This is a genomic window from Chlorogloeopsis fritschii PCC 6912, from assembly GCF_000317285.1.
GTDB lineage: Bacteria > Cyanobacteriota > Cyanobacteriia > Cyanobacteriales > Nostocaceae > Chlorogloeopsis > Chlorogloeopsis fritschii.
On the sequence record NZ_AJLN01000153.1, the window covers coordinates 1 to 57671 of the forward strand.

The following is a 57671-nucleotide window of genomic DNA, read 5'->3' on the forward strand; positions in this document are numbered from 1 at the left end:
CGCGCTAGTAGGGTGGGCATTGCCTTTAGAAAAGTATATTTTATAACAATTAACTTATAGAGCAATGCCCACCAAAATTCCTTATATTACCCATATGTCCCAATATCGACGCTCCTATGTGCCAGGAGGAACTTTTTTCTTAACTCTGGTGACTTACTGCCGCACACCTCTATTTTCGGAGCCAGAAAATATCTCTCACTTGCGGACTGCTGTTGCCAAGATTCGGACTGAAAAACCCTTTGAAATTCTTGGAGCAGTCATTTTACCCGACCATATTCATTTTCTTTGGACTTTACCATCTGATGATTCAGATTACTCGCAACGAGTCTCCCGATTAAAAGTGCTATTTACAAGGTTACTACGGGGTAAAAAGTCATTACCTCAAAATGTTTCAGCTTCTCGCCGCAAACATCGAGAAAGTAATGTATGGCAACGTCGGTTTTGGGAACACACTATTTGTAATGAAGCAGATCTGGCAAGGCATTTGGACTATATTCACTACAATCCAGTTAAGCATGGGTTAGTATCTTGTCCACACCTATGGGAGTATTCCAGTTTTCACAAATGGGTTAAAAAAGGTAAATATCAGGCTGATTGGGCTTGTAGCTGCTGTGGTAAGAAGCCCCCACTCCCTGATTTTGCTCATATGGTATTTGGTGAATCAGGATAAGGTGGGCATTGCCCAAGTATGGAAATCTCTTCTATGAACATCACAACAATGCCCACCTGACTTACGCTCTGCTGAATCAGGAGGAGGTGGGCATTGCCCCAAATATGGAAATCTCTTCTATGAACATCACAGCAATGCCCACCCTACGGATTGTTATGGATGGGCAGATTTTTTGTTGGGAAGTTGAGTGAAGGGAGCGATCGCACCAACAAATCAGCTTTAAATTCGGATGTTGCAATGTGAAGTGAGAAGTTTCTTGTTCCAAATAAGAACATTCTTGTTTCAAGTGAGAAGCTTATTGTTCCAAATGAGAACATTCTCGTTTCAAGTGAGAAGTTTCTTGTCTCAAATGAGAACATTCTCGTTACAAGTAAGAAGTTTCTCGTTCCAAATGAGAACATTCTCGTTTTAAAGGAGAAGTTTCGAGTTCAAACGGCAATAATTCATTCTTCCTTCGTAAAAATTTCCATTACTCTATGTCGTCTTCTCTCAAACTCTCATCCAAAATTGCTTCAATATCTCGCGTACTTGATTGATAGTGTGGAAATTACACAACTACAACCGTCCACAAGCTGTTGAGTTTACATTTCACAATAATATTTAAGAATAAATTTATATTTCCAAGAAAACTTTTAGATAAAAATATTACTTAATGTCAGGGTAAGCTGTGGCCCTAAATTATTATCGAATTCCAGTCGATACAAGCCACTATTAGCAACCATCCTGACTCTTTTTGTGTCTGGCAATAATGTCGAAAGATGTGTATTGAAGAATATGTAGTTTTGTACATTTCTTTACCAAATGTAAAAATTACTTTATTTTTCAATTCTTAAGAATTTTGTTAGAAAGAAATAAGAAAATCTATCTATGGATAGATGAAAGGGAACGTTAGTGATTTACTGCACTTAACTGCCACCTGTCTGGGCGTAAAGCACCCTAGACAAAATGTAGAAGGTAGTGAAGAACTTATTTAGTCTCTGAGAGGATGTCTGAAAACTTGTTGGTGTTGTATTCAATACTTATAGATCCCCCTAAATCCCCTTAAGAAGGCGGAAATTACTCAAAGTCTCCCTTTTTTAGGGAGTCTAGGAGGGATGGGGAGAAATATTTAATACTTCTCAGACATCCTCTGACCATTCTATTGCACTCAGCTCCCAGCTAGCCCTCAAGTATTAGGTTTCATTCACTCATGTTAGACTTGTCCGTCTATAGCTCTCAACAAAACCAGCAACTAATTGACTCTACCGATTGGAACGTTCTAGAAACAGAATTTGACCCCTCTAGGCTACATCATCAAGAAACAGTTTTCACTCTCGGCAACGGGTATTTAGGAACGCGAGGCACATTCGAGGAAGGCTATCCTCATGATTCTCCAGCAACTATCATTCATGGGGTTTATGATGATGTGGCGATCGCTAGTACCGAACTAGTTAACTGCCCCAATTGGCTACCGTTTGTGGTGAAAGTAGCAGGGGAACGCTTTCGCATGGACAGTGGAGAAATCTTGCACTACGAACGTCGCCTTGATTTGCGTTTAGGTATAGTCAGCCGAGATGTACGGTGGCGAAGCCCGGCAGGACACACGGTAGAATTTCATTTTGAGCGGTTTGCCAGTCTAGCAAATCAAAATTTTTTGGCAATCAGATGTCAAATTACATCTATAGATTTTGAGGGCGACATTGAGGTAGAAGTTGGATTTCATCCCGAACCGCGCACTCAAGGTGTAAAACATTGGCAGACGTTAAAGCAGGGTGGCTTAGATAATCTGATTTGGCTGCACAGCCAAACTCTCCATTCTGCCATCGAATTTGGCATGGCAGCTAAGTTGATAGTAGAAGGTGAAGAAACTGCATCGGTATGCGTGCGTCAAGGTGAACATCATCACTCCACACTGGTAACAACTTTACAAGTAGAACCAGAAAAGACTGTAACTTTAGAAAAGATTGTCACCCTCTACACCTCACGGGAAATACCAACTCCTGCCGAAGCAGCATTAATTCGACTAGTTGCTGCACCCAGTTATTCAACTTTGTTAGCAGCACACATTGCTGCGTGGGAGCGAGTTTGGCAAGACAGTGACGTGGTAATAGAAGGCGATCGCCTCTCGCAGTTGAGCATCCGCTACAATCTCTTTCAGTTACTTGCGGTTGCACCCCGTTATGACGACAGAGTTAGTATTCCTCCCAAAACCCTTTCTGGGTTTGCCTATAGCGGACATATCTTTTGGGACACGGAAATTTTTATCCTGCCCTTGTTGATCCACACTCAGCCAGCCCTAGCGCGTAACTTGCTTACCTATCGCTACCACACTTTACGGGGGGCGCGACGCAAAGCCCAAGAAATGGGATATAGAGGAGCAATGTATGCTTGGGAAAGTGCTAGCACTGGTGATGAAGTGACTCCCCGGTGGGTACCAGGGCCAAATGGCGAACAAGTTCGGATCTGGTGTGGCGATATTGAGGTACACATCAATACTGATGTGGCTTATGCTGCTTGGCAATACTGGCAAACCACAGGCGATGATGAATGGATGCGTGACTGTGGCGCGGAAATAATTTTAGATACGGCGGTTTTCTGGGAAAGTCGGGTAGAGTGGAACCAACAGCGTCACTGCTATGACATTCGCGATACAATCGGCCCTGATGAAAACCACGATCGCGTCGATAATAATGCCTTTACCAATGTAATGGTGCAGTGGCACTTGCAAACTGCTTTAGCATTGTGGGATTGGCTAGTGAAATCCTATCCCGATACTTCAGCACAATTGGCAGAAAAACTTTACCTGCAACCAGAACAGATGGAGTTGTGGGGCGACATTGCCAATCGTCTCTATGTAAATCAAGATTTGGCAACTGGTTTGATTGAGCAGTTTGAAGGCTTTTTTAACTTAGAAGACGTTAATTTAGCCGACTACGAACCACGTACCAAATCAATGCAAGGTTTGCTAGGAGTAGAAGCCACCAGTCAAAAGCAAATTCTCAAGCAGCCGGATGTGTTAATGCTAATGTACTTGCTGCGCGATCGCTTTGACCGTAAAACCCTAAAAACCAACTGGGATTATTACAGCCCCCGCACCGATCATAGCTATGGTTCCTCTCTCGGCCCGGCAATTCACGCAATTTTGGCTTGCGATCTTAACCAACCAGTCGAAGCCTACACTCACTTTATGCGAGCAGCGATGGTAGATTTAGCTGATGTGCGTCGTAACGCCCACGAAGGAATCCACGCCGCTAGTGCTGGGGGAGTATGGCAAGCAGTCATCTTTGGCTTTGCTGGTGTGCGGATGACAAACTTTGGCCCCATCGCTTGTCCAAACCTTCCTCCTAACTGGACACGCCTAAAATTTCGGTTAAAATGGCGCGACGAGTGGCATGAGTTTGATTTGACTGCGTAATAGCAGTAGATGTTAAGACGCAAAGAGGGAGCAGGGAATAGGGGCTAGGGGCTAGGGGCTAGGAAGAGGAGGGGAGAGTGGGAAAATTCTTCTCCTTGTCCCCTTGTCCAAGTCTTCCCTTCTGCCTCCTGCCACGCCAGTCGCCCCAAGTTGGGTAACCCTTTCGCCAGTCACCTGCGGAGGGAAACCCTCCCGCAGTGCTGGCTCACCACGGCGCTGGCTCCTCTGCCTCCTGCCGTCTGACTTCTTTTAAAACCACCCTTCTTGTTCCAGAGTTTCAATCAACTGCAATCCACGCGGATCGCCTACTCCCAAAATTGCAGTTTTAGCATCTTCTCGCACGCCTAAATCTTGATCTTCGGCAAAGGCTTGAATCAAAGCATCAACGGCTGTCGCATAGACGACATTTGAAGGTAGTTCGCGGCATAATTGTCCGATCGCCCAAGCACTGTTACTCCGCACTGCTGCGATCGGATCTTGTACTAAGGCTTCAATTAACGGTGGTATTGCCCCAACCACGGCTTCGTAACCAACTTCTGCCATTTGTGCTAAGGAACTAGCAGCCCACAAACGCACTGCCGGAACATCAGTTCTTAAAGCATCTGCTAGAGGTGCTAAACAGCGGCGATCGCGGCAGTTACCCAATGCCCAAACAACGCCTTTGCGCACATATCCATTCCAATCTCGTCCCAATTGGGCAATCAATGGCTCTACTGCATCTGAGCTGGGATTACGTCCAAGTCCATAGGCTGCACTTACCCGCACTAAAGGACAAGTATCAGTTAATAGGCGAATCAGATGGGGGATAGCACGTTCATCTTCTATGTCGCAGAAAGCACGCGCTGCTAGCATCCTCTGCTGCGGCTGAGAATGCTCTAATAGCGGTAGCATTTCCTCTGGATCGGGCTTTGGCACTTCTGACTCTGCGGTCAGCGGCTCCATTTGATCTAAAGGACTTTCTAACTCCGCTTCAGCATCGAGTAGGCTAAGGTCGTCTTCGTCGTACATACATCAAAAGTACCATTACCTACTGCCACTTACCACACCATTTTTTAATTTTGGATCGTGGCAGTAAAAATTACTTAAGTAAAGGGGTTAGTAGGTGCGGGTTTTGTTGATGATGTTTGGGTTAAAACCGACAATTTATCTTTTAAACCCGCCCGTACAGTGGTTGGTTGTTCTCCTGGTACCCCTGGTGCTCTCTTGTCTCCTTGTCTCCCACTCTCCCCTCATAAAATTCATGCTGGAAGTATACAACACCTATGCTTGTGGATACAGAGGTTTTAGCATCCAAAAAGATTGGGTTTGATAACCCAACTGATTATAAAGATTTAAGGCAGCTTGATTGGATGGAAAAACTTGTAACCCAATTTGGCGATCGCCTCTGTTTTTTGCCCATGCTTCTGCATAGTGCATCAAAGCTGTACCTATACCTCGTCGCCGATATTCTGGTACAACATACAGTAAAAAGATATGAGCGTGGCGATCGCCCGTAACTTGGTCGATGGCATTTCCCATCCACAAGCAACCGACAAGAACAGTAGAGGAGCGGGAGAGTGGGAGATTGGAAGAAATATCCTCATCTTTGTTCCCTTGTCCCCGCCTCTGGTTGTCCTCTTCCTCTACCCACCACAAAGGGGTATTGTCAGAGAGATATTGTTCAACGGTGTGCGCCAGATGGGAAAAATCCTGAGTGGGAAACATATCCTGGTAAGTCAGGTGCATGAACCTGAGCAGCATTGCCCGATCCTTAATAGAACCACGCTTAATGCTGTATCCCGGTAGTAATTCCTCAGCCAAAGTAATATCTACGCTCACTAGTATTTTTTATGACAACTTCAAAAAAGTAGAGGAGCAGAAGACGATACGGAAAGATGAGTAGACACAGAGGAAAAGCTCTCTACATCTTCAACGGGTGCAGGCGCTGCCATATCTGAAGGCAAAAAGATGCGAGCGCTAACTGCCACTAAGGCAAGTAAAAAAATCACTACTACAAGTAGTGGTGCAATATACTGACGAAATATAGCCATGTTGAATGCAAGGTTAGCTTTCTGAGAATTAGCTAAAGATTTGTTAATTTAACTGGAATATATTTTAGCGGTGTTCGGGGGTTAATGGGAGGAAAACTAGATGCTAAGGTGGGCGATCGCTAACCTTAGCATCAATTAAAGTCAGTGTTTTGGGCTTTTACCGGAGCGCGATCGTGATTGTCTTATTTTGCAGATCGATGACCAGCGATTCACCAACCTGTCCGTTGCTATTTAACATCACAGCTGTATTATCCAACAAAGTATTACCTAAAACGGCTTCTTTTGGCTGGCTCGGCTGTACAAAGGCTCCACTGCCCCGTACTGTTGTGGCCATAACCTTTACCCCTGCGGCTTCTGTCAACTCGCCAACCGACATTGGTAACCCAGGAGAGTTTGGCCGCCAGTAGGTGTACCACCAATTCATCGACCAGCTGTAGCTCCAACTCGACTGATTGCCATTGGCTTTGAGTAAAATCTGGTTGAATCGCAGATCGTGATCGGCACGAGGTACCATAATACCGCCTGGATTGGGTCGGTATTCAAAGCGGTCAATCTCGGTGTTCCAATCGGGACTGTGAGAAATCAGATTTAGCCCGTCGAGACGAACGGTATTAATGCCGGAATTGTACATCCGCAGGTTAATCCGGATGAAGCATTCGTTTCCAGCACCGATAAATTCCGGTTCGACGCTAATTTCATACCAGACTCGCGAGGTTGCTTCTAGGGCACGACGGCAATTGATCCGCCCGAATCCAAATTCATCATCTCGCCCAACCGGGCCAAGATCGTCAACCGTCAACTTGATAATGTCTTCTACTTCCCAAGACCGCAGATCCGGATCTACAGAGAGAATCAGCCCCATCAAACCCGCAACGTGGGGAGTCGCGGATGAGGTACCATTAAAATCGGGAATATAGTTACCGCCTCCATAGCCGCCAGTTCCCATGATATCTGTGGTATAAATCTTAACGCCAGGGGCGACTACGTCTACTTCGGGGCCATAGTTGGAACCCCACCAATATTCACCGTCTAAGCTAGTTTTACTCTTGCGCTGATCCCATTGGTTGCTGGCACCTACTGCCATCAAACCCGGAATGGTGGGGGAGAGATTAGCGGGGTAAGCAACTCCATACACGTCATTATTGGCGGTAGCAATGGCGATGGGACAACCCTTACCGCCCCGTCCGTCTGTCTGGGCATATTTGAAGGCATTAGTAATGACTGTGCTGGGGGAACCGCCTCCCCAAGAGTTGGAGAGTACGTCTGCACCTCGGTTGACGGCGGTGCGCACACCGTCTGCAATAATGGCGTCACTAGTATACCAACCCCCTCCTACTCCATAGGCAATGCGGATGGGGAGAACCTGACAATCAGGGGCAACACCCGCTCCACCTAAATTGTTGTTTGCCTTGGCGGCTGCTATACCTGCACAGGAAGTACCATGTCCGTCTCTAGGTAAAGGAGAGGGATCGTCGCGGCGATAAACTGCGTCGTAACCTGGCTGTTTATACACGATGTCTTCGTGATGGATATCGCAACCTTCATCAATGATGGCAATAGAAATGCTGGGACTGCCCATTGAAATATCAAATGCTTCTGGAGCTTTAATCTTTATCAATCCCCATTGGTAGACAAATCCAGGATCGGTGGGTGGGGCAGTGGGTAAAGGTCTTGTGGCTGTCTCTGGTTTTTGTTGTACTTCTTTTGCGGTAACTCCAGCCGATTGCGATGCTAGATCGCGGCGGGATAGAACCGCACTTCCATAACCGTTTCCTGCTCCTAGACGAGGAGCCAAACGGACGAAATTGGGTTGAGCGTATTCTACTAAGTTGCTTTCGTGTAATTTGTTGGCAATTGCCACAGTTTGTTGACTATTCGGGGCTGTCACTAAGTCAGTACCCGGTTCTGGATAGTTGGATTGGCGGATTTCTAGATTGTTTTCCCGTAAAAGCTGCTGCTTTAATTCTTCTTGGACATTCGCTTTAAACTTCACTAGAATTTCCCCAACTGGGATTAGTCCTTCAGTAACAGGGGCTTGAGGAACTTCGTAAACAGGTGGCCCCACCGTGAGTTCGGGCTGGGTGTTAACGAAAGAATTTACAGTTTCGATTGGGGGCGCGATCGCTGTTGTGCGAGGTGTAGGCGTTTCGGCAACCTTTACAACCATCAGGTCGTAATCTGGAATTTCAAAAACTTCACCTACTGAGGTGACAGCAGACAGAGCCTGAGCTAGGTTGGCAGTTTGCATTCTTGCTTCACCATTATGAGCTTCTGTCCGAACCGCAACAAAATGATGTGAAGGTGTGAGCGGAATTCTTTTACCATCTGCATAGTAAAACTGCTCAACATTAGCTGTACTAACTTGGTCTGTCATAATAATTTCTCCCATTAGTTAATCCAAATCTCTACCCTATGCATCATCATTTGTCTGAAGTTTTCACTTCAGGTGATAGGGTGATGAAAGCAAAGTTTCTGATGTTGAAACGACAGAGATTCGTTACTAGAATCTCAACAATTACAAGTATTTAGAAGAGTAAATTAACCGACCACAACTACAGGTTTTGTAATATAAACTTCTCACTCACTCACGCACCTGTCTCATTGCAGTTATGTTTTCTTCTAAACCGAAGTAGTGCTTGATTTTGTGGATTTTGGTTTAATTTGACAATACCTTATCAGCTTTCTGACTTTTCATACTCTTTGGAATCAAGCCAGTTTAATAAATGAGCGATCGCATCAGTTCAGTTTTCTGCTCTCAGTCTGTTGTCAAATTTTCTCAATATTTCAAGACCAGTGAGAATAAGACTATGTTATTCCAATTTATTGCTCTAAAATTCTTTTCAGAAAAACCGTCAAATTATGCGAAAGCTTAAGTTTATCTCAAAAAAATTAAGGTTTTGGAAATTAAATCCCAAGTTAAATCATACACCATCGCAAGATAGAGCATTCATAAGTCTAAAGATAGATTTTTTTGAGAAACTTGCTATTGATTAAATTACCCACTAATTAAATTTTTCTTAATTGGATAGAGAGCCAGATTGCCCTAGTTTTCGTTACCAGGTTCAACCTGGTAACGAGGAATTTTCACTTTTTTTCCTAGTACCTAGCCTCTAGTCCATAGTCCCTAGTCCCTTTACTTTTTATTTGCGATCGCCTAGTTCGCGCTCTACATCAGCAATCACTCTTTCCCAGTACCAACTTTCTGGCATTCCAGGATTATCCAGCTTTGCCTGCTCTATTAAACGTTCTGCTGTGGCAGCGTCACCATCTAACTTCGCAATTAGTTTGTTTCTCAGACGATTATCAGCTATCCGCTGATTCGGAGAAATTTTAGTTACTCGCTGTGATGAGCGAGATTGTTGTCTGCGCAATTCCCAAAATAAAACGTAATAAAGCGTACCAAAAATTAAAATTAGGCTAAAAGTCCCCAAAAAAGTCAAAAGGTTAAGTGCCAGATACCCCAAAACTAACTGGGAAAGAACATAACCAAGCAATAGCCCAGTGAATAAGAGAATAGTTGTAGCAACAACAATAATTAGTTTCTGCCCCATATATCATCTTCCTCATCATCAAGTCCTGGTCTGTTAATTGCTACTGGTTTAGGGTTCCAGGGGGCAAATATAGGTAAAAGCAGTAACCCCGGCACCGCAGCGACGATTGTGATTAGGAAAAACAAAGGCCAACCTGTACTTTGTGCAATCGATCCGGCTGGAGCAGCTAGGATGTCGCGGCTGACAGCCATCAAGCTAGAGAGCAACGCATACTGAGTCGCAGAAAACCGTTGGTTGCACAAACTCATCAAAAATGCCACAAAGGCAGCTGTTCCTAAACCACCACAAAAGTTTTCGATGTTAATGGTAAGCACCAGTAATTGATAGTTTTTAGTGAACTGAGGTTGGGCTAGTACAAAGTAAGCAATGTTACTTAAGGCTTGCAGAGCACCAAAAATCCAAAGTGAGCGATTGATACCAATTTTACTCAAAATGGCACCACCTGCTAGGGCACCCACAATAGTAGCAATTAATCCCATTCCTACCTGTATTGCCCCGATATCGGTTTTGGTAAAACCGATGGTAAGTAAGAAGGGCGTTGCCATATTACTCAGTAAGGCATCACCTAGTTTATAAAGGGTGATAAACAATAAAACCAAGAAGCCTGAGATCACACCTCGGCGCTGGAAAAATTCTCCAAACGGTAAGATGACAGCTTGGGCTAAGGAGGTGGGAGGGGTAATTTCTTTTGGTTCTGGTGCAAACAAACTACCTAGAATACCAATTATCATCACACCTGCCATCAACAAGTACACTGATGACCAAGGTATGCGATCAGCAAGGATCAGTGCCAAAGCACCTGCTATTAACAAAGCAATTCGATAACCCAGAATAAAAACTGCTGCACCCGCACCCATTTCTAATTCGGTCAAAACGTCGGTGCGGTAGGCATCAGAGGCGATATCTTGAGTTGCGCTCAAAAAAGCAATGACTACAGCGTTAATGGCTAAAAGCTGTAAGGCTTGTTTGGGTTGTTGGAAAGCCATGAAGGCGATCGCTATAATCAAGGCAATCTGGGTGATGAGCAACCAACCCCGTCGTCGTCCTAAAAATGGAGGAGTAAAGCGATCGAGAAAGGGCGACCAAAGAAACTTTAATGAATAAGGCAAACTAGCAAGGCTAAACCAGCCAATAGCTGCCAAATCAACTTTTTCTACGGTCATCCAAGCCTTAAGTGTATTACCGATTAACAATAAAGGTAAACCTGATGCAAAACCTAGTAATAACAAAGCCGCCATTTTGCGGCTCTCAAATACTTTTAGCAGTGATTGAATTGGTTTCACAGCTTTGAAATTCCGTAAGGATCTAGTTAATACATATCAAGAATTACAATAAAAAATTTTTTTGAGTTATAAGACTTATGTATAATTATCTGGCTAGAGATTGAAATATATTGCCACAGCGAGTGTGTTCTTTAGTGCCAATTTGCCTAACTTAAAATTAGGGGCTAGGAGCTAGGGACTAGGGACTAGAAAGAGAAATTTTTGGTTCCTACAGCCCTAGTAGTCCCTTAAGTTTCATTAAGCAGCTATTCTGTTCCCTGTAACCTGTCACCTGTTCCCTATTCAAACTAAATAAACTTGATGCCCTCTAATTTCTACCCCGTGTTCTTTAAGGCATTTTACCCAACCTTCGCGAGTGCCGATGTCGCTTTTTTGCTTTAGTAAGCCTAGTTCCTGTTCTTGTTGGGTAAGTTGAGCAAATTCTTCGTAGAGATAATAACTAGAAGTCACAAATGTTTCTTTCCGATGCAAGATGGGCGGATTTGCTCTATTTTCATAGTCTCTATGAGTTATACTTAGAGTTTTTAAGTCAATACTAATACTTGCTTTTAATGCCGGATGGGGTTCAGTATCAAATTCTGGGTAAAACAGGTAAGATATTTGCGGTTCGTCTGTATAAAACTTTATAATTGTTGCTCCATCAACTCGCCCAATAGTACGACTGGCGCAGCCCTCATAAATTCGCAGTAAGGGATCGAGTTCACACAATGCGGAAACATGAACGTAGAGAGCGCTATGGGTGCGTTTGCCTATTTTGCTTTTGTTGCAAGCAGCTTTGACTACACTTGGTTTGCCCAAGCTAAACAACTTGGTGTCAGCAACTTGGCAAGCTTCTTCGTAACTACCAAAAAAGGCTTTGATGTCGTGGCGTATTTCTGGTGCTAATTTTTGCCAAGCAGGACGAACTTCAAAATGGGTGAGAGCAAGATATACTTGAATGTCAAGAGAACGACGGTAGGCGATCGCATCCCATTCTGTTTCGTCAGTTACTTGTAAAATTACAGCAAAGGCACGCCGGAAACTACCAAACTCTTTTAATAATTCCTGTTCGTTTGCCAATTCACCTTTGACTGGCAGTCTGCCACGTTTTGTATAAAAAGCCATCAATGGTTGCAGTAAATCTTGGTAGTCTTCAAACCGTTTAACAGGAATGCGAACTCTTGGCGTCGAAGTTTTCGAGAAAAAGCGTATTGCCTTATAAGCTTCTTTTTCAGCTTCATCCCGAAAGACAAAGTATACACCCAGCGCTACAGGTACAGCGTCTACATTTAGCGTTTCGTCAATGTATTTTTTGAGTTCTTCTTGTTGGTAATATTTCTGAAAAGTATTGTGGCGAGTCACTACACCATCGCCATAGGGTATAAGATTGCGGCTAGGAGCATTAATCAGTACTTGAGCAGCGACAATTAAAACTTTGCGCGTCAGTTGCCAAGCTGTGAGTAGAGCTTGGCAGCGCTCATTGGGATCTTCAATCACATTGAGGATGTACCCCAAGTTAACCACATCACTCACTATACGATCGCGATCGGGAAAGTAGTAAGGATCCCAGCCAGCACTGGTGTAGCCTAAATGCGCGACTCGTTCTACATCACCACCGTAGCCACAACCGTAGTCAAAAAACGTGGTATCTTTATTTAGAATTGCCCATTCTATAGCCAATCGCACTGGGCGGGATAAATCAGTACGAACAATTGCGGCTCTGTGGCGCTCAATTTCTATATAGCTCTCTGACATAAGAGCATTTGAATTTGTTAATAGGTAGTAGTTAGTAGTTAGTAGTTATACCGTTTCGATATGAAGATGCATATTATGAGCCTGCGGAGGCAGGCTTTGTTCGTATAGCCCCAGGCTTACAGCCTGAGGGCGTTAATTGCTACTAACCACTAACCATAATTTCAATTTTTGGTCGCTAATTCAATCAAATCTTCAATTTTCTTGATATTTGGATCGCCTGCTAAATATCCGATGCCACGATGTAAATGCAGGCGAAATTGTGTCACCAGGGTTTCTGTATCGGTACCGAGATTGTCATTGTGGCAGCGCTGTTTAAGTGCCAGAAGCAAAATGTCGGATATTTCGCCACCAAAAACACGCCAACTCATCTCAACGTTGCTATCTTGAGGAATTGGTAATGGAGAAGGTGGAGTTGGTTCGGCAAGGGAACGACAAAATGCCCAACGACATAATATGTTCCATTGGTCGATTTTGGTGATGCGTTTGAGTTTAATAAGTTGTTCTTTCGCTGTTTGGGATAAGCGAATTCTCTCGATGGGAGTTTCCATGAATAGAAGGCAGAACTTTGAATTTAGAATTCAGAAGTCATGTATTCTGACTTCTGGCTTCTTGACTTAATCATTACCCTATCTGCAACGGACGAGGTAATAAAAATTAATATTGATGTTTTGATTCCAGAGAAGGGGATGGGTAATTTCCACCCCCGTTTTAATTTGTTATCGAGTCTTAATCGATCTCAAACTTATTTATCCAATAGTCTCTTTCCATAAATAACTGCGGCAATAGTAATAATATCTTTCTGAATGTGGTAAATCATTCGATAAGTAAATACCGAATATTCTCTGATATTATCATCACCAAATTCTGGTACAGGTTTACCTGAGAACGGTGATTTACTGATGTGAATAGTTGCATCAAGTATTTTTTTCACTACTGCGGCAGCATAGGAAGCCGAGTCACGAGCTATATATATGGCAATTGCTTCTACATCTTCCAATGCTTTGGGGGACCACACTACTTTATAAGCCATTTGTTCAATCGTTCTTCGGCCTCATTTTGAGTTCTTGTTCCTTGGTGTTCGACTACTTCTAAACCGCGACGAACTGTTTCGATAACATATAGATGATATTGCACATCTTCTATGGAACAATTATCAGGCAATTGGTTCAAAAGAGATTGTATCTTTTGTTTTGCACTACTCATAAATCTAATTTTTTAGTTAATTTATATTGGAATTATGTCAGGTGGGCAATGCCCACCCCACAACTTGTTAAAAAATCTTGAAGTTGGCGATCGCTTCCTTCATCTTACCCAAAACTTCGTCAATAGGTATAGTCCCCAATTCCCCATTTGCGCGAGTACGGATGCTCAAAGAATTTGTTTCCACTTCTTTTGCTCCCACGACTGCCATCACGGGGATCTTCTCTTTTTCGGCATTGCGAATGAGTTTACCCAGGCGATCGCCACTGGTATCTACCTCGGCACGAATACCCTGTGCTGACATTTTCGCCGCTACTTGTTTGGCAAAATCCAACTGCACTTCACTAACTGGTAGCAATCTGATTTGCACTGGCGCTAACCACAAGGGGAAATCCCCTGCATACTCTTCGATTAAGATACCAATAAGTCTTTCTAGAGAACCAAAAGGCGCACGGTGGATCATCACTGGGCGTTTGCGAGAACCATCTTCGGCGACGTACTCCAAATCAAATCTTTCTGGCAAGTTGTAATCAACCTGCACAGTTCCCAATTGCCATTCTCTGTCTAAAGCATCGCGGACGATAAAATCTAATTTGGGGCCATAAAACGCAGCTTCACCGATACCCTCAAAGTGATTCATGCCCAAAGTTTCCACTGCTCGCCGAATAGCAGTTTCAGCTTTGTCCCAAGCGTCATCCGAACCAATATACTTATCACTAGCTGGATCGCGGAAACTCAGTCTTGCCTTGAAGTTTTGATCTAATTTAAGAATCTTAATAACCGACAAGATTAAATCCACCACGTTGAGGAATTCGCTATCAAGCTGTTCCGGGGTGACAAATATGTGGGCGTCATCTTGAGTAAAACCGCGTACTCGTGTTAACCCACCTAATTCCCCTGATTGTTCATAGCGGTAAACAGTGCCAAATTCTGCAAAGCGTATCGGCAGTTCTCGGTAAGAGCGCAACTCACTCTTATATATCTGAATGTGGAAGGGACAATTCATGGCTTTAAGAACAAAACCTTGTTCGTGTGCCGCTGCTTCCTCATTCTCTGCCATCATTGGAAATAAGTCTTCTTTATACTTCTGCCAATGTCCAGAAGTTTTAAATAAATCTACTCTGCCAATATGCGGTGTTACCACTGGTAAATAACCGCGTTTTAGCTGTTCTTGCTTGAGAAAGTCTTCCAAAATACTCCGCAATAAAGTTCCTTTTGGCGTCCATAAAGGCAACCCCGGCCCCACTAAGTCAGAAAATATAAATAACCCTAGTTCCTTACCGAGTTTACGGTGATCGCGTCGCTGTGCTTCTTCTTTACGCCGTTTATATTCTGCGAGCTGTTCTGGCGTTTCCCAAGCAGTACCGTAGATGCGCTGCAATTGTGCTTTGTTTTCATCTCCACGCCAATAAGCGCCTGCTAGACTTTCTAATTCAATTGCTTTTGGATTTAACTCTTTAGTATTTTCTACATGGGGGCCAGCGCACAAGTCCCACCATTCATCGCCTAAGTGGTAGATTGTGATTGGTTCTTCTTTAATATCTGCTAGTATTTCTAACTTATAAGGTTCCTTAATTTCTTTAATTCGCCGTTCCGCTTCCTCGCGGCTGACTTGTTCGCGAATTACTGGTAATTTCCGATTAATGATCTTATCCATCTCTTTCTTGATGGCTTTGAGATCCTTTTCTGTAAATGGCTCTGGATTATCAAAATCATAGTAAAAGCCGCTTTCTATCCACGGGCCGATTGTAACTTGCGCCTTGGGAAACAGCTTTTGTACTGCCATCGCCATAACGTGAGATGTGGTATGGCGAATTTTCTTCAAGTTTTCAGATTCGCTGGTACGTGGCAGATGAATTTTTTGCTCAGGTTGTTCTAATTGACTTAAATGTTCGGAAGGCGACATTGGCTGCTGATCCATTGGCGACGTAGTTGCTTAATTGTAATTTCTTCGACTGAATATATATTAACGACCCTGATGTCGTACTATTCGCCACCAGTCACAACATTCAGTCGGGATTTGTATCGAAATAAAGAAGCCAGGAGTCAGAAGTCAGCAGCCAGAAGAATTCACCAATTATGAGTTCTGAGTTCTATTCATTTTTTCTGACTATATTCACAAAATATTTATGTACTCTGCCCAAGGTTTAGTGTCAAAGCTGTTGTAGCTATATAAAATACTAATAGTGTATCTTAAGATACATTTTTTAAAATTTTGTTATCAATCAAGTAATTACCAAATGTTAAGAATCGTAAATAACGTTAATATTAATAAGAAACTTGGAAATATGCTTGTCAATTATGCAAGACTCAAACTTATCGGAACCTGAATTGCTGAAAACAATTTTGCAACCACTGTTAGAGGATTTTCAGTATTGGTTTGCGCGATCGCGTACCTTGCTGGAAACAGAGCAGCTTGATTTTTTGGGCGTTCAAGAGCAAACAAAATTATTAGAGCGAGTCAAGCAAGCACAAGAAGAAGTAAATACAGCAAAGATGCTGTTTAATGCAACACAAGGACAAGTAGGTATAGATATGGCAACCTTAATGCCTTGGCATCAATTGCTATCAGAATGCTGGAAAGTAGCAATGCGATTCCGAACTGAGCAGGCTACTTTGCAACAGCAAGACGGCATATAACATAAAGTATTAAATCTTTAAAAGCATTCTCTCACTTAACAGCAATTGTATTATATGATACTTTAAAAACTTTGCTTGCAGTATAGCCGCAAATCGTCGCAGGCGCATTCGGAGAAATTTCGGTATTCGCTCTAGCCTAATTTCCAGGTTGGGTGATGTAAATCGTAACAATAATATTTTTTGAAAAATGGCTGCCCTGGAGGAAAACCCGATGTTACACCTACTTTACATTCTTGCTTTTACGATTCTTGCTGTTATCGCTGTTGCCAACTTAATTCGCAATTTAGTCATGTTCAGCTTTTATAAAGAGCGGAATTATCCGGCTAGTTACTCTTCAACAGCAGAACGCGGTAACTTTTCCTATCCAGCATCCAAAAGGACACTTACACCTCATCCGGAATTATTGGATAGTTCGGGCAATTTAATTAAAGAGCCTCTTTTGGTGATGCGTTCTATCAACGTTGATGACGCTCGCCAACAGTTAGATGCTCTTTACGAATCTTCTCCAGGACAAAAAAGCGAAACTCAAGAAGAGAGCTAGGCAGGGATTGGGGATTGGCAATTGGGTACTGGGTACTGGGGATTGGGTATTAGGAGGAATTTTTATTTACCTTCTCCTTGTCCTGTTCCTAGTCCCTAGTCCCTAGTCCCTAGTCCCTTCTACGCTTCAATTACAACCCGGAGGTTACCGCGCTTTTTGGCAACTCGGCAAGCAGTTGTGCTGCCAGAACGCTCGAATTCCAAATCGAGGATGGTAGGGCCAACTCGTAGATTATGAAGTGAAAGGCGATTAATTGATTCTGGTAAAGCAGGATCGATAATTCTGAGGCAGTTGTTGGGAGCGTCAGGTACCAAGTTCACCATCATTTGCAGTAGTTGAAAAATACTACCAGTAGCCCAAGCTTGGGGAGTACAAGCGACTGGATATTGCACAGGCGTATTATCTCCAATCCGCTCGAAGCCGCAAAACAATTCTGGAGGACGATTGTAAGGCTGCTTTCTAGTCATGTCGAATAAGCCTTCAAAAAGTTCCAAGGCTTGATCGACTAAACCAAGCGATCGCAACCCCATCGCAATTAATGCATTATCATGGGGCCACACAGAACCTATATGATAGCCCATCGGATTGTAAGCTGGTGATAAGCTACTTAAAGTCCGAATACCCCAACCATTAAACATATCTGGTGCCCGCAGCCGCTCCGCAACACTGTAAGCTTTCTCAGGCGTAAAGATGCCTAAATGCAAACAATGACCTGGATTTGAGGTAATGCTATCTACTTGCTTGCCATCTCCATCTAAAGCCAAGGCGCAGAAATCCTGATCTTCCATCCAAAAGTCTCTGTTAAACCTCAACTTCAGGTTTCTTGCCTCTTCTAACCATCTGTCTGCCAAGTCTAGCCGCTTCTTCATCCTGGCAATTTCTGCCAAACGCATTTTTGCTGCATAAACATAGCCTTGTACTTCACAAAGAGCAATTGCCCCATTGGCTAGCTCTCCCTTGCGGTTGACAATACAATCACCAGAGTCTTTCCAGCCTTGGTTAGCAAGTCCACGTCTGGATTTGCGGTAGTAACTGAGATAGCCAGTTTCTTTCATATTACGGTCGATCCACTCCATCGCCGCTAGTGCATTCGGCCAAAGCTGTTCTAAAGTTTCTAGATCGTGAGTCCAAGCATAGTATTCGGCATAAAGCATCAGCCATAAAGGGGTGGCGTCAACAGTACCGTAGTAAGGTGTATGAGGTATTTCTTGACAACGAGCTAGTTCCCCCAACCGGATCTCGTGGAGAATTTTGCCCGGTTCTTCTTCGCGCCACTCATCCTCGACTTTGCCTTGATATTGTGCTAAGAGAATTAGAGTTTCCTTCGCAATTTGGGAATTTAACATTAAAGTTTGGGAAGCTGTAATAATAGAATCCCGACCAAATAGCGTGGAATACCAAGGCACTCCCGCAGACACTGTTTTGTATTTGCCAAAAGACTGGCGCAACAAATACATATCTTGTTCAGCGCGTTCAAGCACTCGATTAAAAGTACCCCTGTCATCAGCACGAATACGTGTAATCTGTTGCACCCAGTTTTGTTCTTCCATCATCTCGGCAGCTTTTGCCTGAACTAAGGTGACAGCAGAACTCACAGTCGAACTAGGCTTGTTATTCGTCAACATATTGAGCCTGTAGCCCAACTTTTGTGTTTCGTGGGGTGCCATCTCTAGCTGCCACACTGCCGTGTAACCCTTGAAAAAGTCTGGTAGGCGATATTGGAAGTTGATGCGAGATTCCATTACCAAGCCATCCAAACCTTGGTAAGCCAGCGTTAAGATTTTTTCCTGACCTGAATGTAAATGAATTTGGGGAGGAGAAGCACCATCACCAGAAGCATTTACTCCTTCCTCAAATTTTGGTTCTACTAGGCGTAAAAGCTTACCCCGTTTTTCCCTACCAAAGCCTCGAACTTCAAATAAATCAGCAAAATCTGCTTCAAAACTGATGCTTATTTCAAAGGAGACTGTGGTTGTACTGTAGTTGGATATTTCTATTTCTTCAAATAATGCCCCATTCAGTACAATTTCTCGACGAATTCCAATTGTATCGGCTTGAAGGCGATCGTCAATTCTGGGATTAGTACATAACACCGAAAGCGAGAAACCTTTGTCAGCAGTACTACTGAGCAAAATAGGTGAATGCTCGTTAATCTGCAACTCTAAACGGCTCAGAAACCGGGTATCAGAGCAAAATAGCCCCATGCTAGGATTGCCGTCGTTGATCGAACACCCAGAAATATTACCTAAAGTATCTGTAACTAAAAATAAATCATCATCTTTAACAGTAAGTGTCGGTTGTGGTCTTTCACTAATAACGCAAGGCCATTCTGGGATAGGTAGAAATTCCGCAGGAACAAAAGTTTTTCCATCCAAGACAATTTTTTCCGGTGTCATGAGCGTATCCGGTGTCATCAGCCAATATTCCGTGTAAAGGTCAATACTTTGTTTTGAGTCAGTTTAGCGTCAACAGGATAAAAGACGCTCTTGGAAAATCTTATAAGCTATATGAACAAAAATAATAATCACATCCGCCTAAAAATCAGCAACACATCAGAGAAACATCACTAAATCTTTATAATTGTATATTTAATTAAAGTTTTATAAAGCTCAAACAGAAAAAAATAGGAATTTTAAATTGTGCTTTTAAGCACATACTTCATACACTTCGTCCAACAACAGCCTATATTTGGTTGTTAGCAGTGCAATGCAAGATTGTATATTGAGCTAATAGCTACTTTTTGGAAAATTACGATGCTAGCAAGTGGATAAACAACATCTAGGTGCATAGCTTGTGCTGCAAAAAGTACAGGAAACAAACAAAAGTGAGTCTACAATGGTGGTGTTCGCTATCTGCTTTTGATCGAGCATTATGCAGACACTCCAGCGCCTCCCTTAGTTTACTGTTAACAGCAATGCGGATTGCGCCTGCTTTTGCCAAAGTTACCATATAGCTGCTATTTACCATTCTTTACATATTGCAACTATCTGTTTGACTTTAGAGTTCGTTGTAATTTGTACAATGCAGCTGTGATGTGGATCTTGCCCAGATTGTGGCTCCCTTAGGACGTTCATGAGCATTTCAATTTCCGTGCTGAGCGATCTGCTTCAGGCTTTACCTAACCTGCGGCCCCAATTATATTTCAAAGCTTCGCTAACGGCTCTTTCTCATGCGATGGAAGATCAGATTTTGGCTGCCACTTTAGAGCAGCCTTTAGTAATTGCTAGCTTTCAACGAGAGCGATTTTATCGCCAAGAAGCTCATCGTTATCAGCGGCTTGCCCAGCGAAGTAATCAAATATACGTGTTATCTGCTCCAGAAACAGATTTCACTAATAGCTCGGAATACTATGAAAAGATAGCTTTTAGACCAGATGATGCCTTAAGTCAGGAGTGGCATCTGATAGTAATTGCTCAAAATTACGCTACTTGCCTAGTATGCCGAGAAAGTATTGGCTCTCTTGCCAAAAATAAAGAGTTAAGAGAGTTAAGCCCTAGTCTAGATATGGATGCAGCACGGAGGTTTGAGGGTATTTGGACAGCAGAAAGGGGAGTTAGCCTCAAAGCTGCTGAATTGCTTTTGGAGAGGATTTTAAATTACAGACCTGAGTTGATAGATAAGATTGATTTGGTGTGCCAGCGCTTTGGAATTGGAGAGCGCAAGAGTGACTCAAAGCCAATACAGCAACTAAGCGAATACGCTTGTGACATTGATACTGATCCGTTTGTACAGCGTTTGGTGACATACCTGCAAGCTAGTCAGTACAAATTGCACAAAGCCTATCGTTCTATTGCTGCCCAAGCGCGCAAAGAACGCTTAGTCAACTCGATTAGCACTGCAATTAGGCGATCGCTCAATCCTCAAGAGATTCTCAAAGTTGCAGCGCAAGAGTTGGGACAACACTTGGGGGCTTGTCGCTGTTTAATTTATCGTGCTCAAGCTTCAGATACCCAAGCAATCATTGAACACGAATTTTTGAGTCCTAATGTTTTATCTGTTGCCGGGCAAGCTTGGCCTTTAGAAAATAATCCTCTATTTCAGGAAGTTATCCAACAAGATGAAGGCGTTTGTGTTGTTGATACTGTCAACGATTCGCGGGTAAGTAATTCAAAAGCGCTTTGGCATCTGGTGGAAAAATTTGCCATTCGCTCTTGGTTGATGGAACCGGTGCTGTTTCAGGGGCGATTGTTGGGAATTGTGGAATTGCACTATTGCAGCCACACTCCCCACGATTTGCAAGCCGGCGAATTGGATTTAGTAAAAGCGATCGCCACCCAAATTGGAGCAGCGCTGATTCAAGCAGAAGCTTACGCTAACCTAGAAGACTTGAACCAGCAACTCGAAGCTCTAGATCGCACTCGCAGCAACCTGATTGCTATTACTGGACACGAACTTCGCACACCCTTATCTACAATTCAAGTCTGCTTGGAAAGTCTTGCGAGCGAACCTGATATGCCTTTAGAATTACAGCAAGTAATGCTGAATACAGCCCTTGCCGATTCCGAACGGATGCGAAAACTTGTCCAAGATTTCCTCACGCTTTCTAACCTTGAAAGTGGGCGGGTAGAGTGGCATCCAGAATCCCTCAGCTTACAAGAATGTATAGATTTAGCACTCAGTCGTATTCGTACCCGTATTGCCACCGATCCACTACCTAAAATTACAACCAAAATCGCACCCAACCTACCCCTAGTGAGAGCGGATGGTGATTGGTTGGTGGAAGTGATCGCCAAACTTGTAGACAACGCCTGTAAATTTACACCACCAGAAGGGCAAATCACCATTAAAGCTACTCGCAACGATAATAAAATGGTTGAGGTAACTGTGGCTGACACGGGAAGGGGGATAGAACCCAATCGCCTCGAAATTGTGTTTGACCGCTTTTATCAAGAAGAGGGAGCACTGCGGCGTACTACTGGTGGTACGGGCTTGGGCTTGGCAATTTGTCGCCAAATAGTTAACGGTTGGGGTGGCGAAATTTGGGCAAAATCAACTGGAAAAAACCAAGGTAGTGAATTTCATTTCACCATACCCGCTATTGAAAGCAGTTCAGAGCAAACGCGCTCAAGAGTGAAGAGTAAGTAGGGGCTAGAGGCTAGGGGCTAGAGGCTAGGGGCTAAGAAGAGGACAAGGGGAATGTTTTTGATAAATTCTCCCACTCCCCCACTCTCCCCCTCTCCCCCTCCTCTTATTTGTCCCTAGTCCCTAATCCCTAATCCCCAAACAACTGTTACAGTTCCTTACACAATCGCAATATAACCCCTGTTGCGGTGTTACGATTCCCTAAAAACTGTTGAGAGAAACCTCTATGGCAGAAACACTTTCTGGACAAACTCCGATATTTGGCGGCAGCACTGGCGGCTTGCTCAAGAAAGCAGAAGTGGAAGAAAAATACGCTATCACTTGGACTAGCCCAAAAGAGCAAGTTTTTGAAATGCCCACTGGTGGCGCAGCCAAAATGCGGCAAGGACAAAACTTGTTGTATCTTGCTCGTAAAGAGCAATGCATAGCTTTGGGCAGTCAACTCCGCAGGTTCAAAATCACGGACTACAAAATTTACCGGATTTATCCCAACGGAGAAACTGCTTATATCCACCCAGCTGATGGTGTCTTCCCAGAGAAGGTTAACCAAGGGCGTCAAAAAGTCCGTTACAACGATCGCAGAATCGGACAAAATCCCAGCCCTGCCAAACTTAAGTTCAGCGGTACAGCTACCTACGACGCTCCCAATTCATAGTTAAATAGGGAAATTTGGGACTGGAGACTAGAGAAGTATGAAATCTGAAGTATAAAATATGTAAATTTATTTTACCCAGCAGTCAACTGCCTGCATGGTAGCTACAGACTTCAGACTTTCTCTAGTTCCTAGTCCCTAAATTTACAAACTATGATTTTCCCTGACTTCTCTCAATTCTCCGATTTAGCTAAATTTGGCAACTTTGTTCCGGTATATCAAGAGTGGGTAGCGGATTTAGATACGCCTGTTTCCGCATGGTATAAGGTATGTGCCGGACAACCTTATAGTTTTTTGTTGGAATCAGTAGAAGGTGGGGAAAAACTAGGACGCTATAGTTTATTGGGCTGTGATCCTTTATGGATTTTGGAAGCAAGGGGAAATCATACTACCCAGATGCATCGCGACGGTTCCCAAGTTGTATTTGAAGGTGATCCTTTTACAGCTTTAGCTCAATGCTTAGAAGCCCTAAACCCAGTCAAGTTACCCCAATTACCGCCAGGAATTGGTGGTTTGTTCGGGTTTTGGGGCTATGAATTGATTCAGTGGATAGAACCGCGTGTGCCAGTTCATCCCCAAGATGAGCGGAATATCCCTGATGGTTTGTGGATGCAGGTAGATCAACTGTTGATTTTCGATCAGGTAAAGCGGAAAATTTGGGCGATCGCTTATGCCGATTTGCGCGATCCGAATGTGGATTTACAAGCAGCGTATGAAAAAGCGTGCGATCGCGTCACTCAAATGGTTCATAAACTATCTCTACCACTTTCACCACAAAGTACCTTGTTGGAATGGAAGCCACCAGAAAATCGAGCATTAGCGGGAATAGAGGAATATCAAAGTAATTTCACCCGCGAAGAATTCTGCGCTAGCGTTGTTAAAGCAAAAGAATACATCAAAGCTGGCGATATCTTCCAAGTCGTAATTTCCCAGCGTTTATCAACAGAGTACACTGGCGATCCTTTTGCCTTATACCGTTCCTTGCGTCAGATTAATCCTTCCCCTTATATGTCATTCTTTAACTTCCAGGATTGGCAAATCATCGGTTCTAGCCCGGAAGTGATGGTAAAAGCAGAACGCGATCCGGAAGGAGGGATAATCGCCACAGTACGTCCTATCGCTGGCACTCGTCCCCGTGGTAAGTCACCAAAAGAAGATGCAGCATTTGCTGAGGATTTACTCAAAGATCCCAAGGAAATAGCCGAACACGTTATGCTCGTAGATTTAGGACGCAATGATTTGGGGCGCGTCTGCGAAAGTGGTACGGTAAAAGTAGACGAATTAATGGTCATTGAGCGTTACTCCCACGTCATGCATATTGTTAGCAATGTAGTGGGTAAATTAGCACCTGGTAAGACTGCATGGGATTTACTCAAAGCTTGCTTCCCTGCAGGCACAGTGAGCGGCGCACCCAAGATTCGAGCGATGGAAATTATCAATGAGTTAGAGCCTTCTCGACGGGGTGTGTATTCTGGCGTCTATGGATACTACGATTTTGAAGGACAATTGAATACTGCCATAGCAATTCGTACAATGGTAGTACGTAATAATACTGTAACAGTGCAAGCGGGTGCGGGATTGGTGGCAGATTCGGAGCCGGAGAAAGAGTATGAGGAGACTTTGAATAAGGCTAGGGGTTTGTTAGTAGCAATACGCTGTTTGCGGTGAAGTTAAAGGCGTTACAGGCGATCGCTTTTTATCTAATCTCAAACAAAAATATTCCGACACCCTAGAAGGGTGCGGCTACATAAACTAAGCCTGCCTACGCAGGCTAATTACTCCTTTCTCGCTTGAAGAATACCTAATCGAACTGGGAAGTTTTTTTAACTGATAAATTGCACCAAGATCAACAAGAGCCAGAGGCTGTTGCAACAGGTGCAAGATGTCAATTTAACGTAGACGCGCCTTCTTCGGCTTGTCGCAGGCTACCACAAAGAACACAAAGAACACAAAGAAAAAAATAGGTCTGAAGTACTTTTGAATGAATAAAGAATCTAGAAAATTTGTCGGCATAAGATATGGGGAATATTCCAGAGGTTTTTTATGAACAAGAAGATAACGGCTGTATTTGATGGCAGTGTTTTGCGTCCGGATGTATCCTTGGATTTGACGCCGAATACACGTTATGTGATTACAATTCAAGAGTTGAAGGAGCCATCATCTGGGGATGCTTGGGATGTGCTGGAGGCGATCGCAGGAACTGTTGACGCACCATCCGATTGGGCTAGCGAACACGATCATTATTTATACGGTACACCGAAGAAGGAAACTCCAGGCACTCCATGAGTGATGAGCGCTTTTTCTGGGTACAGTAACAGTATTTATCAAGACAAGAATCTTGACATTATGCCAGAACAGTCATTTTTCTCTCGTTATTTGACAGGCGATCGCAAAAATGTTTGGGATGAACTTCAAGCATTAGGTGAAATTGTTGAGGAGCCTTTAAGAAGTGATGCTCTAGCCGTTGCACGCGAGACTATGAGGCGTGTCAAGATTAATTTAGAGATGATAGTACATCGTCTCAAGAAATTAGGTTTTCAATTTTTAGAATCCGATCGGGCATTTGTTCCAGTTCAGTCCCACACCTTACAGTTTTTAGATGACTTTGAACAACGGTGGGGAACACTACCATTTTCTGTTCGTGCTTGGTATGAATATGTTCATTCAGTTAATCTGTTTGCATCAAAACCTATATCAAAAGATTTAATTCAGTCGCTTGACCCAACTCTGATCGCTTTAAGCTTTTATAATGGCTCAAATTTGTCCGATCACTTATCTGACAATGATGAGCTACGTTGGTATATGCATGGAATTACCTTTTTGAGTTTAGAAGAAAGCCTGACAGAAGTTTTAGAGACGAAGAAGAAGTTTCAGCAAGATTGGGCAGCAGGAAAAGTCGATGATTGGACTCGCGACTATTGTCTGAAAAATAAAATTGACCCAGCAGTTTTGACTGTAGACTTCTTACCAGTTGGCATGGCTATGAGCACTTGTGAGCCAATGGGTTTTGAGGTTGGTATGGCCAAGGCAGACTGTGTTATCTCTGACGACGATGATGAAATTAGCTTTGTTGATTTCCTTAGAGGGCGCTTACTTTCTGGAGGATTACTACATGGACACTGTGCCAGAAATCAACTGTACGATTATCTCTATATTGGGAAAATGCCTAATCACCTTCAGGTAATCTCTGAAGTTGTGGAAGGGTTACTGTTATTTTAGTTGAGTCTAGTACAGCTTGGGTTTTACTACTTGCTCAGAACTCTCTTGGGATACTCAGTTGAAATTCAATAGATTTTCATACTCTGGGGATTTTCGGATGAAATTTGCATAACTTAACAAAATCTGCTTTAAATTTCCTACATTTCCCCGGCGTTCTTGAAGTTTTGCGGCTGTATAAATAGCCCATGCCAAATCGCAAGCTAGATCGCTTCTTAAAGATTGTTCGCTGACATCCACACAAGCATTTAGGAGATAGCTAACAATTTCGTTAGCTAAGGCGATCGCATCCAATGGTTCCATTTCATTACTGATACTTAAGTCATCGAAGGCATCCTGACAATCTTCAGATGTTGCTTTTCCATCTAGCCATCGCTCCACAGTAGAGAGTCCAGTCTAAATGGCATATCACCCCAAGCATCTCATTCTGAAATGACAATATTAATTTGGTTTTCAAAATATATCTATTGATAAATAAATACTTACGTAATTGATAGTTATTTCATTATAATCAACACACATCAAAATACTTTTAGTATTTGTGCATCTACATAATTGGCGTTTTTGCCTAATTAATTCTTTTTAATTATTTACAATATGAAACCATCAAAAATAAACCCTAAAACTACTATATTTAGGGGATTGTTTGCTTTCAAGGCGCGGATTATCTTTCTCGTATTCGTTTTTGTCATGAGTTTTTCTGGCATTCTGCTATCAAATTGGTTGATGGCAAGCCAAGCAACTTTTGCAAATATAAACCTTCTGCAACCTGCTCCTACTCAACCACTTGGTTATTATGACTATTTTGGTCAACTGCTAAGTCCAAAACAAGCTGCAAAGTTAGTGCAAAAACAAGGACTAGATCCTAACGATCCTGTTTCTTATCAAAAAGTAGGAGCAGTCCAAATCACGTCGGAATTAATCAGCCAAGGAGAAGACATATTTTTTAACAGAAAAATTGGTGACACTTTTGGTTTACAAAGAGTTTTTGGTTTTGGACTGGGCTTAGAGAACCTCTTCCCAGAAATAGGAATAGCGATCGCCCAATTGCAAGGACAATCAACAAACAACTTAGAGATTACCCTCCTGAAAAATATAACCTTGGGTAGTCGGACATTTTCCCAAGGAACTCGTATTAATACAGGCTTAAAAGTAGAGGCGGGAGGGACTTTTCCTTTAGGACTGAAATCTAATGGCGATATCACCTGTGCAATCTGCCATGCAGTAATTGATAAGAATGGTAAACGCCTTGCTGGAGCACCTAATGGCGAAATAGCCACTCCTATATTGATTGCACTTGCACAAAATACGGCTGCGGGGTTTGCGCGGTTGAAATTTAATCCCTTAGATCCGCAATTCCAAGGTAACGGCAAGACAATCATCGATAGTAAAGGTAATTTAGTACAATTGCCCGATCCTCAGAAATTTGAACAAGCCTTCGATGATGCTGTAATGGATGTGCCTTTTGGTCATTTTGAGAGTACACCAGATGGTATTAACAATACAACCCAAATTCCCAATCTATTTACATTTGGGAATCATCCCTATGGAACGGCTGGTGAAGCTGCGGTTGGCCCTTTTGCGGGACTCAGTGTTCTCAATAATGCCGTTCATTCCTCAGAAATTAACCTGTTGGCAGCTGCCCAATTAAGCGAACAAACTCTTGGCATCGATCCAGAAGTTTATATTGGTACATTTCTCCAAAATGCCGCCGATCCAAGCCTGCGTTTACCGTCAGGCTCGCCAGTAAAACCCTCAGAGTGGCTGCGGCAGGTTGCACCCAATGCTACGCAAGCAGAACTAGAAGATCAAGTGCCTGCTCCAGGTACGGGTACTTATCCAAATCTGCAACCTAGCTTATTTACATTTAACGGTTTGGTTTTTAGTCCTAATACTGGCAATCCGGATGACATTGCCAGTGGCACTTTTCTATTTGCTAACAATGCTATGTCAGCTTTTCAAAATAGCTTGGTGCCGCCTGCTAACCAAACTCCCGAAAACCAGCAAGCACTCAAAAGTGGTTCTGTTGTGCGTGGGGCAAAAGTGTTTAAGCAAGCCGGATGTGCAACTTGCCACATTCCACCTTTCTTCACCGACAACAAAATTCATCCTGTCGAGGAAATTGGTACTAACTCAGCCCGTGCCGAATCTCGCCTAGCACTGAATAATTTGTTAGTGCCGCCCCAACTATACAGCTTTGACACTCCCGTTCCCATTCCTACTAACGCTCAAGTGTTAGATGTACCAACAAGGGGCATCTCTATTAACCCTACAACTTTACCCCAAGGTATATTGCCAAATGGAGGTTACAAAACTACTTCCTTACGGGGTTTGTTTTTGAGCGCACCCTATTTACACGATGGTGGTGTGGCAGTGCGGGCAGGAAGCTTGCAAGCTACTCCAGATGGCAATTTTTCTGTTATTGATCCTACTGGGTTAGGATTAACTGGCACTCTCAGCCAAGGTATACCTGCCGATGCTGAAAGCAGCTTGCGTGCTTTATTTGATCGCAACCTTCGGGCTTTTGTCATCGGAGCCAACAAAGCTTATCCTGCTTTGGAGCGGAGTAATTTGGATGGCACAGGACATAATTTCTATATAGATCAACAAGCTGGATATACTCCACAGCAGCAAACTGACTTAATTAACTTCTTGCTAGCGCTTGATGACATCCCTGGAAGTTTTTAAGTAAAGGCAGAAGGCAGAGGAGCCAGCGCCGTGGGCGGGTTCCCCGACTTGGGGCGACTGGCGTGGCAGGAGGCAGAAGGGAGTTGAGGGAGGTGAGGAAGTAATAAGAGTAAATTCTTCCCCATCTTCCCCATCTTCCCTATCTTCCTCCTCTTCCTAGCCCCTAGCCCCTAGTCATGTCTTCATCCAAGATTGCTCCTTCCAGATTTGCACCATTCAAGTTAACCTCGTTCAAATCTGCTTGGCTCAAATCTGCTTGGGCTAAATCTGCTTTTTCCAAATCGGCTTGGGTAAGATCTGCTTCATTTAAAGAAACTGCTTTTAGACTCGCCTCTTGCAATTCAGTTTCGCTTAAAGAAGCACCAATCAATTTTGCAATAGTTAAGTCTGCATGGCTCAAATTAGCACCATCCAGAATGGCTTGTTCTAAAATCGCTCCATCTAGAATAGCTTTAGTCAAGTTGGCTTCTGTAAAATTTGCTTGAGTTAAATTAGCTCCATTTAAATCAGCTTCAATCAGGCTAGCTTTACTAAAATTGACTCCACTTAGCTCCGCTCCACTTAGAATAGCTTTATCTAAAATGACTCCACTCAAATTAGCTCCTTCCAAGTATGCCTCGCTCAAATCTGCTCCAGTAAAGTCTCTTTTACCTGCAGCGTATTGTGTCAGTAATTCATTCGCTTTCATTGCCTTTTCTTCCCCCAAGTTTATGCCGCACTCCTTTGCAAAGGAGGACAGGTTTTAGGATTTCACTCCTTTGACTAATAGCTGGATGTTCTACCTTTGCATTACAAAACAATTTCGTTAAGCATGACACATACTTGCTTAATAAATGTCTTTCTCTGGCACGAATTGCTATGCTTGCTATCTACCCCAGGGATATATCCCACTAGTATGAAAATGACTGGTATGCTAACTTGAGGCGATCGCAACTACAGCCAAAACTGACGATCGCCTTCCATAACGCTAGGACGAATACCTTGTAATCGTAAATAAGCCATGCGATCGGAACCATACAATGGCATCGGTAAGCGGGGTTCTTTCAAGGCTCCATGATGCAATAGCGTTAGTTTTAAAGTTGTTTCTAAAACACTTTCTATTGATACTTGATGCCCTTGCTCACGAACAGTCAAACGTATAGGACGAGCCAAGCCAATTGTATCAGGAACTTTAGTAGTAACCAGAATAGCTTCACAAGACGATAAACAAAGTGCTAATCCTTGTGATGGTGCTGTCACAGCTTTTTGCTTGATGTTGTACAAGCGGGGAACACCAGATTTTTTACATTCTACTAAGATAAATTTGGCACCTATGGCTTTGGCTCTATGTGCTAAATAGTCAGCTTCTTTGCCAACAAAGGCACCATCACGGTAAATTAAGACGGTTTTGTTTGCTAATTCAGTAGCAGGTAATAATCGCTCCAAGAGTTTAGGTGGTATTATCTCACCATCTATAAGATCGTCTTCGAGTCGATAGCGAACGAATTCTCCTTGCCTGCCATATAAACGTACACTTGCACAAGCATTTCTTGTTCCTGCTTGCCTCTTTTTTGAAATCCTCGAAATATCTAAGCCAATAAAGTAGTCAGCAGTCTCTAAAGGTTCAGCTAGAACGAAAGGTAAATTTCCCAACTTGGCTATTATGCCCGGAATAACCTGGTTCAAAATATACTGATAGCTCTCTAAATTGCTTAAAGTATCCTCATAAATTATCTGGCTGGCAATCTGACGACGAAGTAGCAAAGAGTAAATTTGATGGTAGAAGCTACCTTCATCTGTATCATCAGTATGGCGATCGCTCTCAGGTAAAAAGGCTAAAACAATGTCATGCGGTATTTCAACTAATTCATGAACTGCTTTCTCAACGGCTACTCTTGCTTCTGTTTTAGCTAAATTTTTGACTGATAAAGATTTTTTTGTAATTATCTGACTTTTAAAGCCATATTTTGCTAAACGTTGGGTTAACTGTTCCAGAAAAGAAGATACTGTTGCATCACATAGTTTTAATGCCGCAATCTGAATAACTGTTGATTTATCTTGAAATTGAACATGACGACGATAAACACCACCCCTTGATAATCCTTTGAGAATTTCAGTTCTGTTGACAGTAACACCATTACCAAAAAGTAATCTTGTATCCTCTAGTTTACTAAGAGGTTTCCAAAATAGGTTGGGATAGTCACGGCTGTTGATACTAAGTTCTAATTCCATTCCATATGCCGCTAAAACCTCTTTGGCTGTTTTTTTATATGAAGTTAACAGTTGAGTTCTGTCTTGATGAGTAATTTTAGCAGCCTTGAGTAACTTTCCATATTCTACTCCCAATAAATTAGCTGTTGCAGATGTCACGCAAGGACGTAAAGCAGCCATAGGATAGTAAAATTGTTTTGTATTTTTACCAAACTGGATGGCAACGATAGGTTGAGCGTCTGGTGCATCTCTTAGTGCTTGTTTACTAATTGAACCAGTTGCTTTTGCTAGTAATTCTTCTCTATATTCTCCAATATTTCCAATAATATTTACAATTGTAGCGTTATTACCTCGCTCATTTTCTTGAACCTTTAAACCTATTAAAAATTGTTCTGGATTTTGCCGTTGGGGATGTTTTTCGTAGAAGTCGGCTAAAGTTTCACGAAACATAATGCTGCTAAAGATTGTTAAAGTAACAGCAGCTTTTATCTCATCTATTAATTCAAGATTTTCTGCCCAAAAATCTGGCTCTCTTGTGACTATAATTCCATTGTCAGAGAAAACCACCGGAGAATCAAACTTAGCTTTATTCAAAACTTGAACAGCTAAAAGAGAATAAATAAAAGGTGTTGGCTGAGGCTGAGGAACTGATTGAAAACCAAACAAGTATTCTTTAAAATCTTCTACTTCATTTTGAATAATTTTCAGTAACTCTTCTAATTCTTTTTTACTAGGTAATTCTCTATGATGTGCTGCCAAAAGCCAGAAATGAAATTTGTGCCATATGACAACAGTTTCAGGTAACTTTCGACTCAAATGGTAACTCAATCGATTTCCATCTTTTTTTTCAATTTCAGGTGTAAGTCGAAAACACATTAAATTTAGTTCTAAAATTTTGATTGGAAAAACTTCACTCAACGAAGTGTAAGTTGGGGAAGTTGCAATAGCAACATTCATGCAGAAACCTCTAATTGATAAAATTGACAAATTGATGTGAATTGACAATGGCGGCAAGGAATACCGGGATTAGCTGGAAATATATCAGCAAATTCAAATGGATTTTTCTTATAGCGCTGTAACTCTTTTTGATGTTCTTGGGCTATTTGCACTAATTTTCCTTGAATTGCTTTTAATTGAGCATCTGTAACAGTAATTAATTCAGAGCGCTTACCAGTTTCCAAGTTATAAAATGAAGCAACAGCTTTTTGTTGAGGGTAGAGATAAGTAGCTGCTAACAGGTAAACAAAAGCTTGCCTTCTATCAAAATCAGATGTACCTGTTTTGAAATCTAAAATGTGTAGTTTGCCGTTTTCAATAAAAATGCAGTCAATAGCTGCAAATAAATTCAAAAAATAATTACCTTGCTGAATAAGAATTGGCTCTGGAATTCCTTCATCCCCTCTACAAAGATGAATAATTGTCTTTCCTAAGAGAATCGGTGTCTGATAGTAGTTTTCCAAAATTTTAAGAACTCGCTGCTGAACCTCGACAGATTCTTGAGTTAATTTCAGCTTTGCTGCTACTATCTCTACACCATCTGATTGACACAATAATTGAATATCTTGATGAAATTCGTAAATGCCTTTTTGTGACAACAAGCCAATTTTTTGAGGAATAGTATCTTGCTCTAAAAGAAACTTAACCAATGGTTCTTTTTTCCGCGCTCTGGTAAAACCTCTTTTCATATCACAGTGCCAATATTCTTTTCCTACAGCTGGAACAAACTGTGACCAAATGTTAAAACTGACATACGGCCGCCACACCATAATTTATATTCTCATTTATGTTGATTTTTTATTCAACACCAAGCTAGCCTAGATTGATTTTTTCGTCAACAGGATGATATAATATGCGGCCGAGTAGGAAAAAACAGTGAATCAAAGTTTTGGTGAGCTTATACGTCAAGCCCGCAAAGATAAGGGATTAAGTCAACGTGAGCTAGCAAAACTAATAGGACTAAATTTCACTTATCTGTCTAAATTAGAGAACGATCGCGCAGATTATCCTCCCAAAGAAGATGTGATTAGATCTTTAGGCAAGAATCTGGATTTAAATGAGGAAGAGCTAATCTTTTTAGCTGGGCGCATTCCCCAGCATGACGAGGATTTTATTAAGCAACATTATAAGGTAATGCCTGCTCTATTTCGTCGGATGCAGGAGAACCCTGATTTTGCTAGAAGAGTTTTTCGAGAAGCCATACAACCTGAAAATGAGGAGAAGCAAAATTGAGTATCATCAGGTGGTGTTGCTATATTCCCGACAGTAATATTAGGGAAACAATCAACTCCAAATACAATTTTGTAGCGACTGTCTGAAAAGTTAAGCGATTCTCAGTTAGAAAAGATAGCGATCGCCTACCACAGTTTTAAGTTCTTATGGTAAACCAAGAGCGATCGCTTGCTGTGATGAAGCGTCTGGAGAAGAATAAAACTTTATCAGTAAGCTCTATCAAAAGGTAGTAGAAGCCGATTCGCATCCCGATCACGATAGAGACGAACAAAATCAATAGCTGTTAGCGATCGCCACCGTAATATGCCAAGAAAAACTGATGATCGCTCACAAAAGTTATTGAAGGAGACACTCAAGACTATGCACAATCATCAGCAACAACACCAGCATTTAAGTATTGTAGACAGTCTTTTGATGCAAATGTTTGGACGACCCAAAGGTATACTGGGTCGGTTAGGAGGTTTTATTTTAGCCCACACAAAGCGTGATTTCACCGAGTGGGTAATTCATCTCCTTGAAGTTCAGCCGGATGACAAAGTGCTAGAAGTTGGATTTGGCCCCGGAGTAGGCATTGAAATTCTGGCGGCTGCGGTGTCAACCGGGTATGTGGCAGGTGTTGACTATTCAAAAGAAATGGTTGAGCAAGCCAGAGCGCGGAATGCGAAAGCGATTGAGACAGGCTTAGTCCAACTTGAGTATGGCTCGGTTGAAAAACTGCCGTTTGCAGATGACACATTTGATAAAGTCTTGGCGATCAACTCTATGCAAGTTTGGCCAGATGTGATGGTTGGACTACGGGAAATATGGCGGGTGATGAAGGGTGGTGGCAAAATTGCGCTTGGGTTTACTCCTCATTCTGGGCAATCGAGAACAGGATTAACCGAAATGCTCACGACGGCTGGTTTTACTGAGGCACATTTGGTAGAGACAGATCAAGGTTTCTGTGCGCTGGCGACCAAATAATTTGTCATTTATGATGTGTACTTAAGCTTCATTAAGAAGTAGCCAGTAGCCAGTAGGGTGGGCATTGCCCATCAAAGCCTATGTAGTAAATATTTTAGATAGTGGTGAGCAATGCCCACCTTACAGAAAATCGCTGTAAGCTTTAATGAAGAGTATTTTGGCTTCATTAATGAGTCTCAAAATCTCGTGAACGAGTATTTAAGCTTCGCTGGCGAGTGTTTGAGGTAGATGAACGAGTATTTAAGCTTCGCTGACGAGTGTTTGAGGTAGATTAACGAGTCTTTGAGCTTCGCTGGCGAGGGTTTGAGATAGATGAACGAGTCTTTGAGCTTCGCTGACGAGTATTTGAGATAGATGAACGAGTATTGAAGTTTCGCTGACGAGTATTTGAGTTAGATGAACGAGTATTGAAGTTTCGCTGACGAGTATTTGAGTTAGATGAACGAGTCTTTGAGCTTCGCTGGCGAATGTTTGAGATAGATGAACGAGTCTTTGAACCTCATCGATGAGTATCAGAACCTCGCTAACGAGTATTTACTCTCCTTCTACGAGAAAATTATTTATCCTGTAATGATTGGTGTAGTGTAACGCACCTACAAGAAGTGGTGGGTTACGGCACAAACATCGTTTCAGCATTTAAAAATCGAGTTTTATCGTGTGCCTAACCCACCCTACTGGACTGACACAGCTAAAAAGGTGCATTAACGTAGGATGCGTTAGACGGCTATAACCTTTAATATTATTTGAATTTAACAATCCGTCGTAACGCATCACTTTAGTTGTGTCACGCCACTACTACTTCATAATCTAGAAAACAGAAAGACGATAAAACGGTAATAGACGTTATACTCAGGTAAGGAAATTATGTAAGGAATGTGAGTAATGGCTAGTGCTACCATCACCACAAAAGGACAAGTAACTATTCCAAAAGAAATTAGAGACTATCTCCATCTTGACGCAGGTAGCAAGGTTGATTTTGTTATTGATGAAGATGGGACAGTGAAACTTATTCCACTGAATGTCCCTCTGAAAAGTTTATCTGGAATCTTGCATCGTCCGGGTATGACTGCCGCAACATTAGAGGAAATAGAAGAAGCTATCAGAGACGGTGCAAGTGATTGGAGTTGATACAAACATTTTAGTTCGCTACCTGACAAAAGATGATGAAAAGCAGTGGCAACAAGCGAGTGAGATTATTGAAGCAGGAGAGCAATGTTTTGTTGCTAATATAGTCCTTTGTGAATTAGTCTGGGTTTTGCGAGGAAAACCTTATCACTTTAGCAGGGGAGAAATTAGCAATACTCTAGAAATGATGCTGCAATGTTCAAGTTTTGAATTTGAAAATCAGTCTTTAGTCTATCAAGCATTGCAGCGGTTTAAGCAGGGAAATGCGGATTTCTCAGACTATTTAATCGGTGCGATCGCTCAACAATCTGGATGTACGACAATAGCAACATTTGATCGGAAATTAAAAGGTGAGAAGGGGTTTGATTTGCTGGAGTAATTACTGATACCCCGCCGCTTGCAAATAAAATAACCTCGCATATCTGCCTTTCGCCTGCAACAACTCCTCATGAGTTCCCTCTTCTACAACTTCCCCGGCTTCAATCACCAGAATTTTGTCAGCCATTCGCACAGTAGAAAAACGGTGAGAAATTAAAATCACCATCTGATTTTTCGTTAAAGTGCGAAAGTGATTGAAAATTTCATATTCAGCTTGAGCATCCATCGCTGATGTTGGTTCATCTAAAACCAAGATATCTGCGTTAGCCCGCATAAAAGCACGAGCAAGGGCAATTTTCTGCCATTGTCCTCCCGAAAGTTCTTGCCCGCCCTTGAACCATTTACCTAACTGAGTACTAAAACCTGCGGGCAATTTTTCAATAAAAGGTTGTGCCATACCCTTTTCGGCAGCAATTTCCCAAAGTTCCTTATCTTCGATGCGTTCCACATCACCCACACCGATATTCTCTCCTACCGTAAATTGGTAACGAACAAAGTTCTGAAAAATTACGCCGATGCGACGTCGCAATACATCCACATCCCATTCTTGTAAATCCAAACCCTCAAGGCGGATGCGTCCGGAATCAGGATTGTATAGTCTAGTTAAGAGTTTAATTAAAGTAGTCTTACCAGAACCGTTTTCACCAACAATGGCTAATTTATCTCCTGGTTTGAGGTGGAAAGAAATATTTTTCAAGGCTGGTTGCAAACTTCCTGGATAAGTAAATGTAACGTTCTCAAAGCGAATGCCATCTTTAGAATTGATGCCTTTGGTTGCTTTCCCCTGTGGTTTTGGTACTTCCTCTTCTAGAAATTCATAAAGGTTGGAAAGATAAAGATTGTCCTCATACATTCCCCCAATGGAAGTCAGCATACCGGAAAAGGTAGTTTGCCCTTGGCGGAAGACAGTGAGATACATCGTCATATCTCCTAAAGAAATTCTCCCCGCCACAGTTTCTATCACAATCCAAGCGTATGCTACGTAAAAAGCGGCAGTACTCAACAAACTTAGCAAATATCCCCACTGCCCCCGCCGGATTGTTAAGTTGCGGTCTTCGTCATAAAGTTGATAGAAGATGTCGCGGTAACGTTCCAGCAACATTTCACCGAGTTGGTAGAGTTTCACTTCTTTGGCGAAGTCTTCTCTGGCAATCAACGTTTCTAAATAGTGCTGCTGACGGGTTTCCGGCGCACGCCAGCGAAATAAGCGAAAAGCTTCCCCCGCAAATTTGGTTTCCGCAACAAATGCGGGCATTGCTGCCAAAATTAATACCACTACTGCCCAAATCGAAAATTGCACCAACAAAGCTCCGTAAGTAAGAAGCGAAAGGGCACTTTGTACCAAACCAAAGGTGCGGTTTACTAGCGAGAGGGGACGAATGGAAGCTTCTCGTCGGGCATTGGTCATTTTATCGTAAAATTCTGAGTCTTCAAACTGCGTAAGTTCTAGACTCATTGCCTTTTGTAAGATTAGTTCATTCACCCGTTGTCCTAGTAACACCCGTAACAGCGACTGACAAACTGTTAATCCTCTTTGGCTACCAGTGAGTAAGGCGACAGCAGTGGCTTCTAATCCCACATATAGCAAGGGACGATAGCTATCAACTTGATTTTGGGAAGCTAGAATTACTGCATCGACAATTAATTTACCAATGTAGGCTACAGCTGCTGGTAAAAGACCAGCTACTAAAGTTAAAATCGCAAGATTAATAGTTAGGGCACGGCTAGTAGTCCAAACTAAAGCGATCGCTCGCCCACTATAGCGGAATACCGCAAGAGATTGACGCAGGGCGTTACGTTTTTGACGACGATTCCTCATTACTATTTGTATAACGTAAATCACCCTTAATTGCCGAACCGTAGGGTGGGCATTGCCCGTAACGTCAAAATAAGATTTTGAGCCAAATCTAAGCAATGCCCACCTGACAAAAATCTGTTCTCTGAGTAGAGACGCGATGTGTCGCGTCTCTACACCAAAATTTGTGTGGCAGAAAATCACCGACATTCAATAGCAAGGATAGGTGCATATTCCAGAAAATCCTGCCAAAACTCTTGCCCAAATTCCTCTACCCCTTCAGGAGAAACTTTCGGTTTTTGCCAGCGAACCTCTTTGAAACCTGCACTTCGGAATGCCCATTCATGGATGGCTGTGCTGAGGTAATAGTTATCAAAGCTGAATTTCTGCTCATCAGCATAAACTGTGTATTTTATGGGCGTACCTTCCTGAAGTAATTCGTCTATGCTTTTGATAAATCCATACTTTTCCGTGAAGAGATAGGATGCAGGTGGTTGTTCGCCATTATTGTTAATAGTTACAAAACGTCCCCCCGGCTTCAAGTTGGTAAATATGTTCTGGCAAACTTTGAGCAGTTGTTCTTTTGTTTGGCAATAATTCAGTAGATAGGAAGCTACCACCAAATCAAAGCTACCAATCTTACCAAGTTCAAGTACATTACCAAGTATATATTCAATGTCTTGCGGTTCTCTGGCTTCTTCCTGTATTGCCAGTTCAAGCATTTTTTCAGAAATTTCTACCCCTACTACCCGTGCAGCACCGTTTCGTTTGAATTGTCTAGTGTAGAATCCTTCTCCGCAAGCCAAGTCTAGGACTGTCTTTTCAGTCAAATCACCAAGTAAATTAAAATATGTATATGCCTCAATATGTAGGCGAAACGGCAATTCTTTGGATTTTTTATACTGCTGGGCTATGGAGTCATAATAGGCTACCATATTTTACTCCGCTTACATTACGCCTAAACTTATTAGACAATTAGCTTACACCTAGAGTGGAGCGATCGCATTTGAAGTTAGAAGACAGAAGCCAGGAGCCAGAATAAATTCTGACTTCTTCTTCAATTCATTAAATTTGTTCAAAAATAATTATTTTACTTACTATTTATCTCTAAAAATTAGATAATAGAATTAGAGGGATATTGAAACAGCCTCTGTGATTCTTTAGTCAAATAATTAAGGAATTATTTAGTAGATAAAAAGCTTTCAGAGATAACTGTAATGTAGGCACTGCTCCAACGTAAAAAAAGGGTTTAAGAAAAATTAGACACTGCCCACCCTACAAAAATTGCTTTGTGTTCTTTGTGTTCTTTGTGGTTTGTTTTTCCTTACTGCTGCCTAAGTCCTAAAACTGGAAAGTAGGCACTGCCCCAACGTAAAAAAGGGTTTAAGGAAAATTAGACAGTGCCCACCCTACAAAAATTGCTTTGTGTTCTTTGTGTTCTTTGTGGTTTGTTTTTCCTTACTGCTGCCTAAGTCCTAAAACTGGAAAGTAGGCACTGCTCCAACGTAAAAAAGGGTTTAAGGAAAATTAGACAGTGCCCACCCTACAAAGCTTAAACACACTCCAGAAATTTGACTGCTGGAGGTGAAAACAATGAAATTTAATTTCCTAAAATCAAAACGTATTTTTTTGGTAAGTTTATTTGCCTCTGTTATATTTATTTCTCCCCTTTCTAGCTTGGCTGTGACTGTTCAAGAAGTTCCGAACCCGCGCAATGAGTATGGTGGTTGGGTAACTGATATGGCAGATATCCTTAGCGATAAAACAGAAACCCAAATCAACCAGATAATATCTCAGTTAGAAGCCAAAAATGGCACGGAAATGGCAGTGGTGACTGTGCCAGAAACTGCCCCTGCTGCATCCCCAAAAAAATTTGCAACTGAGTTATTCAATTATTGGGGAATTGGCAAAAAAGGACAAGATAACGGCATCTTATTCTTGATTTCAGTAGGCGATCGCCGCGTAGAGATTGAGACTGGTTATGGTGTAGAAGCAATTTTGCCAGATGCAAAAGTAGGTAACATTATCAATACCCAAATTATTCCCCGCTTCAAACAAAAAGATTTTGAAGGCGGCACCCTGGCGGGAAAAACTATTGAACCTCAGTAGCGTTGAAAGAAACCTATCCTGTCAACTTTTTGGCTTGCAATTAAGTTTAGAGTTCAGTTCTGAGCGTGAACTTTCAATTGGTATTTAGAGGTTGCAGGTTTAACTAAAGATAGCGGTGGCAATTTAGCGGCTGTTTGCAGTAATTTCCACAATTCTTCTTTCCACTTCAGGTTTAAAATCTCTGGATTTTTCATTCCCAAAGCTTTCAAGCATTTAATTATGTCTTTTTTGCTTAATGAATTTGGCTCTAGTTCTGAAGCTACAAAACGAGCAAAGTTGGGTGAGACAACTGTAGGAATTTCACGATTCATATAAACCTCACGGGAATATGCAACCCGTTAAATAAAGTACAACTTGTTATGAATGGGGATTATATAAGAGGCGATCGCTCGAAAAAACATTTAAATTCTTAGGTAAATCCATAACCCCCTCATACACTAATTGTGTATTAAGCATTGGAGTCACCCAAAGTTGTGAATTGCTCTGAAGCTGTCAGTTCTTTACAGTACGATTATAAGAGTGAGATTTTTTCAGTAGGAGGAAAGCGTGGCACACACTCAACAGAATATTAAGTGCTGCCAACGCTATAGGCACATTAAAAACGGCATGACGAATCTTTGTCTACTCTGGTAATAGCTTTATTAACTTTGAGGCTACGCCCCATCCATTCAATACCTAACAGCCCTTCAATTGCTGCTGCTTCTTCAGCATCTGTTCCCATTTCTACAAAAGCGAATCCTCTCTTTTCACCAGTTTCCCGGTTCACAGGTACTCGCACTCTTTTAACCGATCCATATTCTGAAAACACCTGTTTGAGGTCAGCTTCTTCAACTTGATTGGATATATTACCGACATAGATTGACATAAAACATCTCCCAAATCCAATTAGGATGTAGAGATTTAGATTCGGAAGGTGTTTGCAAGGTCAATCACATAGCCGAAAATAATTCTCGATAGCCTAACCTTAACACAGAAATTTTAATAAAGCTTGTTAGATTCTAAATCAACTCACCTTCACAAGTATGCATCGTTAATAAGTTATGCTTAAAAATGATTGTGGCTTGTAAAGGTGCTGGCAAAATTAAATTGGCATCGCGTACACATTGATTCACGAAATGGCAAAACACAACAGATTCAACACAATATCAAGCTTATATTGAAACAACCTTTGTGATTGAGTAGTCAAATATTGAGGATTGAAGTTGGCTGTGTTCATCAAGCAGTTCTCAGGAGACAAACCCACAAAACCAAGCCGATCGCACTCAAAATGCACTCCAGAAAGTAATCGGCTGGAGGCTAAAGTAATGAAATGTAATGTACTAAAACCAAAACGCTTTTTTTTGGTAAGTTTATTTTCCTCTGCCATATTTTTTTCTCCCCTTTCTAGTCTGGCTGTGTCTGTTCAAGAAGTTCCCAATCCCCGGCAGCAAGACGGCGGTTGGGTAAGTGATATGGCAGGTATCCTCAGCCAACAGACAGAAGCCCAGATCAACCAGATAATATCTCAGTTGGAAGCAAAAAACGGCACGGAAATAGCCGTGGTAACTGTGCCACAAACAACTCCTAGTGCTTCTGTCAAAAAATTTGCCACCGAATTGTTTAATGATTGGAGAATTGGCAAAAAAGGACAAGATAACGGCGTCTTACTCTTGATTTCAGTGGGCGATCGCCGTGTCGAAATTGAGACTGGTTACGGTGTTGAAGCGATTTTGCCCGATGCGAAAGTGGGCAATATTATCGATACCCAAATCATTCCCCGCTTCAAAAAAGGAGACTTTGAAGGTGGTACGCTGGCAGGAACAAAAGCACTGGTACTTATTTTAGAGGGCGATCGCTCATCGTCTGCAAACCAACCAACAGATCCAAATCGTGAAAATAGCTCAACTAATGTAGATACAACGACAGATCCCCCTATTTTATGGGGATTTGTAGCTGGAGGTGGAATCTTAGTATTAGCGATCACAAGTGCGGCTTTTCTCAGACGACGCCCTCAAAAAATCTTGATTGCCCCCGAAGGGCGTAGTCGCAAACTCGACGGCAATTATACTTTTGTCTGTGCTAATTGCCAACAGCCGATGGAAAAAGTAGACGCAACCACACTCGAATCACATCTGAGCAAACCAGAAAAAATAGCACAAAAATTAGGTAGTGTCAGATTTGAGGGTTGGAGATGTCCTAATTGCAGCCATAAGCTAACTGGTAGTGGTTTCCACATTGTTGCTCAAGAGTCTCATTCATCTCGGTTCAAGAAATGTCCTCACTGCCAAGAATTAACTGTTACCCGCACCGAGCAGATTGTTAGACCAGCTACACAGTACAATTCTGGAAGACGACTAATTACTGATGAGTGTCATAGTTGTGCTTATCACCATCAAAAAGAAGAAATAATTCCTCGCCTGCCCCCGCCTCCTCCGCCTCCTCCTCCCAGTACCTGGGGCGGCTATAGTGGCGGTGGCTTTAGTGGGGGCGGTGGTGGTAGCTTTGGCGGTGGCAGTAGCGGTGGTGGTGGTGCTGGCGGTAGTTGGTAAGTAATGCTATGAATAATCCAGAAAAGAGAATTCCCGAAGATATTGCCCCAGAGGTGCTAGAGTTAGCCTCGCGCTACTATGCCGATCGCACCCAAAGTTACTCGCCTTCTGAATTGGTAGCCGCAGGAAAAGAAGTAGATATTCCTGCCGAGTTTATTGAGCAAGCCATCCGAGATGTGGAGGCAAGACACCGACAACAGCAAGAAAAACAACAACGGCTAGCGCATCTGCGTCAAAGATTGTTGATTATTGGTGCAGGGATAGTAACTGCATTAGCTGTTTGGATCGGTTGGACTTATAATTCCATCCAAAGCAGTAACTCCAGAGTTGAAGCAGCTTGGGCACAAGTAGAAAATCAACTCCAGCGCCGTGCTGATTTAATTCCCAACCTTGTGAATGTCACCCAAGCTTATGCCAAACAGGAAAAAGAATTAGTTTCTTTATTGGAGCGATCGCGTCAAGCTTATTTGCAAGCAGACACTCCCAATGAAAAAGCTGCCGCGACTATACAAATTAATCAAGCTATTGATCGCTTCCGCAATTATGCCGCTGCTAATCCCCAATTGCAATCTAGCCAATTGTTTATCAATCTTCAGTATGAGTTAACCGGTACTGAAAATCGCCTCGCCGTAGAGCGAATGCGCTATAACCAAGCAGTGCAAGTTTACAATCAAAAAATTCAAAGTTTTCCCAACTCGGTGGTAGCTAATACTTTTGGGTTTGAAAAGCAGGAATATTTTCAAGCTACAAATACTAATGTTCCCAAAGTTTTTAAGGAGTAAATTAGGAGATATTAGTTATTAGTAAATCACGGAGGAAATAAAAGCGATCGCTCTTCCAATCACTGCCTTTAATTCGTCCTAAGTAGCCTGTTAAGGGTGATGAAAGTTCAATGAGAATTTCGTGCATTTCTTCTATCTTGAGTGGTTGTGGTGGCTTTGATCCAAAATAAGCACCATGCAACGCATCAACTCCTGCTTTTTCTAAACCTGTGCTTTCCAAATAATTTTTCACAAGCTGGACAAGGTACGCTCGCAAAGCAATTTCTTTCTCTGTTTTCTGAATATATTCATCGAGTCTGTAATCAATTTGTCCAGATTCTAAATATTCTTTCAATTCAAATAAGTTTATAGCACCAGGATATTGTGCCTTCAATTTCACTAATTTTTGCAGAGTCATAGCATTAATAATACTAACTTCCCATTCTTTAGATGCTTTCAACGTATCAGAAGATGGATGACCAGGGCCAATTACTAACTTAGCTGAATTCAAGAATTGAACTTTACCTAAGTGCATACCACCTAGCTTTAGTAATTCTTCAACAGTACGACTAGGAATCAGTTTACCTGCTTTACACTCACAAACCAGAGGATAAGGTTGTGAACAAAATAAATCTAAACCTCCAGCACCGCCTTTGTAAGCCTCTTCAACTTTGAATCCTAAAAACTCCAGACTACGACGTGTGATGTTTTCAAAATCCGTACCAGCTTGATAATTGCTTTTTTTATCTTCTAACTCTATACTGCGATCGCCCAATTCTCCAATCTCATTTATCCAAGCTAAATCTGGATCTACTTTTAGAATAAGTGATTTATGACTCCAACCCAAAAATACTTTAATATCCTCTTCTAATTGTTTAGCAGCTGAATTAGTAATCGCAAGGGAAGCTAAAGCACTTTGCAATTCTTCTAATTCAGGATGGGGTGGAGGTTGTAAAGTTTCTAGTTGATGTTTGCGTTGAGCAAAGATGCGATCGCTTAAAAGTGGGTTTGCTTCTAAAACAGTTAAAGGCTGTGGTAAAGCAACAAACTGGCTATTTCTCGTTACTGAGACATCAACTGCTTTTGGCAACTGATAAATTCGTAGGTAAGCTAAAAAGATATTTTGTCTTTGTGCAAGTACTTCCTGTAAAGCTTCTTGTGTCCAAATCGTTAGCGATGATAAAGTAGTTAATGATTCAGCGTTGTTGATAATTTGGCATAATTCACACTTTGCCCAAGCTTGAATTGAAACTGTCTCAGAGGTTAACAGGGGAAGCTGTAACTGTTCTTTATCTGGTAACAAGCTTATTTGCTTGGGTTGTAGCAAAATACCTTGAGAATTTAAATTTGCGATCGCACTGCTAGCAATAGGCAAGAAACTTAAACGGTAGTATTGCTCAACTGAAAGTGGAATATTTAAAGAGTCTGTGGGATAAAGAGCAAATTGCTGCCCAGTGCGGATAAACATCTTGGGTAAAGCAGCAATTGTTCTTCCTTGTACTAATGCTTCAATATCAGGAGCAGGTAGACATAGTGCAGTTGAAATGGAAACCATCTGACTCATTTCAGGAAACCGTAGCTAGGTTTATGTCAATGTCATCAGTGGAATCAGAAAGACTTTGAGGAATTCTCATTGGCAAATCGTCATCAGTTAAATTATCAGGTTCTTGCCCACAAGGATCGCTCAAAATTTCTCTAATTAGAGCGTTATTAATTGCTAGTTTGTTTTGCTTGATAAAATCAAAGACTTCTTCTTTCGTGAGTTCATAACTCTCACAGTTATAAACAAAAGAAATAGCTAAGAGAGGTTTAATGTCTTGACTTTGCAACTTTACCCACTCTCCTCCTTTTTCTTGCAGAAGTTTTTTCAAACAGTCTTTTGCTACTGCTGCACCGGAATTTATTTGCTTTGAGCGTACTAAGCAACCGCGTGTAATATCAAACTTTTTATACTCAATTAAACGTTTTAAAGCAGCTCCTACATACCTACCGCCAGTTTGCTGTATGGTATCTACCCCTATTTTTACTTTTCCTTTATTACCAATTATTTTAAAATCTATATAGCCTTGATCTGCTGAACTAGCCTTAACTTCTTCAACAGCTTCAATGGAAACTTTTTCTACTGTTTCTCCAATTAAGCTATTGAATGCTAACCGAAGTGCTTTAGCAATTGCTACCTCATCGTCTAACAGTGCATCTATAGAAGCCTCTACATTTGCTAATTCTTGCTGAAAGTATGGCTCAACAGAATGTGTTTCTTTTTTAGAAGGTTTTCCAGATACATTGAGTTCAGACACAACAAAATTTTCAGCACACCACTTTAGAAGTGCTCTAATAGTAGGTTTACTTTTACCAAGTTCTCTAAGCTTATCTTCATTAAATGGGTATAGAGAATGTGTTGGAGTTTGTTGATTTTCTTCATAAAACTCTTTTAGCCATTGATTAACAACGGCAACAACATCATCAGAGTTTAAATATTTCAGTACAATTGGCTGTCTATCAGATTGTTCACTTACTAATCTATCAATCACTGCTTCAGCCTGTGGCAAACTCCTAATTTGGTAATTCCAAGTATCAGGATACATTGCTAACAATAAAACACCACGTTTGAGATTGTTATATAAATCTTTTGCTAAACTAGCAACAACCTGTGGTGCTGTAAAACCGTTATCAGCCATATCTACAATATCTAGTTCGTCAAAGCAAATAACCGGAATTCTATAGTCACTAGTTAATTCTAGAATTTGGCGAACAAATTTTAATGCTTCAGCTTCTCTATCTTCTGTTTTAGGATTTGGTAATCCCATGACTTCAGCTTGTGCTGGGGTTAGTTCCAATCCGGATAACCAGTAGTTTGCATAATTAGCGTGGACAGAAGATAGTGTCCATAAAATCGCTTTTACTAAGTAAGGATTTGTAATTTCCGGTTTTGCTTGTATAACAACTTCTGTTAATTTATCAACGATTTTTGTAGAATATCTACTTAACCAATTAGGGTATATACTACTAATATATTGCTGTGGAGTGTAGTTCCATTTACTAGTTTCATTAAGTAAAGCTGCCGCTATTTCTTGCCATTGCATTACATTTTGAATTCTGAATGCTCTGAGGCTGGCAGTGACAGTTTGCAAAAATTGGTAATGAATCTGATTTAAGTTGTCATACTTGCTCATGTATATAAATAAAGCACTATTTTCTGCCTGCAAGCGATGACGAATCCGACTAATAATATGGCTTTTTCCTAATCCTTTTTCGGCAGTAATTGTAATGCTGACAGTTTCACGCTGCCCTTTACGGACTTTCTCCACTGCATCAAACACAGCATTGGAGGCGTGACAATTAATTGAAGGCACATCAGGAAAACTTTTACCCCATATTTGTGCCGCTCTAACAACAATATGTCCAGCGAATGGATTTTTATTTCTAATTAATTCATCAATTGAACATCTGGTATCTGCCATATTTTTGCAACCTCAATGACTGAGAAGGAAAATTTTAGACTTTTAACAGTTTGGCGTAGCAGCGTAATCCATCGAGTTCTGTAGTTATGGAATCTTCAATTTTGTCTGGTGCGCTGTCTTCTACACTGCCGCCTTGCAGTTGCAAAATATCGTTAGCCTGCATTTCCAGTAACCATTTCTTGAAATCGGAACGACTAACACGATCGCCTATTTCCCGACGAATTCGATATATCGGCACTAAATGATTCAGGTTGTAGTCACTGTTTAATCTGTCATAGACTCTCAATGTGACTTTCTCAAAATCCTGATAAGATTTCACGGTACTTTTTACACCGTTAACCGATGTAGCTGCACTAACTACCGTGCCATTTACCTGACTAATCCACTTCAACAACGCATTAGCCGCCCAAGTTCCTACAATAGTCCCTTCAAACTTAAAATCAGAACTTTTTAAGCCTTCACCCAATACATCCAAACCCTTAGGAGATACAAGAGAATACCCTTTTTTAGAGACAGCGATCGCTCCTTTTTTCTCCAAGTTCTCAAAGATGCCTTGATAATCTGCTGCCTTCTTGCCCTTTTGTACAACTCGCTTAGTAAGTTCGCCTTTCTTAATTTCCTGCTTTGTTCCCCCCAAATCCCATAGAGCTAACAGAAGACGAGTTTGAGTTTGGGCTTCTCTAGCCTTTACACTAGTATTTTTTGATGCCATATTTAGTAATCCAGTAGAAAAAATCAAGGCTTTGCAACCCACCTATGCGGGTTTTGTCTGTATAGCCCCAGATTTCCATAGGGCTATCAGACGTAATCTGTATATTTCTCAGTACTAGTATAATTTTTTAAAGACTTAATAACTGGCGTAAAAATACTGAAAGAATCTCAAGAAAATCTTTTGAGATTCCACAAAATTAAATATATTTATGCTTGTATTAATAGAAGAATAATTTTTAAGGTGTGCTTATTTTAACAAGTTGTCATACCCATAATGCGATCGCCTAATAATCCCAATAGCTTACCAAGTTCAATAACTCCTCACATTCAAGGGATTGGTATAGGAAATAATCAATTAGTTTTCTACTGCCCTTAGTTACCAACTTGATCGTGAGTTTGTCCGACGATTGGCGGTTGCACTTTCCCCAATAGCCATAACAGAATAGCACCAAAACCAAAGATAGCAACAGCGAAAAAGAATAGTCCTCCGACGATGGGAATCAGACCAATTAACCCTAAAATTAGGATGCCGACGAGAAATTGTTGCATAGGTAATCTACTAGGGGCTGTTAATATCTTTTTCCCAATCAGCAGACTCATACTAATCGCACTCAATAACCCAGCTACCATCACTATTAAATTAACTAATGGTATGAGCAGGTTTCCGAACAAACTTCCCACTAGTAAAACGGTTAGCAAAATCAGGGCAGCGATACTTCCCAATCCCCACAATCCACTTTTGAGTGGATACTGGTTAATGATTGCCGCAATCGATTGCAAGACATTGGGCAACAAAAGCATAAGCAAAATGCCAACAACTGCGATCGCTAACATCAAAAATAAATAGAAAATAATACTGGCAAAGAGGATACCAACAATTCCCCATCTTCTTAAGAAATCTACCCCCCTTCTACTACCCCTGAAGCCTGTGACAATATCACCACCAATCCTGGCTCCTTGGGCTTGAATGACTGCTCCACCAAATGCGACTGCATCCCCCTCTACACGCGCCCTCTCTCTGAGAACTACATCCCCACCAAAAGCCACAGCATCTCCTGTGACTCTTCCAGCTTGTTGAACTGTAACTGAACCTCCAAAAGCGATCGCATCTTTAACAACCTGTTGTTCCCTAATAGGCTATAAGAACTAAGCCCGCCTGCGCGGGCTAGATTCAGAGCATCTTAATAGATAAGGCATTGGCAGAAGAAGCGATCGCTAAAACTCAATTTGCAGCTACGTATCTAAAAAGGGGATTAGGTACTAAGATTTCTTCATTCCTAATACCTAGTCACCAGTACCCAGTACCCTTTTAATGTACGCAATTTATGAAGGCTACTTATATCCTCCAATCACGAGACAGCCGATGGATTAATAAAACGATTGGCAAATTTGAGAACATCGCCCAAATCTGTGTCGCCATCGCGATCACTATCTAGAAAAGTATTCAAAATCGGATTTGAGCCTTGAATGCCAGGTTTAGTAGCACCCATATTCAAAAAACCCAACATAGCCGAAGTTAAACTTGGCAAAGCAGCTTGAATCAGATTGGGACTTAATCCTGTTTTTTGAGAAACTGCTTGAACTATTTGTTGCTGTAACTGAGGTGAGAGCAAAGATTCTTGTCCGAATGTATTTATACCAGCATTGGCAGCTTGATTAATGAGATTCTGTAACTGACTGCCACCTAAAGCTGACTGCTGCTTTTGTAGTGTGGGACGAAGTATATTGCCTAACACTGACATTGCACTTTGCATTTGAGATGGCTGAATGCCTCGATTGGTTGCCAATTGCTGAATCGAGTTCATGATTGACTCTAGTTGATTAACGCTTCCCTGTTGATTGGGATTGTTAATTGCACTGAGAACATCAAAGAAAAGTCCCATGTTTAATCTCCTCACTTTAAAATTGATAATTGGGGATTGGGTATCGGGGATTGGTGGTTGGGAAGAAGAGGAAAACAAGAGTGGAGAGTAGGGGCAGTGCCTTGTGTCTGCCCAAGAGTGGGAGAAATTTTCCTTTGCATTCCCCGTGTCCCTGTTTCTGGGTGTCCCCATGTCCTCTTCAAGCGCCCCTATCTGATGGCACGCGAACGTGGAAGGAGCGAATAATCCTTAACCAACGATTATCATCTGTGTAATAACCGAGTTCTGTAATGTAGTCGCGATCGCTAACTTGAATGGGAATATGCTTGTCTTGATCGCGCTCATCACATCCATACTCGTGAGTACTATGGGGTGGTTGATTATCAATGTCAAGATTTGTTACATCATGAACTCGTAACACAAGTCTGCGCCCGCCTTGCTGGCGCGCAGCTGCTTTGTATTCATCTGCAACTTCCCAATAAGCGTAAGCATCTCTGGAGTTACGAGGCACCAAGATAATTCGGCAGTCGTCCTTCATCGCTGGTTGAGTATCATCTGTGCGTAGATGAACCGCTGCTTGTTGCCAAACATCGTCACCACGATTAGACTGTCCTCTATCTACAAATGATCGAGCGGCTTCTCCGATTCCTACAACTGCGGCAGTACCTCCTGCAATTGTTCCGCCGACTTGATTTGCTATGTCTCCAGCTATGTTAGTCGTTGCCTTGGATATATTCTCAACCCGTTCAGAGTTGGCTCCATCGTTGGAAAGTCTGGCTGTACTATCCTGTGAGAAAGTATAGGGAACTTTGACAGGAACTGAACGAGCAAGTTTTAACCAGCGCCCATTGGCTGTGAGATAACCTAATTCTGCAACGTAGTCGCGATCGCTCTCGGCAATGGGAATGTGCAAATCGGATGTCTGTTCATCACATTCTATTTCCCGAACTCTATGAGCAGGCTGTTGTTCTAAATCGATGCCTGTTGTATCGTAAACACGAAGCGCCAACTTTTGTCCACCCTGGCGTCGCAGTTCTGCCTTGCGTGCTTCTGAAACTTCCCAATAAGCATAAGCATCTTTGGAGTTGCGAGGCACCATGATCAAACGACTTTCGTCTGTTGTTAGCGAGCGATCGCTCACCAAAGAATTAGCTGCTGCTACGGTAGGAACGCCACCACTAGGCTGACAGGCAGGAACTCGCACGGGAGCGGAACGAGCAATTGTCAGCCAGCGATCGCTGTAAGTGTCATACCCCAGTTCAGCAATGTAATCGCGGTTGTCTGTTGCAATAGGAATATGCAGATCTTGTGCCCGTGGATCGCAATCAAACTCCTTTGTGCTGTGTGGTGTTTGGCGATCCATGTCTATATCGGTAACGTCGTGTAGACGCAGTTTCAATTTATGTCCACCTTGTTTTTGCAAATCTGCTTTTACCTGATTTGGAACTTCCCAATAGGCATAAGCATTCTTGCAAGTTCGGGGCGTGAGGATAATACGACTTTTAGGAGTAGTGGCAGGAGTAGGAACAGGTGTTGCAACCGGAGTATGAGTGGAAGCGGGAGCAGTAGTGCGCCGACTCAACCACCACAGCAAACCACCCAGTAACGGAATTAGCAGCAACCACCACCATGGAAATTCACGTTGAGATTCTGTTGTGGCTGTGGTGGCGGGAGTGGTTGTAGGTGGAGTTGTTGTTTCGGTTGTAGGTGGAGTTGTTGCTTCGGGAGCAGCGATCGCAGCCGTAGCCCCTTCAACAATTTGCTTATTTTCGGGAGCGGTTGCATAGCCTAAAAATGCTGTTGCCGCAGGACTAGGATCGGTTTTTTGGTAAGCATATCCCAAGGGCTGGGAGAATGGATAACGGGGATCGGTGGGAGGAACATTGTGTAGCGGAACAATTTGGACATTAGGGTTGTTAATAGCCTGATTGGCGATCGCATAGCTAATGCCATCTGTTCCTAGTTTTTCAATCACCGCTTCGGTACTGTCTTTTGTTACTTTGACGGCATTTGCACCTGTTTTAAATGGAGCTTTCTGAAAAACGGGATAATTCTGAAGTGCTTGCCGCAATTCACTATCTTCTGGGCGATCAATTAAGCGAATTGCTTGAGGAGATCCCCCAACTTGCGACCAATTAGTAATTTCACCCCGAAAGATTTTAGCAAACTGTTCAGAAGTGAGGCTATTTTTAAACGGGTTGTCCTTTCCGACAATGACAGCAATTTTGTTACGGGCAATAGGAATATTTGCAAGTCCTTGGGCTTTCTCTGCCTCAGTTAACGAACGAGCGATCGCAGCCAAATCAATCTTTCCATCCCGTAAAGCTTGTACAGATGCATCTGTTCCGTTGTAATTAATATTTACATCTGTACCTGGAAACTTAGCTTTAAACTGTTCTGCAAGTGCCTGATTAATCTTTTCCATACTGGTTGTGCCATCAATCTGCACTTGTGTACCACCAGGAATAGATTGTGGAACAGGAAAAGAAGTACTAATACCCGACGATTGAGCAAGTACAGGACGAACAATAAAAGCAACTGCTGAGGAAGAAGAAGCAGTACCTAAAGCTAATATGGTTGCTACTGATGCCAGCGATATTTGTTGACGCACCATCCTGTAAAACCTATTTTCAAATGTTTCAATCGAATGTGAAAAATATCAGAAAATAACCTTAAAATTTCCTCTAAATCTAGAGTCCCATAAATCCTCTTTTTGTAAAATTAATAACAAAAATCAGAACTTTCATCTCTATTAAATTATGGTGAATATGGTGAAAGTGAGGAATTGGTTTTTCTATGGCTATTTGAGAAACTTACAAAAAGTGGCTTGGCTCTAATTAGAGGTGTGGGTATCAGGGAAGCGTAGACTATTCTAAAAATGGTAATTTTACAGGTTATATGCTTGTGAAAATACCCAAGTTAAATAGAACGTAGCGCAAAAAAGTAAGAATACTATAAGGAGAAAATAATATTTAAACCATAACAATTTAGAGATGCAATATAAAGTAAACCTTAAATTGTAGAAGTTTGACTGATTTAAAATAGTGGATTCATTGTATTGGTTCATTCAAAAGCTTTGTTCGGTTAGGTTGTAGCACTCACGAAAACTCTCTGCGCTTGGGGCGTCTGGTGTGTGAGATGTAATCATAACTGTACTGTTTTGTCGGACATGATATTAGACGATCATGTAATAAATCACACAACGAGGGGATAAAACTATCTTTCCTTCTGCCTACCTGCGGTAGAGGCGACAGCGAATAAGCGTAAGTAGCCTCTTTGCGTTACTGCCATCTGCCCGGTTGGTGAGCGGAGCCGTTCGACGTAGTCGTTCCCGCAGGGTACCACTGCCTTATTTTCAAGATAGTCTCGATGAAACAAGTTTCATTGCCAAGAATGAAAGTGGAATTTTTACTGTTCCCCCAACCCTGTTCCCGACTTTCAAGCTAGTCAACAAAAATTACTAGAGATTTGTTTTTAGTAAACTCGTCACAAAGTCTAGAAATTTTGGAAAATAGTAAATTAAGTCAAAGCTCGCCAGACTACCAAATTTGCTTGGAAAATATGACTCATCCCTTTTTAGAACGCTTGCACAGCCCCGATCGCCCAGTTCTTGTCTTCGATGGTGCGATGGGAACCAACCTGCAAAGGCAAAATCTCACTGCTGAAGATTTCGGAGGCTCTGAATATGAAGGTTGCAACGAGTTCTTGGTTCATACTAAACCCGAAGCAGTAGCAAAGGTTCATAGTGATTTTCTTGCTGCGGGTGCCGATGTCATCGAAACGGATACTTTTGGCGGTACGTCGATAGTTCTAGCAGAATATGACTTGGCAGATCAAGCTTACTACCTCAGTAAAAAAGCCGCAGAATTAGCAAAGCGTGTCGCTGCTGAATTTTCCACCCCTGAAAAACCCCGGTTTGTCGCTGGTTCAATGGGGCCGACAACCAAACTGCCAACCTTGGGACACATCGATTTTGATACAATGAAAGACGCCTTTGCCGAGCAAGCAGAGGCACTTTGGGATGGCGGTGTTGATTTATTCATTGTCGAGACTTGTCAAGATGTACTGCAAATTAAAGCAGCGCTGAATGGCATTGAAGAAGTCTTTGCTAAAAAAGGTGAACGTCGTCCCTTGATGGTTTCTGTCACAATGGAAACAATGGGAACGATGTTAGTTGGTACGGAAATCAGCGCCGTACTGACAATTTTAGAACCTTACCCGATAGACATTCTCGGTTTGAACTGTGCCACTGGCCCAGACTTAATGAAACCGCACATTAAGTATCTTTGTCAACATTCTCCCTTCGTAGTTTCCTGTATACCAAATGCGGGTTTGCCTGAAAATGTCGGCGGACAAGCACACTACCGTCTGACACCAATGGAATTGCGAATGGCGTTGATGCACTTTGTTGAAGATTTGGGTGTCCAAGTGATTGGGGGTTGCTGTGGGACACGTCCAGAACACATTCAACAATTAGCAGAAATCGCAAAAGACCTAAAGCCAAAAATTAGAAAGCCGCAAATAGAACCAGCGGCAGCATCAATCTATAGCATTCAACCTTACGAGCAAGATAACTCTTTCTTAATTGTCGGCGAACGGTTAAATGCCAGCGGTTCCAAAAAGTGCCGGGAATTGCTCAACGCCGAAGATTGGGATGGGCTGGTTTCGATGGCGCGATCGCAAGTCAAAGAAGGCGCGCACATTCTCGATGTCAACGTGGATTATGTGGGGCGTGACGGCGTGCGGGATATGCACGAACTAGTTTCGCGCTTAGTTAATAATGTGACACTACCTTTGATGCTCGACTCCACAGAATGGGAAAAGATGGAGGCGGGTTTAAAAGTCGCTGGAGGTAAGTGTATTCTGAACTCCACCAACTACGAAGATGGAGAACCACGTTTCCTCAAAGTGTTGGAGTTAGCGAAGAAGTACGGTGCGGGTGTAGTCGTTGGCACCATTGACGAGGACGGAATGGCACGGACAGCCGAGAAGAAATTTCAAATTGCTCAACGCGCCTATCACCAGGCTCTAGAATCTGGGATTTCAGCCCGTGAAATCTTTTTCGATCCATTGGCGCTACCTATTTCTACGGGTATTGAAGAAGACCGCGCTAATGGCAAAGCTACGATTGAAGCAATCCGCCGCATTCACCAAGAATTGCCCGGATGCCATATTATTCTTGGTGTTTCCAACGTTTCCTTCGGCTTGAATCCAGCAGCGCGAATCGTCTTGAATTCGATGTTTTTGCATGAAGCGATCGCGGCGGGAATGGATGCAGCTATTGTCAGTGCCAGCAAGATTTTACCGCTGTCGAAAATTGAACCCCAACATCAAGAAGTTTGTCGCCAGCTAATTTACGATCAACGAAAATTCGAGGGTGATGTCTGCGTTTACGATCCCTTAGGGGAACTGACAACAATGTTTGAAGGGGTGACAACCAAACGCGATAAAGGTGTGGATGAAAATCTCCCCATTGAAGAAATGCTCAAGCGCCACATCATCGACGGCGAGCGCATTGGTTTAGAAAAACACCTGGAAAAAGCATTAGAAAGATACAAACCGTTGGACATTATTAACACCTTTCTGCTAGATGGAATGAAAGTAGTGGGTGAATTGTTCGGTTCAGGACAAATGCAGCTACCATTTGTGTTGCAGTCAGCAGAAACCATGAAAGCTGCGGTTGCTTACCTAGAACCTTTCATGGAAAAATCCGAAGCTGGCAATAACGCTAAAGGTACAGTAATTATTGCCACAGTTAAAGGCGATGTTCACGACATTGGCAAAAACCTCGTAGATATTATTTTGTCCAATAACGGCTACAAAGTAATAAATCTGGGGATTAAACAGCCAGTGGAAAATATCATTAAGGCATATGAGCAGCACAAAGCTGATTGTATCGCGATGAGTGGCTTACTCGTGAAGTCTACCGCCTTCATGAAAGAGAATTTGGAGGTGTTTAACGAAAAGGGAATCACCGTTCCCGTAATTTTGGGCGGTGCGGCGCTGACTCCCAAATTTGTCCACGAGGATTGTCAAAATACCTACAAAGGGAAGGTAGTATACGGCAAAGATGCTTTCTCAGATTTACACTTCATGGATAAATTAATGCCAGCGAAGTCTTCTGGGAAATGGGATGATTTCAACGGCTTTTTGGATGAATTTGCCGAGAATGGCAAAGTGTCGGAAAATGGACATAAAAAGCCTGTGGCAGAAGCAGAAACTGTTGAGGAAAAAGCACCTACCGAAACCAAGGAAGTAGATACTCGCCGTTCGGAAGCAGTAGCGGTAGATATAGAACGTCCCACACCGCCTTTCTGGGGAACAAAACTGTTACAGCCTAGTGATATTTCTTTAGAGGAAGTATTTTGGTATTTGGATTTGCAAGCTCTGGTTGCAGGGCAGTGGCAATTCCGCAAGCCGAAGGAGCAATCAAAGGAAGAGTATCAGGCTTTTTTGGATGAGAAGGTGTATCCCATTTTGGAGGAGTGGAAGCAGCGAATTATTGAGGAGAAGTTGCTGCATCCACAGGTGATTTACGGGTATTTCCCTTGTCAGGCTGAGGGGAATACACTGCACATCTACAATCCAGAAAATGTAGAGACGCGACGGCAGTCGCTACAACGGGGGAAACCCCCGCAACGCGCTGCCTCAAATTTCGCGTCTCTCCAACCCGTTACAGCCTTCGAGTTTCCCAGGCAGAAGTCTTTGAGGAGACTATGTATTGCAGATTTCTTTACACCGAAGGAGTCGGGAATTATTGATGTCTTCCCGATGCAAGCTGTGACGGTGGGACATATTGCCACGGAGTACGCGCAGAAGCTGTTTGCAGATAATAAATACACAGATTACCTGTATTTCCACGGTTTAGCCGTGCAGGTGGCGGAAGCGTTGGCTGAGTGGACACACGCTAGAATTCGGCAAGAGTTGGGTTTTAGCGCTGAGGAACCCGATAATATTCGGGATATTTTGGCACAGCGATATCGTGGCTCAAGGTATAGTTTTGGATATCCGGCTTGTCCGAATATTCAGGATCAGTACAAGCAGCTGGAGTTGTTGGGAACTGACAAGATTAACTTGTATATGGATGAAAGTGAGCAGCTTTATCCGGAACAGTCTACAACAGCGATTATTGCTTATCACCCAGTAGCGAAGTACTTTAGCGCGTAATCTCTTAACCCCTCTTTGCAAACAGAGAGGGGGAATTTAGGATGAAATACCAGAAAAATTCTGGATATCAGCAATTAATATACTGAAAAACCTGTATTTACGTACAAAATCAGGTGAATATACGAATTTTTCCATCTATGATCTGATAAAGATAATATCGGTGAAAATTTCTAGATATCCAACCTAAATAAGGTGGTTATACGGAAAAATTCTGTATATATAGTTGAATATTGACGATATCCAGAAAATTTCTTGATATTATTAATAATATGCTCGTAATCCTTTCTCTACCTAAGTTGCTTAGTGTGATATACGGAAAGTTTCCGCATAATTAATAGTTAGCTGGCTCCGCACACAACTCTTGCACTCGCAGATGAGGCGATCGACCTGAACCGAGAAGTTCATTGAGCGATCGGCTGAGGCACGTCAATGAGGCGATCGACCTAAACCGCCAAGTCCCAGAAGCGATCAGTTGAGACAGTGGGTGGAGCGATCGGCAGAACCGCAGTGTCCATTGAGCGATCGGAGATGACAGCGTGAATGAGAGCGATCGGTTGAGAGGGATAGTTAAGATACATGGAGGCGATCGGTGGCGGCATCCAGCTAACACGGCAGTGCAGCGGATTGACGAACGCCGCCTGTGCTAAGTTCGAGGTTATCTGCAACCGCTGCATTTTGCCGTTAGATGATTTTTTGTGGCGAAAATTATAAGATAGCTCATTGTGCGTTAATTAATACAGTAAATCGGGAGAAGATGAACAGCAAGAAAGCTGAAACAAGTCATCTAACTGGAGGTGCACATGAAACTGCTCAACGATATCCAACACTTGACGTTTATCACCGCTGATATGGATCGGCTGATCGCATTTTACGAACGTGTCTTTGAGGCAAGGGTAACTGTTGACTTGGAGGAAGATGGTCTGCGCCACACCTTCATTGAGGTCGGCCCCCATACAGTCTTGCACCCATTCCAGGTTACCGGCGTCGAGCCACCAGACCCTCAGCCGATGTTTCAACGCGGGCGACTAGACCATTTCGCGCTCAATGCGGCAAGCGAGGAGGCGTTCCGTGAACTACGTCGGCGTGTCGTCACAGAGGGTGCGGGCAATGGTGTGGTGACTGATATGGGCTCGTTACTAAGTTTCGGATTTGCTGACCCGGATGGAGGTTGCCACGAAGTGGTCTGGGTGAAGCCGGGCGTCCCTGCCGGAGCCCTTTTGAAGCGAGCTGACTGGGCAATGGTAGAGATAGACTGACGCGCCACCTAACAATTCGGGTGCAGCGGATTGACCAAAGCCGCTTGGGTAGGATGCAAAGGTCTCAGCAACCGCTGACCCGAAACGTTAGACAGATCTCCGTTTTAGGGGTGTTATATTATAAGGTTTAGGATTTTTGGTTTAGCATATTTCCTGACGAAGGAAGCTTTCTTAATCAAGGAGGTGATTGAGTGGATCTGCTAATTCGAGACGCTCAACTCGATGACGCTGAAGCGATTTTAGCCATACTAAACCCGATCATTGAAGTTGGAGCAGCGAACAAAGCCTTCTTCTTCGTTTCACGTTGGTCGGTTGCCGCTCAACTATGCCGTTAGATGTCAATCAAAGCATCATTACGAAATATCGAAATGGAATTAGAGAAAAAGCAAATTCTTGTTGTAGGAGCCAGTCGAGGCATTGGTGCAGCTGTTGCTCAACATTTTGCTCAAAAAGGT

General features: G+C 42.4%; 50 protein-coding genes (1 of these 50 running past the window's edge). 21 read left to right on the plus strand and 29 right to left on the minus strand.

The window, feature by feature from the left end; genetic code table 11:
- Positions 1–64: 64 nt before the first annotated feature.
- The 3 genes from UYC_RS0134100 to UYC_RS0134105 all read left to right on the plus strand — a co-directional run bounded on the left by UYC_RS0134100 (position 65) and on the right by UYC_RS0134105 (position 4064).
- Positions 65–670: an REP-associated tyrosine transposase gene (locus tag UYC_RS0134100; RefSeq protein ID WP_016876074.1), complete on the plus strand. Its 606-nt coding sequence runs from the start codon at positions 65–67 to the stop codon at positions 668–670.
- Positions 671–678: 8 nt separating this feature from the next.
- Positions 679–861: a hypothetical protein gene (locus UYC_RS35970; RefSeq protein WP_040432729.1), complete on the plus strand. Its 183-nt coding sequence runs from the start codon at positions 679–681 to the stop codon at positions 859–861.
- Between the two features lie 998 nt (positions 862–1859).
- Positions 1860–4064 carry a glycoside hydrolase family 65 protein gene (locus tag UYC_RS0134105; RefSeq protein ID WP_016876075.1) on the plus strand — a complete coding sequence of 735 codons (2205 nt, stop codon included), beginning with the start codon at positions 1860–1862 and terminating at the stop codon, positions 4062–4064.
- Between the two features lie 249 nt (positions 4065–4313).
- Here UYC_RS0134105 and UYC_RS0134110 read toward each other — a convergent pair whose 3' ends face one another.
- The 11 genes from UYC_RS0134110 to thrS all read right to left on the minus strand — a co-directional run bounded on the left by UYC_RS0134110 (position 4314) and on the right by thrS (position 15783).
- A complete protein-coding gene (locus UYC_RS0134110) occupies positions 4314–5072 on the minus strand; it encodes a HEAT repeat domain-containing protein (RefSeq protein ID WP_016876076.1) in 759 nt (252 codons plus the stop codon).
- 252 nt (positions 5073–5324) lie between these two features.
- Complete coding sequence (locus UYC_RS0134115; protein ID WP_016876077.1) at positions 5325–5882, minus strand: GNAT family N-acetyltransferase; 558 nt, start codon at positions 5880–5882, stop codon at positions 5325–5327.
- A gap of 20 nt (positions 5883–5902) precedes the next feature.
- Complete coding sequence (locus tag UYC_RS0134120) at positions 5903–6094, minus strand: hypothetical protein (protein ID WP_016876078.1); 192 nt, start codon at positions 6092–6094, stop codon at positions 5903–5905.
- A gap of 157 nt (positions 6095–6251) precedes the next feature.
- Positions 6252–8468, minus strand: coding sequence for a S8 family peptidase (locus UYC_RS0134125; RefSeq protein WP_016876079.1), 2217 nt, complete (start codon positions 8466–8468; stop codon positions 6252–6254).
- A gap of 766 nt (positions 8469–9234) precedes the next feature.
- The gene (locus UYC_RS0134135; RefSeq protein ID WP_016876080.1) at positions 9235–9645 is read right to left on the minus strand and encodes a hypothetical protein; all 411 of its coding nucleotides are present in this window, start codon (positions 9643–9645) and stop codon (positions 9235–9237) included.
- A complete protein-coding gene (locus tag UYC_RS0134140) occupies positions 9630–10928 on the minus strand; it encodes an AmpG family muropeptide MFS transporter (protein ID WP_016879842.1) in 1299 nt (432 codons plus the stop codon). The genes UYC_RS0134135 and UYC_RS0134140 overlap by 16 nt, the downstream gene beginning before the upstream one ends.
- Positions 10929–11210: 282 nt before the next feature.
- Entirely contained in the window at positions 11211–12662 is a 1452-nt protein-coding gene (locus tag UYC_RS0134145; RefSeq protein ID WP_016876082.1) for a DNA phosphorothioation-associated putative methyltransferase, read from the minus strand.
- A gap of 161 nt (positions 12663–12823) precedes the next feature.
- Positions 12824–13210 carry a DNA sulfur modification protein DndE gene (gene dndE / locus UYC_RS0134150; RefSeq protein ID WP_016876083.1) on the minus strand — a complete coding sequence of 129 codons (387 nt, stop codon included), beginning with the start codon at positions 13208–13210 and terminating at the stop codon, positions 12824–12826.
- A 194-nt stretch (positions 13211–13404) separates the two neighbouring features.
- Positions 13405–13692: a type II toxin-antitoxin system RelE/ParE family toxin gene (locus UYC_RS0134155; protein WP_016876084.1), complete on the minus strand. Its 288-nt coding sequence runs from the start codon at positions 13690–13692 to the stop codon at positions 13405–13407.
- Positions 13677–13865 (minus strand): hypothetical protein, encoded by a 189-nt coding sequence (locus UYC_RS0134160; protein ID WP_016876085.1) that lies wholly within the window; start codon positions 13863–13865, stop codon positions 13677–13679. The genes UYC_RS0134155 and UYC_RS0134160 overlap by 16 nt, the downstream gene beginning before the upstream one ends.
- A gap of 67 nt (positions 13866–13932) precedes the next feature.
- Positions 13933–15783, minus strand: coding sequence for a threonine--tRNA ligase (gene thrS / locus UYC_RS0134165; protein ID WP_016876086.1), 1851 nt, complete (start codon positions 15781–15783; stop codon positions 13933–13935).
- A 380-nt stretch (positions 15784–16163) separates the two neighbouring features.
- Here thrS and UYC_RS0134170 point away from each other — a divergent pair, with 380 nt between their 5' ends.
- A complete protein-coding gene (locus tag UYC_RS0134170; RefSeq protein ID WP_016876087.1) occupies positions 16164–16502 on the plus strand; it encodes a DUF2605 domain-containing protein in 339 nt (112 codons plus the stop codon).
- A 211-nt stretch (positions 16503–16713) separates the two neighbouring features.
- Positions 16714–17043: a DUF2973 domain-containing protein gene (locus tag UYC_RS0134175; RefSeq protein WP_026087553.1), complete on the plus strand. Its 330-nt coding sequence runs from the start codon at positions 16714–16716 to the stop codon at positions 17041–17043.
- Between the two features lie 119 nt (positions 17044–17162).
- On the opposite strand, the gene UYC_RS0134180 is transcribed toward UYC_RS0134175, so the two are convergent.
- The gene (locus tag UYC_RS0134180; protein WP_026087554.1) at positions 17163–19457 is read right to left on the minus strand and encodes an amylo-alpha-1,6-glucosidase; all 2295 of its coding nucleotides are present in this window, start codon (positions 19455–19457) and stop codon (positions 17163–17165) included.
- Between the two features lie 658 nt (positions 19458–20115).
- On the opposite strand from UYC_RS0134180, the gene UYC_RS0134185 reads away from it, so the two are divergent.
- From UYC_RS0134185 to UYC_RS0134205, 5 genes are all read left to right on the plus strand, one after another.
- The gene (locus UYC_RS0134185; protein WP_016876090.1) at positions 20116–22128 is read left to right on the plus strand and encodes a DICT sensory domain-containing protein; all 2013 of its coding nucleotides are present in this window, start codon (positions 20116–20118) and stop codon (positions 22126–22128) included.
- A gap of 223 nt (positions 22129–22351) precedes the next feature.
- The gene (locus UYC_RS0134190; RefSeq protein WP_016876091.1) at positions 22352–22780 is read left to right on the plus strand and encodes a photosystem I reaction center subunit II PsaD; all 429 of its coding nucleotides are present in this window, start codon (positions 22352–22354) and stop codon (positions 22778–22780) included.
- A gap of 150 nt (positions 22781–22930) precedes the next feature.
- Positions 22931–24445: an anthranilate synthase component I gene (trpE, locus tag UYC_RS0134195; protein ID WP_016876092.1), complete on the plus strand. Its 1515-nt coding sequence runs from the start codon at positions 22931–22933 to the stop codon at positions 24443–24445.
- A gap of 375 nt (positions 24446–24820) precedes the next feature.
- A complete protein-coding gene (locus UYC_RS0134200) occupies positions 24821–25063 on the plus strand; it encodes an antitoxin family protein (protein WP_016876093.1) in 243 nt (80 codons plus the stop codon).
- A 3-nt stretch (positions 25064–25066) separates the two neighbouring features.
- Entirely contained in the window at positions 25067–25996 is a 930-nt protein-coding gene (locus UYC_RS0134205) for a hypothetical protein (RefSeq protein WP_016876094.1), read from the plus strand.
- A 54-nt stretch (positions 25997–26050) separates the two neighbouring features.
- Here the strand turns inward: UYC_RS0134205 and UYC_RS0134210 are convergent, their stop codons facing one another.
- Positions 26051–26374, minus strand: a complete 324-nt coding sequence (locus tag UYC_RS0134210; protein ID WP_016876095.1) for a hypothetical protein — start codon at positions 26372–26374, stop codon at positions 26051–26053.
- 309 nt (positions 26375–26683) lie between these two features.
- Between UYC_RS0134210 and UYC_RS0134215 the strand changes: the two genes are divergently transcribed.
- Entirely contained in the window at positions 26684–28681 is a 1998-nt protein-coding gene (locus UYC_RS0134215; protein WP_016876096.1) for a di-heme oxidoredictase family protein, read from the plus strand.
- Between the two features lie 163 nt (positions 28682–28844).
- On the opposite strand, the gene UYC_RS0134220 is transcribed toward UYC_RS0134215, so the two are convergent.
- The 3 genes from UYC_RS0134220 to UYC_RS0134230 all read right to left on the minus strand — a co-directional run bounded on the left by UYC_RS0134220 (position 28845) and on the right by UYC_RS0134230 (position 32637).
- Positions 28845–29369, minus strand: a complete 525-nt coding sequence (locus tag UYC_RS0134220) for a pentapeptide repeat-containing protein (RefSeq protein ID WP_016876097.1) — start codon at positions 29367–29369, stop codon at positions 28845–28847.
- Between the two features lie 245 nt (positions 29370–29614).
- Complete coding sequence (locus UYC_RS0134225) at positions 29615–31828, minus strand: Piwi domain-containing protein (RefSeq protein ID WP_016876098.1); 2214 nt, start codon at positions 31826–31828, stop codon at positions 29615–29617.
- Complete coding sequence (locus tag UYC_RS0134230; RefSeq protein WP_016876099.1) at positions 31825–32637, minus strand: PD-(D/E)XK nuclease family protein; 813 nt, start codon at positions 32635–32637, stop codon at positions 31825–31827. Before UYC_RS0134230 ends, UYC_RS0134225 begins: the two co-directional genes overlap by 4 nt.
- A gap of 106 nt (positions 32638–32743) precedes the next feature.
- Between UYC_RS0134230 and UYC_RS0134235 the strand changes: the two genes are divergently transcribed.
- The 4 genes from UYC_RS0134235 (at position 32744) to UYC_RS0134250 (ending at position 35567) form a co-directional block, all read left to right on the plus strand.
- Entirely contained in the window at positions 32744–33100 is a 357-nt protein-coding gene (locus UYC_RS0134235; RefSeq protein WP_016876100.1) for a helix-turn-helix domain-containing protein, read from the plus strand.
- A 303-nt stretch (positions 33101–33403) separates the two neighbouring features.
- Positions 33404–34063 carry a class I SAM-dependent methyltransferase gene (locus UYC_RS0134240; RefSeq protein WP_016876101.1) on the plus strand — a complete coding sequence of 220 codons (660 nt, stop codon included), beginning with the start codon at positions 33404–33406 and terminating at the stop codon, positions 34061–34063.
- Between the two features lie 882 nt (positions 34064–34945).
- The gene (locus UYC_RS0134245) at positions 34946–35191 is read left to right on the plus strand and encodes an AbrB/MazE/SpoVT family DNA-binding domain-containing protein (RefSeq protein ID WP_016876102.1); all 246 of its coding nucleotides are present in this window, start codon (positions 34946–34948) and stop codon (positions 35189–35191) included.
- A complete protein-coding gene (locus UYC_RS0134250; RefSeq protein ID WP_026087556.1) occupies positions 35178–35567 on the plus strand; it encodes a PIN domain-containing protein in 390 nt (129 codons plus the stop codon). The genes UYC_RS0134245 and UYC_RS0134250 overlap by 14 nt, the downstream gene beginning before the upstream one ends.
- Here UYC_RS0134250 and UYC_RS0134255 read toward each other — a convergent pair whose 3' ends face one another.
- The gene (locus tag UYC_RS0134255) at positions 35568–37385 is read right to left on the minus strand and encodes an ABC transporter ATP-binding protein (RefSeq protein WP_016876104.1); all 1818 of its coding nucleotides are present in this window, start codon (positions 37383–37385) and stop codon (positions 35568–35570) included.
- Between the two features lie 176 nt (positions 37386–37561).
- Positions 37562–38296, minus strand: a complete 735-nt coding sequence (locus UYC_RS0134260; RefSeq protein ID WP_016876105.1) for a class I SAM-dependent methyltransferase — start codon at positions 38294–38296, stop codon at positions 37562–37564.
- A 658-nt stretch (positions 38297–38954) separates the two neighbouring features.
- Between UYC_RS0134260 and UYC_RS0134265 the strand changes: the two genes are divergently transcribed.
- Positions 38955–39470: a TPM domain-containing protein gene (locus UYC_RS0134265; RefSeq protein WP_016876106.1), complete on the plus strand. Its 516-nt coding sequence runs from the start codon at positions 38955–38957 to the stop codon at positions 39468–39470.
- Between the two features lie 53 nt (positions 39471–39523).
- On the opposite strand, the gene UYC_RS0134270 is transcribed toward UYC_RS0134265, so the two are convergent.
- The 3 genes from UYC_RS0134270 to UYC_RS0134280 all read right to left on the minus strand — a co-directional run bounded on the left by UYC_RS0134270 (position 39524) and on the right by UYC_RS0134280 (position 40836).
- Positions 39524–39781 (minus strand): hypothetical protein, encoded by a 258-nt coding sequence (locus tag UYC_RS0134270; RefSeq protein WP_016876107.1) that lies wholly within the window; start codon positions 39779–39781, stop codon positions 39524–39526.
- A gap of 284 nt (positions 39782–40065) precedes the next feature.
- Entirely contained in the window at positions 40066–40335 is a 270-nt protein-coding gene (locus UYC_RS0134275) for an RNA recognition motif domain-containing protein (protein WP_016876108.1), read from the minus strand.
- A gap of 243 nt (positions 40336–40578) precedes the next feature.
- Positions 40579–40836: a hypothetical protein gene (locus tag UYC_RS0134280; RefSeq protein WP_016876110.1), complete on the minus strand. Its 258-nt coding sequence runs from the start codon at positions 40834–40836 to the stop codon at positions 40579–40581.
- Between the two features lie 28 nt (positions 40837–40864).
- Here UYC_RS0134280 and UYC_RS0134285 point away from each other — a divergent pair, with 28 nt between their 5' ends.
- A complete protein-coding gene (locus UYC_RS0134285; protein WP_016876111.1) occupies positions 40865–41998 on the plus strand; it encodes a TPM domain-containing protein in 1134 nt (377 codons plus the stop codon).
- A gap of 8 nt (positions 41999–42006) precedes the next feature.
- Positions 42007–42780 (plus strand): LemA family protein, encoded by a 774-nt coding sequence (locus UYC_RS0134290; RefSeq protein WP_016876112.1) that lies wholly within the window; start codon positions 42007–42009, stop codon positions 42778–42780.
- Position 42781: 1 nt separating this feature from the next.
- Here UYC_RS0134290 and UYC_RS0134295 read toward each other — a convergent pair whose 3' ends face one another.
- The 7 genes from UYC_RS0134295 to UYC_RS38470 all read right to left on the minus strand — a co-directional run bounded on the left by UYC_RS0134295 (position 42782) and on the right by UYC_RS38470 (position 52171).
- A complete protein-coding gene (locus tag UYC_RS0134295) occupies positions 42782–44323 on the minus strand; it encodes a DUF1802 family protein (RefSeq protein WP_392407637.1) in 1542 nt (513 codons plus the stop codon).
- A 1-nt stretch (position 44324) separates the two neighbouring features.
- Positions 44325–46220, minus strand: a complete 1896-nt coding sequence (locus UYC_RS0134300) for a hypothetical protein (RefSeq protein WP_016876114.1) — start codon at positions 46218–46220, stop codon at positions 44325–44327.
- Positions 46221–46254: 34 nt separating this feature from the next.
- Positions 46255–46932: a hypothetical protein gene (locus tag UYC_RS0134305; protein ID WP_026087558.1), complete on the minus strand. Its 678-nt coding sequence runs from the start codon at positions 46930–46932 to the stop codon at positions 46255–46257.
- Between the two features lie 371 nt (positions 46933–47303).
- Positions 47304–47978 carry a DUF8173 domain-containing protein gene (locus UYC_RS0134310; protein WP_016876116.1) on the minus strand — a complete coding sequence of 225 codons (675 nt, stop codon included), beginning with the start codon at positions 47976–47978 and terminating at the stop codon, positions 47304–47306.
- Positions 47979–48280: 302 nt separating this feature from the next.
- Entirely contained in the window at positions 48281–48814 is a 534-nt protein-coding gene (locus tag UYC_RS0134315; RefSeq protein WP_016876117.1) for a hypothetical protein, read from the minus strand.
- A 178-nt stretch (positions 48815–48992) separates the two neighbouring features.
- Positions 48993–51407, minus strand: a complete 2415-nt coding sequence (locus UYC_RS0134325; protein WP_016876119.1) for a DUF4912 domain-containing protein — start codon at positions 51405–51407, stop codon at positions 48993–48995.
- A 602-nt stretch (positions 51408–52009) separates the two neighbouring features.
- Positions 52010–52171, minus strand: coding sequence for a hypothetical protein (locus tag UYC_RS38470; protein ID WP_157171303.1), 162 nt, complete (start codon positions 52169–52171; stop codon positions 52010–52012).
- A gap of 183 nt (positions 52172–52354) precedes the next feature.
- On the opposite strand from UYC_RS38470, the gene metH reads away from it, so the two are divergent.
- A complete protein-coding gene (gene metH / locus UYC_RS0134330; RefSeq protein ID WP_016876120.1) occupies positions 52355–55960 on the plus strand; it encodes a methionine synthase in 3606 nt (1201 codons plus the stop codon).
- 443 nt (positions 55961–56403) lie between these two features.
- Here metH and UYC_RS38475 read toward each other — a convergent pair whose 3' ends face one another.
- A complete protein-coding gene (locus UYC_RS38475; protein WP_127011337.1) occupies positions 56404–56634 on the minus strand; it encodes a hypothetical protein in 231 nt (76 codons plus the stop codon).
- Between the two features lie 126 nt (positions 56635–56760).
- Here UYC_RS38475 and UYC_RS0134335 point away from each other — a divergent pair, with 126 nt between their 5' ends.
- Both UYC_RS0134335 and UYC_RS0134345 read left to right on the plus strand, forming a co-directional pair.
- Positions 56761–57216, plus strand: a complete 456-nt coding sequence (locus tag UYC_RS0134335) for a VOC family protein (protein ID WP_016876121.1) — start codon at positions 56761–56763, stop codon at positions 57214–57216.
- A 335-nt stretch (positions 57217–57551) separates the two neighbouring features.
- Positions 57552–57671, plus strand: the 5' end (the start) of a protein-coding gene (locus UYC_RS0134345; protein ID WP_016876123.1) for an SDR family NAD(P)-dependent oxidoreductase. 603 nt of this gene lie beyond the right edge of the window; the window shows 120 of its 723 coding nt (coding positions 1–120); it begins with the start codon at positions 57552–57554; its stop codon lies off the right edge, out of view.

Excerpts from the sequence above, each read along its gene's own strand:
- UYC_RS0134100 (WP_016876074.1), top strand. The coding sequence starts at position 65 with ATGCCCACCAAAATTCCTTATATTACCCATATGTCCCAATATCGACGC.
- UYC_RS0134105 (WP_016876075.1), top strand. The coding sequence starts at position 1,860 with ATGTTAGACTTGTCCGTCTATAGCTCTCAACAAAACCAGCAACTAATT.
- UYC_RS0134110 (WP_016876076.1), bottom strand. The coding sequence starts at position 5,072 with ATGTACGACGAAGACGACCTTAGCCTACTCGATGCTGAAGCGGAGTTA.
- UYC_RS0134120 (WP_016876078.1), bottom strand. The coding sequence starts at position 6,094 with ATGGCTATATTTCGTCAGTATATTGCACCACTACTTGTAGTAGTGATT.
- UYC_RS0134125 (WP_016876079.1), bottom strand. The coding sequence starts at position 8,468 with ATGACAGACCAAGTTAGTACAGCTAATGTTGAGCAGTTTTACTATGCA.
- UYC_RS0134135 (WP_016876080.1), bottom strand. The coding sequence starts at position 9,645 with ATGGGGCAGAAACTAATTATTGTTGTTGCTACAACTATTCTCTTATTC.
- UYC_RS0134145 (WP_016876082.1), bottom strand. The coding sequence starts at position 12,662 with ATGTCAGAGAGCTATATAGAAATTGAGCGCCACAGAGCCGCAATTGTT.
- dndE (WP_016876083.1), bottom strand. The coding sequence starts at position 13,210 with ATGGAAACTCCCATCGAGAGAATTCGCTTATCCCAAACAGCGAAAGAA.
- UYC_RS0134155 (WP_016876084.1), bottom strand. The coding sequence starts at position 13,692 with ATGGCTTATAAAGTAGTGTGGTCCCCCAAAGCATTGGAAGATGTAGAA.
- UYC_RS0134160 (WP_016876085.1), bottom strand. The coding sequence starts at position 13,865 with ATGAGTAGTGCAAAACAAAAGATACAATCTCTTTTGAACCAATTGCCT.
- thrS (WP_016876086.1), bottom strand. The coding sequence starts at position 15,783 with ATGGATCAGCAGCCAATGTCGCCTTCCGAACATTTAAGTCAATTAGAA.
- UYC_RS0134170 (WP_016876087.1), top strand. The coding sequence starts at position 16,164 with ATGCAAGACTCAAACTTATCGGAACCTGAATTGCTGAAAACAATTTTG.
- UYC_RS0134175 (WP_026087553.1), top strand. The coding sequence starts at position 16,714 with ATGTTACACCTACTTTACATTCTTGCTTTTACGATTCTTGCTGTTATC.
- UYC_RS0134180 (WP_026087554.1), bottom strand. The coding sequence starts at position 19,457 with ATGACACCGGATACGCTCATGACACCGGAAAAAATTGTCTTGGATGGA.
- UYC_RS0134185 (WP_016876090.1), top strand. The coding sequence starts at position 20,116 with ATGAGCATTTCAATTTCCGTGCTGAGCGATCTGCTTCAGGCTTTACCT.
- UYC_RS0134190 (WP_016876091.1), top strand. The coding sequence starts at position 22,352 with ATGGCAGAAACACTTTCTGGACAAACTCCGATATTTGGCGGCAGCACT.
- trpE (WP_016876092.1), top strand. The coding sequence starts at position 22,931 with ATGATTTTCCCTGACTTCTCTCAATTCTCCGATTTAGCTAAATTTGGC.
- UYC_RS0134200 (WP_016876093.1), top strand. The coding sequence starts at position 24,821 with ATGAACAAGAAGATAACGGCTGTATTTGATGGCAGTGTTTTGCGTCCG.
- UYC_RS0134205 (WP_016876094.1), top strand. The coding sequence starts at position 25,067 with ATGAGCGCTTTTTCTGGGTACAGTAACAGTATTTATCAAGACAAGAAT.
- UYC_RS0134215 (WP_016876096.1), top strand. The coding sequence starts at position 26,684 with ATGAGTTTTTCTGGCATTCTGCTATCAAATTGGTTGATGGCAAGCCAA.
- UYC_RS0134220 (WP_016876097.1), bottom strand. The coding sequence starts at position 29,369 with ATGAAAGCGAATGAATTACTGACACAATACGCTGCAGGTAAAAGAGAC.
- UYC_RS0134225 (WP_016876098.1), bottom strand. The coding sequence starts at position 31,828 with ATGAATGTTGCTATTGCAACTTCCCCAACTTACACTTCGTTGAGTGAA.
- UYC_RS0134230 (WP_016876099.1), bottom strand. The coding sequence starts at position 32,637 with ATGGTGTGGCGGCCGTATGTCAGTTTTAACATTTGGTCACAGTTTGTT.
- UYC_RS0134240 (WP_016876101.1), top strand. The coding sequence starts at position 33,404 with ATGCCAAGAAAAACTGATGATCGCTCACAAAAGTTATTGAAGGAGACA.
- UYC_RS0134245 (WP_016876102.1), top strand. The coding sequence starts at position 34,946 with ATGGCTAGTGCTACCATCACCACAAAAGGACAAGTAACTATTCCAAAA.
- UYC_RS0134255 (WP_016876104.1), bottom strand. The coding sequence starts at position 37,385 with ATGAGGAATCGTCGTCAAAAACGTAACGCCCTGCGTCAATCTCTTGCG.
- UYC_RS0134260 (WP_016876105.1), bottom strand. The coding sequence starts at position 38,296 with ATGGTAGCCTATTATGACTCCATAGCCCAGCAGTATAAAAAATCCAAA.
- UYC_RS0134265 (WP_016876106.1), top strand. The coding sequence starts at position 38,955 with ATGAAATTTAATTTCCTAAAATCAAAACGTATTTTTTTGGTAAGTTTA.
- UYC_RS0134270 (WP_016876107.1), bottom strand. The coding sequence starts at position 39,781 with ATGAATCGTGAAATTCCTACAGTTGTCTCACCCAACTTTGCTCGTTTT.
- UYC_RS0134275 (WP_016876108.1), bottom strand. The coding sequence starts at position 40,335 with ATGTCAATCTATGTCGGTAATATATCCAATCAAGTTGAAGAAGCTGAC.
- UYC_RS0134280 (WP_016876110.1), bottom strand. The coding sequence starts at position 40,836 with ATGGCAGAGGAAAATAAACTTACCAAAAAAAAGCGTTTTGGTTTTAGT.
- UYC_RS0134290 (WP_016876112.1), top strand. The coding sequence starts at position 42,007 with ATGAATAATCCAGAAAAGAGAATTCCCGAAGATATTGCCCCAGAGGTG.
- UYC_RS0134295 (WP_392407637.1), bottom strand. The coding sequence starts at position 44,323 with ATGAGTCAGATGGTTTCCATTTCAACTGCACTATGTCTACCTGCTCCT.
- UYC_RS0134300 (WP_016876114.1), bottom strand. The coding sequence starts at position 46,220 with ATGGCAGATACCAGATGTTCAATTGATGAATTAATTAGAAATAAAAAT.
- UYC_RS0134305 (WP_026087558.1), bottom strand. The coding sequence starts at position 46,932 with ATGGCATCAAAAAATACTAGTGTAAAGGCTAGAGAAGCCCAAACTCAA.
- UYC_RS0134315 (WP_016876117.1), bottom strand. The coding sequence starts at position 48,814 with ATGGGACTTTTCTTTGATGTTCTCAGTGCAATTAACAATCCCAATCAA.
- UYC_RS0134325 (WP_016876119.1), bottom strand. The coding sequence starts at position 51,407 with ATGGTGCGTCAACAAATATCGCTGGCATCAGTAGCAACCATATTAGCT.
- metH (WP_016876120.1), top strand. The coding sequence starts at position 52,355 with ATGACTCATCCCTTTTTAGAACGCTTGCACAGCCCCGATCGCCCAGTT.
- UYC_RS38475 (WP_127011337.1), bottom strand. The coding sequence starts at position 56,634 with ATGCAGCGGTTGCAGATAACCTCGAACTTAGCACAGGCGGCGTTCGTC.
- UYC_RS0134335 (WP_016876121.1), top strand. The coding sequence starts at position 56,761 with ATGAAACTGCTCAACGATATCCAACACTTGACGTTTATCACCGCTGAT.